The sequence below is a fragment of the Flavobacterium sp. KH_035 genome, assembly GCF_057839565.1.
Genome location: NZ_CM174492.1, coordinates 1,325,236 through 1,382,906 on the forward strand (window position 1 = coordinate 1,325,236; position 57,671 = coordinate 1,382,906).

At 34.8% G+C, this 57,671-nt stretch carries 45 protein-coding genes (1 of these 45 running past the window's edge); 17 read left to right on the forward strand and 28 right to left on the reverse strand.

The genetic code is table 11. The features are described 5' to 3' along the window. From AC3IS6_RS05855 to hflX, 7 genes are all read left to right on the forward strand, one after another. Nucleotides 1-411, forward strand: the 3' end of a protein-coding gene (locus tag AC3IS6_RS05855; protein ID WP_489164071.1) for an NADH:flavin oxidoreductase/NADH oxidase. It extends 660 nt beyond the left edge of the window; 411 of the gene's 1,071 nt are visible here — the last part of the coding sequence; the start codon falls outside the window, past its left edge; its stop codon occupies nt 409-411. Nucleotides 412-489: 78 nt separating this feature from the next. Next, nucleotides 490-1,530, forward strand: a complete 1,041-nt coding sequence (locus tag AC3IS6_RS05860) for a Gfo/Idh/MocA family oxidoreductase (RefSeq protein ID WP_489164072.1) — start codon at nt 490-492, stop codon at nt 1,528-1,530. Between the two features lie 272 nt (nt 1,531-1,802). Continuing rightward, nucleotides 1,803-3,020, forward strand: coding sequence for an MFS transporter (locus AC3IS6_RS05865; RefSeq protein WP_489164073.1), 1,218 nt, complete (start codon nt 1,803-1,805; stop codon nt 3,018-3,020). A 257-nt stretch (nt 3,021-3,277) separates the two neighbouring features. After that, nucleotides 3,278-6,115 carry a carboxypeptidase-like regulatory domain-containing protein gene (locus tag AC3IS6_RS05870; RefSeq protein WP_489164074.1) on the forward strand — a complete coding sequence of 946 codons (2,838 nt, stop codon included), beginning with the start codon at nt 3,278-3,280 and terminating at the stop codon, nt 6,113-6,115. 21 nt (nt 6,116-6,136) lie between these two features. Then, the gene (locus AC3IS6_RS05875; protein WP_489164075.1) at nt 6,137-7,486 is read left to right on the forward strand and encodes a DUF5689 domain-containing protein; all 1,350 of its coding nucleotides are present in this window, start codon (nt 6,137-6,139) and stop codon (nt 7,484-7,486) included. A 138-nt stretch (nt 7,487-7,624) separates the two neighbouring features. Continuing rightward, nucleotides 7,625-8,494, forward strand: coding sequence for a hypothetical protein (locus AC3IS6_RS05880; RefSeq protein ID WP_489164076.1), 870 nt, complete (start codon nt 7,625-7,627; stop codon nt 8,492-8,494). A gap of 167 nt (nt 8,495-8,661) precedes the next feature. Further along, nucleotides 8,662-9,891, forward strand: a complete 1,230-nt coding sequence (hflX, locus tag AC3IS6_RS05885) for a GTPase HflX (protein ID WP_489164077.1) — start codon at nt 8,662-8,664, stop codon at nt 9,889-9,891. A gap of 41 nt (nt 9,892-9,932) precedes the next feature. Here hflX and AC3IS6_RS05890 read toward each other — a convergent pair whose 3' ends face one another. From AC3IS6_RS05890 to AC3IS6_RS05920, 7 genes are all read right to left on the reverse strand, one after another. Further along, entirely contained in the window at nt 9,933-10,883 is a 951-nt protein-coding gene (locus AC3IS6_RS05890) for a DUF3078 domain-containing protein (protein WP_173965386.1), read from the reverse strand. 80 nt (nt 10,884-10,963) lie between these two features. Continuing rightward, nucleotides 10,964-11,473, reverse strand: a complete 510-nt coding sequence (locus AC3IS6_RS05895) for a DUF2480 family protein (RefSeq protein ID WP_489164078.1) — start codon at nt 11,471-11,473, stop codon at nt 10,964-10,966. Nucleotides 11,474-11,538: 65 nt separating this feature from the next. Next, the gene (locus AC3IS6_RS05900; protein ID WP_489164079.1) at nt 11,539-11,862 is read right to left on the reverse strand and encodes an SUF system Fe-S cluster assembly protein; all 324 of its coding nucleotides are present in this window, start codon (nt 11,860-11,862) and stop codon (nt 11,539-11,541) included. Between the two features lie 119 nt (nt 11,863-11,981). Beyond that, nucleotides 11,982-12,389, reverse strand: coding sequence for a GxxExxY protein (locus AC3IS6_RS05905; RefSeq protein ID WP_489164080.1), 408 nt, complete (start codon nt 12,387-12,389; stop codon nt 11,982-11,984). A 184-nt stretch (nt 12,390-12,573) separates the two neighbouring features. Beyond that, nucleotides 12,574-12,999 (reverse strand): SufE family protein, encoded by a 426-nt coding sequence (locus AC3IS6_RS05910; RefSeq protein ID WP_489164081.1) that lies wholly within the window; start codon nt 12,997-12,999, stop codon nt 12,574-12,576. A gap of 2 nt (nt 13,000-13,001) precedes the next feature. After that, nucleotides 13,002-13,355, reverse strand: a complete 354-nt coding sequence (locus tag AC3IS6_RS05915) for a hypothetical protein (protein WP_489164082.1) — start codon at nt 13,353-13,355, stop codon at nt 13,002-13,004. 79 nt (nt 13,356-13,434) lie between these two features. Further along, on the reverse strand, nt 13,435-14,649 hold the full coding sequence (locus AC3IS6_RS05920) for an aminotransferase class V-fold PLP-dependent enzyme (protein WP_489164083.1): 1,215 nt from the start codon (nt 14,647-14,649) through the stop codon (nt 13,435-13,437). A 212-nt stretch (nt 14,650-14,861) separates the two neighbouring features. Between AC3IS6_RS05920 and AC3IS6_RS05925 the strand changes: the two genes are divergently transcribed. Then, nucleotides 14,862-16,211: a serine hydrolase domain-containing protein gene (locus AC3IS6_RS05925; RefSeq protein WP_489164084.1), complete on the forward strand. Its 1,350-nt coding sequence runs from the start codon at nt 14,862-14,864 to the stop codon at nt 16,209-16,211. 105 nt (nt 16,212-16,316) lie between these two features. On the opposite strand, the gene sufD is transcribed toward AC3IS6_RS05925, so the two are convergent. The 6 genes from sufD to AC3IS6_RS05955 form a co-directional block, all read right to left on the reverse strand. Next, nucleotides 16,317-17,633, reverse strand: a complete 1,317-nt coding sequence (gene sufD, locus AC3IS6_RS05930) for a Fe-S cluster assembly protein SufD (RefSeq protein WP_489164085.1) — start codon at nt 17,631-17,633, stop codon at nt 16,317-16,319. A gap of 117 nt (nt 17,634-17,750) precedes the next feature. Continuing rightward, nucleotides 17,751-18,119, reverse strand: a complete 369-nt coding sequence (locus tag AC3IS6_RS05935; RefSeq protein WP_489164086.1) for a four helix bundle protein — start codon at nt 18,117-18,119, stop codon at nt 17,751-17,753. A gap of 47 nt (nt 18,120-18,166) precedes the next feature. Further along, nucleotides 18,167-18,913 carry a Fe-S cluster assembly ATPase SufC gene (sufC, locus tag AC3IS6_RS05940; protein WP_017494567.1) on the reverse strand — a complete coding sequence of 249 codons (747 nt, stop codon included), beginning with the start codon at nt 18,911-18,913 and terminating at the stop codon, nt 18,167-18,169. 12 nt (nt 18,914-18,925) lie between these two features. Continuing rightward, nucleotides 18,926-19,414: a flavodoxin family protein gene (locus tag AC3IS6_RS05945; RefSeq protein ID WP_173965379.1), complete on the reverse strand. Its 489-nt coding sequence runs from the start codon at nt 19,412-19,414 to the stop codon at nt 18,926-18,928. A 7-nt stretch (nt 19,415-19,421) separates the two neighbouring features. Continuing rightward, nucleotides 19,422-20,870 (reverse strand): Fe-S cluster assembly protein SufB, encoded by a 1,449-nt coding sequence (sufB, locus tag AC3IS6_RS05950; protein ID WP_374174582.1) that lies wholly within the window; start codon nt 20,868-20,870, stop codon nt 19,422-19,424. A 76-nt stretch (nt 20,871-20,946) separates the two neighbouring features. Beyond that, the gene (locus AC3IS6_RS05955; protein WP_055097560.1) at nt 20,947-21,276 is read right to left on the reverse strand and encodes a HesB/IscA family protein; all 330 of its coding nucleotides are present in this window, start codon (nt 21,274-21,276) and stop codon (nt 20,947-20,949) included. A gap of 339 nt (nt 21,277-21,615) precedes the next feature. Here AC3IS6_RS05955 and AC3IS6_RS05960 point away from each other — a divergent pair, with 339 nt between their 5' ends. Then, a complete protein-coding gene (locus AC3IS6_RS05960; RefSeq protein WP_489164087.1) occupies nt 21,616-22,473 on the forward strand; it encodes an MBL fold metallo-hydrolase in 858 nt (285 codons plus the stop codon). Nucleotides 22,474-22,558: 85 nt separating this feature from the next. Here the strand turns inward: AC3IS6_RS05960 and AC3IS6_RS05965 are convergent, their stop codons facing one another. Together AC3IS6_RS05965 and AC3IS6_RS05970 are read right to left on the reverse strand one after the other, a co-directional pair. After that, nucleotides 22,559-23,251: a glycoside hydrolase family 78 protein gene (locus tag AC3IS6_RS05965; protein ID WP_489164088.1), complete on the reverse strand. Its 693-nt coding sequence runs from the start codon at nt 23,249-23,251 to the stop codon at nt 22,559-22,561. A gap of 2 nt (nt 23,252-23,253) precedes the next feature. Then, nucleotides 23,254-29,559 (reverse strand): T9SS type A sorting domain-containing protein, encoded by a 6,306-nt coding sequence (locus tag AC3IS6_RS05970; RefSeq protein ID WP_489164089.1) that lies wholly within the window; start codon nt 29,557-29,559, stop codon nt 23,254-23,256. 289 nt (nt 29,560-29,848) lie between these two features. Between AC3IS6_RS05970 and AC3IS6_RS05975 the strand changes: the two genes are divergently transcribed. Together AC3IS6_RS05975 and AC3IS6_RS05980 are read left to right on the forward strand one after the other, a co-directional pair. After that, the gene (locus AC3IS6_RS05975) at nt 29,849-31,483 is read left to right on the forward strand and encodes a S8 family peptidase (protein ID WP_489164090.1); all 1,635 of its coding nucleotides are present in this window, start codon (nt 29,849-29,851) and stop codon (nt 31,481-31,483) included. 60 nt (nt 31,484-31,543) lie between these two features. Continuing rightward, on the forward strand, nt 31,544-33,424 hold the full coding sequence (locus AC3IS6_RS05980) for a M1 family metallopeptidase (RefSeq protein ID WP_489164091.1): 1,881 nt from the start codon (nt 31,544-31,546) through the stop codon (nt 33,422-33,424). A 187-nt stretch (nt 33,425-33,611) separates the two neighbouring features. On the opposite strand, the gene AC3IS6_RS05985 is transcribed toward AC3IS6_RS05980, so the two are convergent. Further along, nucleotides 33,612-34,550 carry an L-threonine 3-dehydrogenase gene (locus tag AC3IS6_RS05985; RefSeq protein ID WP_489164092.1) on the reverse strand — a complete coding sequence of 313 codons (939 nt, stop codon included), beginning with the start codon at nt 34,548-34,550 and terminating at the stop codon, nt 33,612-33,614. A 310-nt stretch (nt 34,551-34,860) separates the two neighbouring features. Here AC3IS6_RS05985 and AC3IS6_RS05990 point away from each other — a divergent pair, with 310 nt between their 5' ends. The 3 genes from AC3IS6_RS05990 (at nt 34,861) to AC3IS6_RS06000 (ending at nt 39,591) form a co-directional block, all read left to right on the forward strand. After that, nucleotides 34,861-35,487, forward strand: a complete 627-nt coding sequence (locus AC3IS6_RS05990; protein ID WP_489164093.1) for a hypothetical protein — start codon at nt 34,861-34,863, stop codon at nt 35,485-35,487. Then, on the forward strand, nt 35,480-38,845 hold the full coding sequence (gene mfd, locus AC3IS6_RS05995) for a transcription-repair coupling factor (RefSeq protein ID WP_489164094.1): 3,366 nt from the start codon (nt 35,480-35,482) through the stop codon (nt 38,843-38,845). The genes AC3IS6_RS05990 and mfd overlap by 8 nt, the downstream gene beginning before the upstream one ends. 161 nt (nt 38,846-39,006) lie before the next feature. Next, nucleotides 39,007-39,591 (forward strand): DUF5683 domain-containing protein, encoded by a 585-nt coding sequence (locus AC3IS6_RS06000; protein ID WP_489164095.1) that lies wholly within the window; start codon nt 39,007-39,009, stop codon nt 39,589-39,591. A 136-nt stretch (nt 39,592-39,727) separates the two neighbouring features. Here the strand turns inward: AC3IS6_RS06000 and AC3IS6_RS06005 are convergent, their stop codons facing one another. The 3 genes from AC3IS6_RS06005 to AC3IS6_RS06015 all read right to left on the reverse strand — a co-directional run bounded on the left by AC3IS6_RS06005 (nt 39,728) and on the right by AC3IS6_RS06015 (nt 41,933). Continuing rightward, entirely contained in the window at nt 39,728-40,384 is a 657-nt protein-coding gene (locus AC3IS6_RS06005; RefSeq protein WP_008466087.1) for a hypothetical protein, read from the reverse strand. A gap of 119 nt (nt 40,385-40,503) precedes the next feature. Continuing rightward, a complete protein-coding gene (locus AC3IS6_RS06010) occupies nt 40,504-40,863 on the reverse strand; it encodes a YraN family protein (RefSeq protein ID WP_489164096.1) in 360 nt (119 codons plus the stop codon). Nucleotides 40,864-41,033: 170 nt separating this feature from the next. Then, entirely contained in the window at nt 41,034-41,933 is a 900-nt protein-coding gene (locus tag AC3IS6_RS06015) for a S66 peptidase family protein (protein ID WP_489164097.1), read from the reverse strand. A gap of 229 nt (nt 41,934-42,162) precedes the next feature. On the opposite strand from AC3IS6_RS06015, the gene AC3IS6_RS06020 reads away from it, so the two are divergent. Continuing rightward, entirely contained in the window at nt 42,163-43,260 is a 1,098-nt protein-coding gene (locus AC3IS6_RS06020) for an endonuclease/exonuclease/phosphatase family protein (protein WP_489164098.1), read from the forward strand. 138 nt (nt 43,261-43,398) lie between these two features. Further along, complete coding sequence (locus AC3IS6_RS06025) at nt 43,399-43,938, forward strand: 3-hydroxyanthranilate 3,4-dioxygenase (RefSeq protein WP_489164099.1); 540 nt, start codon at nt 43,399-43,401, stop codon at nt 43,936-43,938. A 192-nt stretch (nt 43,939-44,130) separates the two neighbouring features. Here AC3IS6_RS06025 and AC3IS6_RS06030 read toward each other — a convergent pair whose 3' ends face one another. Then, nucleotides 44,131-45,090, reverse strand: a complete 960-nt coding sequence (locus AC3IS6_RS06030; RefSeq protein WP_489164100.1) for an MBL fold metallo-hydrolase — start codon at nt 45,088-45,090, stop codon at nt 44,131-44,133. A 181-nt stretch (nt 45,091-45,271) separates the two neighbouring features. Here AC3IS6_RS06030 and amaB point away from each other — a divergent pair, with 181 nt between their 5' ends. Then, nucleotides 45,272-46,825 (forward strand): L-piperidine-6-carboxylate dehydrogenase, encoded by a 1,554-nt coding sequence (gene amaB / locus AC3IS6_RS06035; protein WP_489164101.1) that lies wholly within the window; start codon nt 45,272-45,274, stop codon nt 46,823-46,825. Between the two features lie 78 nt (nt 46,826-46,903). Here amaB and AC3IS6_RS06040 read toward each other — a convergent pair whose 3' ends face one another. From AC3IS6_RS06040 to AC3IS6_RS06075, 8 genes are all read right to left on the reverse strand, one after another. Beyond that, nucleotides 46,904-49,750 carry a pectate lyase family protein gene (locus AC3IS6_RS06040; RefSeq protein ID WP_489164102.1) on the reverse strand — a complete coding sequence of 949 codons (2,847 nt, stop codon included), beginning with the start codon at nt 49,748-49,750 and terminating at the stop codon, nt 46,904-46,906. 595 nt (nt 49,751-50,345) lie between these two features. Further along, on the reverse strand, nt 50,346-51,119 hold the full coding sequence (locus AC3IS6_RS06045) for a Bax inhibitor-1/YccA family protein (RefSeq protein WP_489164103.1): 774 nt from the start codon (nt 51,117-51,119) through the stop codon (nt 50,346-50,348). A 166-nt stretch (nt 51,120-51,285) separates the two neighbouring features. Beyond that, a complete protein-coding gene (locus AC3IS6_RS06050; RefSeq protein WP_489164104.1) occupies nt 51,286-52,677 on the reverse strand; it encodes an NADH-quinone oxidoreductase subunit N in 1,392 nt (463 codons plus the stop codon). Between the two features lie 130 nt (nt 52,678-52,807). Beyond that, on the reverse strand, nt 52,808-54,247 hold the full coding sequence (locus tag AC3IS6_RS06055; RefSeq protein ID WP_489164105.1) for a complex I subunit 4 family protein: 1,440 nt from the start codon (nt 54,245-54,247) through the stop codon (nt 52,808-52,810). A gap of 10 nt (nt 54,248-54,257) precedes the next feature. Further along, nucleotides 54,258-56,141, reverse strand: coding sequence for an NADH-quinone oxidoreductase subunit L (gene nuoL, locus AC3IS6_RS06060; RefSeq protein ID WP_489164106.1), 1,884 nt, complete (start codon nt 56,139-56,141; stop codon nt 54,258-54,260). 6 nt (nt 56,142-56,147) lie between these two features. Continuing rightward, nucleotides 56,148-56,468, reverse strand: coding sequence for an NADH-quinone oxidoreductase subunit NuoK (gene nuoK, locus AC3IS6_RS06065; RefSeq protein WP_017494599.1), 321 nt, complete (start codon nt 56,466-56,468; stop codon nt 56,148-56,150). Next, entirely contained in the window at nt 56,468-57,007 is a 540-nt protein-coding gene (locus tag AC3IS6_RS06070) for an NADH-quinone oxidoreductase subunit J family protein (protein WP_489164107.1), read from the reverse strand. Before AC3IS6_RS06070 ends, nuoK begins: the two co-directional genes overlap by 1 nt. Next, the gene (locus tag AC3IS6_RS06075; protein WP_173965357.1) at nt 57,008-57,553 is read right to left on the reverse strand and encodes a NuoI/complex I 23 kDa subunit family protein; all 546 of its coding nucleotides are present in this window, start codon (nt 57,551-57,553) and stop codon (nt 57,008-57,010) included. Nucleotides 57,554-57,671: the final 118 nt, after the last annotated feature.

Sequence of the window (57,671 nt, forward strand, 5' to 3'; positions counted from 1 at the left end):
GAATGGCCGTCCGATTTACCATTATTGGTTCGGATTTCTGCCACCGATTGGGCTGAAGGAGGATGGAATCCGGAAGAATCAGTGAAACTTTCAATAATTTTAAAAGAAAAAGGAGTTGATTTAATCGATACTTCGTCAGGTGGATTAGTTTCGCACCAACAAATTCCTTTAAAGCCAAACTATCAGGTTCCCTTTGCAGCGAAGATCAAAAAAGAAGCTTCTATTTTGACAGGTGCTGTTGGTTTAATAACAGAAGCGAGACAAGCCGAAGAAATTTTAAGTAGTGGTCAGGCCGACGTAATTTTGTTTGCGAGAGAATCACTTAGAAATCCGAATTTGCCTTTGGATTTTGCCAAAGAATTAAACGAAGAAATTCAATGGCCCAAACAATACGAAAGAGCTAAACTTTAATATTTTTATTCGCCGCAAATTCACAAATTTAATTTCTTCTAATTGGTGATTCGTGGTAAACAAATTAAAACAAACCCAATGCAAAAAATTAGAACAGCATTACTATCATACGGAATGTCGGGGAAGGTATTTCACGCTCCATTTTTAAATATACATGAAGGATTTGAATTATTAGGTTCCTGGGAAAGAAGTAAAAAACTCATTCAGGAAGATTATCCGGCTGTAAAAAGTTATTCATCAATTGAAGATTTGTTGGCAGATGATGTCGATTTGGTCATTGTAAACACACCGGTTGGAACGCATTATGAGTATGCCAAAAAAGTACTTTTGAGTGGAAAACATGCAGTAGTCGAAAAAGCTTTTACCACGACAGTAGCTGAAGCTCAGGAATTAGCTACGATTGCAAAGGAAAAAGGATTGAAATTAGCCGTTTTTCAAAACAGAAGGTGGGATAGTGATTTCAAAACCGTCCAAAAAGTAATTAGCGATGGTGTTTTAGGAGATTTGGTTGAAGCCGAATTTCATTTTGACAGATACAATCCGCTATTAAGCCCTAAAGCACATAAAGAAACGATAAATGACGGGGCTGGAATTTTGAAAGATCTGGGGCCACATTTAATTGATCAGGCAGTTTGTTTGTTTGGTTCTCCAAAATCGGTTTTCGGAGACATTCGTTTTACCAGAGCGAATACGTTGGTTGACGATTGGATTGATTTATTGCTGATTTATGAAAATTTCAGAGTTCGTTTAAAAGCCAGTTTCTTTGTGAGAGAAGCCAATCCTGCTTATGTGCTTCAGGGCAAAAAAGGATCTTTTTTAAAGCCTCGTGGTGATGTTCAGGAAGATGATTTAAAATTAGGTAAAAAACCTAATCTTGAATCCTGGGGAACAGAATCAGAAATATTACAAGGGCTTTTGCACACCGAAATTGATGGAAAACAAATTAGGGAAAAAATTCCAACGCTTCAGGGGAACTACTTCTCCTTTTTTGATGGTGTTTATGATGCTATCGTAAAGGATAAAAAAGAACCAGTTACTGCGGAGGACGGAGTAAAAGTAATGCAGATTATCGAAGCGGCAATCGCAAGTCATACACAGCAAAAAGTAATTAATTTGTAGAAAATTTGTCTACAGCTTTAAGGATTAAAAGGATTGCAAGATTTTTTTAATCCTTAAAGTCTATGGCAAAAAAACAGCATAATTTCTTATAGCTGTATTAAGTATTGCAGTGTGCCCTACAGAAAATCTTTATTTCTCTGTCACTTTGAACCTTTGCTCCTAGAAAAAAAATTATAAACATACAACGTTGTAAATTGAGGAACTGGTAGGTTTTATAGGCTACAAAGTAGCTTTTTAGTACTTTTATAGTGTTAAATCCTAAACGCATCATTTTGATCAATTTCAATCCACTAGCACTATTCCAAACCAAAGGAAAAATTAAGAAAGTTTACAGAGAAGCTAAAATCTCTTATTTAAACCGAATTCGTTTTGCTGTTGGGATGTTTTATTTCGGAATGGGTTTGAGTTTTGCAACTTGGGCAAGCAGGATTCCGGATATCAAAACGGCATTACATTTAACCGAAGGAGATCTGGGATCTATTCTTTTTGCTTTGCCGATGGGGCAATTGCTTATTATGCCATTTTCGGGTAAGATGGTTACAAAATTAGGGAGCCATCGAATTTTAATCTTTTCTTTAATTATGTATGTTTTATGCCTGGCCAATTTAGGTCTGGCTACAACAGTCCTACAATTGTCATTAGGGTTATTCCTTTTTGGATTGTTTGGAAATCTTGCCAATATTGCTGTTAATACGCAAGGAGTTTATACTGAGGTACTTTTTAGAAAAACAATAATGTCCTCTTTTCACGGAATGTGGAGCTTTGCCGGATTTACCGGAGCTTTAGTAGGCTTAGGAATGCTGGCTTTAAAATTGAGCCCTCTTCATCACTTTATGATAGTGGCAGGAATTGTATTATTGATGATCGCTTTTAACTTTAAATTTTTAATCAAGGCCAAAGAGAAGATCAAAGTTAAAGACGAGAAGAAAAAACTGTTTGTAAAACCGGACAGTGCTTTAATCTGGCTTGGTGTGATTGGATTTTGCAGTATGGCAAGCGAAGGCGTTATGTTTGACTGGAGCGGAGTATATTTTAAAGATGTTGTAAAAGCACCGGGTCCACTAGTAATTTTAGGATACACTTCTTTCATGATCATGATGGCAAGCGGACGATTTTTAGGAGATGGACTGATTAATAAATTCGGACGTGAGCGTGTGATGCAAATTAGCGGAGTCATGATTTCAGCCGGACTTTTTACAGCCGTTTTTCTTCCTTATCTTATACCTTGTACTATTGCTTTTATGGCTGTTGGTTTAGGAGTTGCGACCATAGTTCCTACAGTTTACAGTATGGCAGGAAAAAATCCGACAGTTCCACCCGGAGAAGCTTTAACCATTGTTTCGAGTGTAAGTTTTCTGGGTTTCCTAATGGGACCACCGGTTATCGGACATATTGCGGAAACTTTTGGACTTCAGTTTTCGTTTGCTTTTATTGGAATTTTCGGAGTTTTAATAGCCTTTATGGTTTCTAAAATCAGAGTAACTACCTAGTTTAAACAAACACAAAATTTTTAAGAGTAAAAATAATTACTGTGGGTATCGCATTTTTAAATATTTTTTTAACAAGAAAATATTTTCATATTGTTTTTTGTTTATATTTGAATCCTGAACTTAAATAGTAAGTTTTAACTTATTATTTTATTTCCTTCCAAGAACCAATTTTATCTTTTGATGTAAGAGATTGAATGTTTTGTAATCAAAACCAATTCAATCTTAAAACTAAATTATAAAAGTAAATTGGGGTTTTCATGACAAAAAAATGTGTCTTATTATTTGTTTTATGGCCTATTGGTCTTCTATTTGCACAAGAACAGACTACTTTTTTAGGTACTGTGGTCGATGCAAAGACTCAAAATCTTCTGGTGAATGTCGTAGTAAACATACAGAATTCTTCGGTAACACAATTAACCAATGCAAAGGGAAAATTTGAGTTGCATGCTGTTATAAAGGGGGAACAATTATTATGGATACACAGTCAGGGTTATAAAGATCTTCTTTTAAAGATACAATCTAATTCAGGTCAAAAGGTAGATTTGGGCATGATACCGTTAGAAGATAATTTTTCAGATGAGACACCAGCAGCGTTAATCACGCTATTAGACAGCGATCTTTCGGAGGATAATAGTTCATCTGAAATGACTTCAGGTCTTTTACAATCTTCAAAAGATGTCTTTATGCAGGCTTCCGCGTTCAATTGGGGACAGGCCCGATTTAGGATTCGGGGTTTAGACAGTGAAAACGGAACAATGATGCTTAATGGCATGGTCATGAATAAAATTTATGATGGAAGGCCACAATGGAGTAATTGGGGAGGCCTGAACAATGTATTACGAAATCAGGAGTTTTCGATTGGCGCAGCCGCTTCAAACTATACTTTCGGAGGGATTTTAGGGACACAACAAATAACTACACGTGCTTCAACCTACAGGAAAAGCAGTCAGCTTTCCATCTCAGGGAGCAACACAACCTACAACTGGCGGACCATCGCAACTTATGCTTCAGGAATGAATGCTTCTGGTTGGGCTTATGTTCTTTCGGCAGGGAAGCGTTGGTCAAATGAGGGTTATTTTGAAGGAACAAATTTTGCAGCGGAGTCTTTTTTTGTGAGTGTTGAAAAAAAACTGAACGGCAAACAGTCGTTGAATTTTACCGGATTTTATACACCAAATTCGAGAGGGAAAAATTCAGCAAATACAGCTGAGGTTACTCAACTAACGAATGAAAAATACAATTCTTATTGGGGATTTCAAAGTGGAGAAAAACGAAACGCGAGGGTAAAAAGAGTCGAAGAACCTTTATTGATGCTAAATCATTATTACAAAATAAACGAAAAAACAAATCTGAATTCGAGTGTAATGTATCAATTTGGTCAAGTAGGAAACAGTACAATCGATTATCAAAATACAGCCAGTCCGGACCCTGTATATTATCAGAAGCTACCGAGTTATTACACCTCGATCTATGGAAAAGACAATGGGGAGTTTTCAGGAGATTTTACCCCCGATTATATAAATGCCGAACGAGCAAAAACAAAGTTTCTTGAAAACAGTCAGATCGATTGGAATCAGCTGTATCGTGCGAACCAGAAACCAATATTGAATTCGGATGGAATAATTAATGGATATGAGTTTGCTCAAAGTCATTATGTTTTATATGAAGACCGAACAGACGATAAAACCTTTGCCGTAAACTCAAATTTAAACATACAAATAACAGAGAACAGTGCTTTTGATGGAGGAATTACTTTTAGGAGTTTAAAATCACATCAGTTTCAGTATCTTTTAGACTTGCTGGGAGGACAATATTTTGAAGATATTGATGCATTTTATAAAGGAAACCAAGCACAGTCAGATTTGCAAAACCCCAATCGTCAGGTAAAAGAAGGAGATACTTATGGTTACAATTACAATTTTTTAGCAACAACAATTGATGCTTTCACTCAGTTTAAATTCAATTACAAAAAGACAGATTTTTATTTAGCTCAGTCTTATTCCGTTTCCAATTACCAGAGAGAAGGATTGTATCAAAATGGAATTTATCCAGCCTCTTCTCTTGGAAAAAGTAAAGATGTGAAGTTTGAAAATTTTGGTTTTAAAGGTGGTTTAACATATAAAATTTCAGGAAAACAATGGTTGTTTTTCAACGGAATGTATCTTACCAGAGCGCCATCTCTAAGAAATACGTTTTCAAATTCCCGATTGAATAACTCAGTTGTCGACGGAATCGAAAATGAAAACATCAGCAGTGTCGAAGGAAACCATGTTTTTCGTTCCCCGAACTTTAAGATTCGCTCAACAGTTTATTACACACTGATCAAAAACACAACCCGAACTTCTTTTTTCTATGCCGAAGGAATTTTCGATAAAGGTGCAAGTTATAACAATACCGATGCTTTTGTAAGTCAGACTTTAACACACTTGGATAAGAAAAATATCGGACTGGAATTTAGTATGGAATATCAAATTTCATCAACATTAAAAACTGTTTTAGCTACAGCATATGGAAACTATATTTATAGCAGTAATCCCAATGTAACAATAACGAATGATGCTAATGTAGGGAAAGACAACACTCCATCTGCTTTTGATTTTGGAGAATCGTACCTTAAAAACTACAAACAACCCGGTATGCCACAACAAGCTTTTTCGGTTGGATTAGAATACAGAGATCCTAAATATTGGTGGTTGGGAGCAAATATTAATTATTTGTCTGAGAGTTACATCGATGTTTCGCCAATCGCAAGAACAAATCGGTTTTATAAAAATTCGGTAAATGGTCTTGCATTTCCGGAAGCAACTGAAGAACGGACGGCAGCTTTACTGAAACAGGAAAAATTCGATCCAATTTCATTATTAAACATTACAGGTGGAAAATCCTGGCGCATATCCCATAGATATATTGGGCTTTTTTGGAGTATCAATAATGTTCTGGATGTTAGCTACAAAACGGGTGGTTTTGAACAGGCTCGGAATGCTAATTTTAGGGCTCTTAATCAGGATGTATCCAGTGGAACACCATCATTTGGTTCTAAATATTATTATGGATATGGAAGAACTTATTTCGTAAACCTTACAATGAGTTTGTAAAAATTTTAAAATTAATTTGAAATGAAAGATAGATTTTTAATTTTCGGTTATGCCTTATTATTACTCCTTATTTATAGTTGTAATAATGAAATCGAAATTCCAAAGTTGGAATGTACACAGCCCAATTTAGTAGTAAATCAGAAGGTTCAAAGGGTTAAGGATGTTTCGGGGCTTGTTCCGAAACAATATGGGTATGACGATGTCATTGAGGCCTATGTAATATCGAGTGATGAAGGAGGAAATTTTTTCAAGACCCTTTTTTTGCAAACTATACCAACAGAAAAAATACCGGCAATAGGATTTAATGTTCCGGTCGATGTTTCTAATATTTACATTGATTTTCGTGTGGGAGCCAAAGTGAATATTAAATTGAAGAATCAGTTTACAGATTTGTACTTCGGTGGTTTGCGTATTGGAAGTTTATATGTGAGCAATTCGGGAGATCCAACAATTGGCAGAGTCTCGCAAACTGATTATAAAAGTGTTCTCAATGCTTCATGTACCGTAATTGATGAAAGTCGATTGGTAAAAGTAATTTCAGTTGAAGAGGCGTTAAGCGATGAGAGACTCAATACCCTGATTGAGCTAAAAGAAGTTCAGTTTACCGAGGAAGCGATTGGGCGTCGTTATTTTGAAGAATCGAACAATATAGGTGGTTCGACAAATTGGAACCTTCGAGATAAAAGCGGTAATCAGATTATTTTCAGAACAAGTAGTTACGCTGGTTTTGCCGCTAATTTTGTACCGGAAGGGAGTGGTAAAGTGAGGGGGATTTTGACAAAATTTGGATCAGATTATCAACTAATGGTCCGATCAGAAAAAGATCTGGAGATGAAAGGGAAAAGAAATGTTCCGTTTTTTGCAGAAGATTTTCAATCGGTAAAAAACAATGTAAATTTTACTCTGCCAGGTTGGAGCAATATTGTAGAAAAAGCTTCAAAATTATGGAAAAGCATGTTGTATGCCGGAAATGGTTATGCAGAATTTAATACTACAAGCACAACAGCTGCTGTTAACATCGCCTGGTTGGTCACTCCAAAAATCAATTTGAGTGGGTATAAAAATTCAACTCTATCATTTAGAAGTGCACAGCATGATTTAAAGATTGATTCACCATCAAATATATTGGAAGTCTATGTTTCAACTAATTTTGACGGCTCGAATGTAACCAAAGCGAAGTGGACAAAATTAACAGCAAAATTTCCTTCTTTGTCAACACCTGCAAGAACGTTTATAAGTTCCGGAGCAGTTGATTTATCTGCATATTCAGGAAACATTCATATTGCATTTAAATATACGGGTTCCGGTAAGGATAAAACATTAAATGGAGCTTTTATGGTTGACGACGTCAGGATTTTCGCCGAAAAGTAAATGGCTTTTGTTCATTGATGTAGTTAAGAGGTTGATTTTTAGCGGATAATTTAATAGTGCAGTGTTTTTCAGATTTAAACTGTTAAAATTTAGTAGAATTTTGTATTTTGGTCACCCCAAATCAATACAAATACCACTATGAAAACCTACTTTATTGCCATCATAATGATGGTTTTTCCATGCTTAGTGCACAGTCAGAATCAGGATACTGCACCTGTCAGACTGAAACAAATCAATATTGTAAAAACAAATTACCAAAACTCTAAAGATGGTGAAATTGTAAACAAAACAATTGTTTTTAAAGACGGAAAAATACAAACCATTACTACTTCAGATGTTATTCAGCATTTCTTTTACAACACCAAAGGATTATTGGATATGACAGTAAAGGATAAGGTTGGAAGCGATTGGAAAGAAGTTGTGAATTATACTTATGATGCAGATAATAACATTACAAAGTTTGTAAAAAAATACCAGGAAGGGAATGATTACATTACCAAAGTCGTAACTTTTGGCTACGAAGGAGCGAGAGTAAAAGTAACTACCAAAAAGAGCACCAATCACCAGAATTTAGTGGATGATATCGAATATATTGTTGAAAACGGGATCATTGTGAGACGTACTTCACGTGACAGAAATAAAGCAATTATTGGGAAAATTGAATATGTTTATTTCAATGATAATGTCATAAAACATAAAGGTTTGGTAGGAGATAAAATTTCGAAAAGTTTTACGTTTGATGATAAAAATTCGGTTGATCTTCTGATTGTTAAAAAATTGTTTGGAGACAATTATAAAGTAATTGTACCGATGATCTCCTATCATGAAGAAGAATTTAGTTTTGAATCAATCTCTCCTAATAATGAAATTGTTTTTAGCCCTTCTTCTACTGTTTTGGTTGGAGTGAGCAGAAAATACAAATACAATAAACTGAATTTCCCGATTTCTTGCTCTCAGGTGGAGGAAAACGGAATTGTAAAAACAGAGAAGACTTTTATTTACGAGTAACGTAAATTTTAAAACTGAAATTCCAAATCCCAAATTCCAATTGTTTATTGAAGTTTGGGATTTGGAGTTTTTTAAAGATAGGGTATTTTCCCAAATAGAACTTAAAAAAGAAATTCTATAAGCGTTAGTACCTTACAAATCATTAAATTTGCACCTTATTCAAAGCTATGTTAGAAAAAGAAGTTATAAATTTTGAGAGAACCGCCATTGTAGGTATTATAACTCAAAATCAGAGTGAAGAAAAACTTAACGAATATCTGGACGAATTAGAGTTTTTGACTTTTACAGCAGGAGGTGAAGTGATTAAGCGCTTTTCGCAAAAAGTGGAACGTCCAAATCCTAAAACTTTTGTAGGGACAGGAAAAATAGATGAAATCAATCTTTTTGTAAAAGAAAACGACATATCGACTTTAATTTTTGATGATGAATTATCACCATCACAACAAAAGAATATTTCCAGAATTATAGATTGTAAAATCTTAGATCGTACGAATTTAATTCTTGATATTTTTGCCCAAAGAGCTGAGACCTCTTATGCAAGGACGCAAGTTGAATTGGCGCAATGTCAATATTTATTACCAAGACTTTCGGGGTTGTGGACACACCTTGAGCGTCAGAAAGGTGGTATTGGTATGCGTGGTCCGGGAGAAACCGAGATCGAAACTGACAGGCGTATTGTACGTGACCGAATTTCGTTGTTAAAAGACAAAATCAAAACAATCGATAAACAAATGAGTATCCAGCGCAGTAATCGCGGTGCGATGGTGCGTGTGGCACTGGTAGGATATACCAATGTTGGAAAATCGACGCTCATGAATGCAATTGGTAAAAGTGATGTTTTTGTTGAAAATAAATTATTCGCAACTTTAGATACTACCGTTCGAAAAGTAGTTATTAAAAATCTACCATTCTTATTGTCGGATACGGTAGGTTTTATTAGAAAATTACCAACACAATTGGTTGACTCTTTTAAAAGTACTTTGGATGAGGTTCGTGAAGCCGATTTATTATTACATGTTGTAGATATTTCACATCCTGATTTTGAGGATCATATCGAATCGGTAAATCAGACTTTGCTAGAGATCAAGAGTAATGATAAACCAACGATCATGGTTTTTAATAAAATTGATGCCTACAAACATTTAACGATCGATGAAGATGATTTGATTACCGAAAGAACCAGAAGACATTACACACTTGAAGAATGGAAGCAAACCTGGATGGGTAATGTTGGAGAAAATAATGCCTTGTTTATCTCGGCAACACAAAAAGAGAATTTTGAGGAATTCAGAGAAATAGTTTACGAAGCAGTTCGTCAGATTCATATCACGAGATTCCCATATAATAAGTTTTTGTATCCGGATTATAAAGATGCAATCGAAAAAGAAGAAGAATAACAAAAACGGCTTTTGAATTACTCAAAAGCCGTTTTTGTTTATTAGAAACCGAAATTAACTCCTAAGCCGAAAACTTCTCTGGTTTGAAAACCTTTAAAAGCATTGTCGTCATAAATGGCCTGAAAGGATAAATTGGCAGATAAAAATTTGTTTACTTTCATGATGATGTTCAAGGAGTAATTGATGTCTACATTTTGAGGATCTTCTAAATAATTAGAGTACAGGTTCAAAGTGTTTTCTGCAGTTACATTAGTCATGATGGCCAATTTATAATAAACTGAAGCATAGAAACCTAATTCGTAACGCATACTTTTATTCGCATCTACACCAAAATAGGCGCCATCGACATAGGGTAAACCGGTTGTCTGATCAATTCCTGAAGTGTAAGCGTTGTCTACAAAAGTGAATTTTGAAGTTAAAGGGGCAAAGTTTACTTTAAGATTTTCATCTTTTGACCAATAAATACCAGGACCGGTAGTCAGATAACCAGGAGACATGAATTTGGTGTTTTCGGTTCTAATTTCCTTTCCGTTTGCATCTTTCCCATAAACGTAACCAGTAGTAAACTGGGTTCTAAAATTCAGGAAATAAGAATAATACCATTCTCCAAAAGCTCTTTTACCTACAATTGAATTGAATTCAAGACGGTCATCTGTCTTTTTTCCAAAATCTGTATTCTTAGTTTGTAAAATACCGTAAGAAGCCAGGATTTTATTGTCCCAGGTAAGATCTTCTTTTTTGTAATTGAAATCATAGTTGATACCTAATGTTCCGGAAAAGCTGTCTTCGCCTCCTGCAATCCAATTGTTAAAGCTTGATTGATTTAGTAAAAGAGAGACAGTTCCTTTAGCTTTCCATCCTTCATCTTCTATTGTATCATTTATTTTTTTTACCGCTTTTTCAGTATTTTGAATAAGTTCTTTTTCAGAATTTTGGGCTTGAACAAAAGTTAAGTTCGCTAAAATAAGGAGTAATAACGCTAGCTTTTTCATGATATCTGGTTTAAATGTGTAAGAACAAATATACTAAATAATCGTTAAAAAAGACTTATGGGATGTAGCGGTAAGGAATGTTATTTCTTTGATTCTTTGTATAATGGCACCGCCGAACAAGCCTCGCCATACATAATACTTCTTGCAAAAGGCTGTAAATAAGTTGCAGCCAAAATGTAAGCACGGGTTGGAACAGGTTTTCGGGAACATCCTTTTACAATGACAGGTTTGTTTTTGTAAGCAGAGTAGTCAAGCTTGCTCAGTATCTCTTCGTATAAACTCGCTTCCAAATCCTCTATAGTTCCATTGACCACTTTTTTGGCATAAGGAGCCAATTGTATAGCAACAAGAATAGAAGACCATGCCGGAACAATAGCATCTGTGCTACAGTTTATAGCCACATATTGATCCTGGTATTGCGACCAATCGTGATTTTTTAAATGCTCTCTAAAGTCTTTTTCTTTTAATAAAAAACCTTCTAAAAGCCATTGTGATATATCGATTTGAACACGCGCTCCTTTTGGGTAATAATCTTCAAGATCAAATACCTCCAAAGCACTATTGGTAACTTTATTGATGATTTCTTCCATATGAAAAGTTAGTTTCAGGTTTCAAGTTTCAGGTGGTGTGAACTTGAAACCTAAAACAAATTTTATTAAAGCATTCCTAATTCTAATTTTGCTTCTTCGCTCATTAGATCTTTACTCCACGGCGGATCGAAAGTAATTTCAACATCAACATCTTTTATGTTTTCAATTGTTTTTACTTTTTCTTCTACTTCTCTCGGTAAGCTTTCTGCAACAGGGCAGTTTGGAGAGGTTAAAGTCATTAAGATTTTTACTTCGTAATCAGTATTGACCATTACATCGTAAATTAATCCTAGCTCATATATGTCTACAGGAATTTCCGGATCATAAATGCCTTTTAAAACTTTTACGATTGATTCTCCTAATTCGTTTGTGTCTATTTCTCGTTCCATTGTTTTTTGTTTTCCACCATAATAAGTGATATAAGTTCATTTAAAAATTATTCTCAAACTTTTGCTAATTAAAAAATGAGCATATAATTTCTTATATGGTTTAATTTTTATTTAATTCTTTAATCTTCTAGCCAACGATATAATTCGTTGACATATGTTTTTTGACCTTCGTGATAAATATTTGTTACATTAAAATTTATCATTAATCCAATCGGTGAGTTTAAAAGCTTCATATAAGACATTAGCTTGGCAATGTGAATTGGTACGATTTTATCAACGGCTTTTAATTCCAGAACCAAACAGTTTTCAATAAATAAATCACATTTTAAATCAGATTCAAGTTCTAAACCTTTATATTCAACAGGAATTACCAATTCAGATTGAAAATTGATTCCTCTTAGTGATAATTCTCTAATCATACACTGATGATAAATATTTTCTAAAAGTCCCGCTCCAATATTTTTATGAACTTCAATTGCCGCACCATTTACCTTATAAATTAAATCAGTCAGATATTTCTTTGTCATTACACTTTTTTCAGCAATAATAACAAATAAAAAAGAAAGATAAAGCTTACTTTTTTATATTTAAACCATATAAGTTCATTAAAGCATTGTGCTTATGTTTTCTTAATCCAATATGATTTTATTCTAGTTTAATTTTAACCAACCAGCTTATAATTTCTTATATAACTTATATGGTTTAAAAACCTTAATTTTTATTTTTTGCGTCAAAAGCCAATGCATACATTTTGATGTTTTTAATCATCGAGACTAAACCATTTGCACGTGTTGCTGATAAATGTTCTTTTAAGCCAATTTCGTCAATAAAATCAACATCTGCATTCAAAATATCTGATGCTTTTTGATTCGAGAATGTACGAATTAAAATGGCGATAATTCCTTTGGTTAGAATAGCATCACTATCGGCAGTAAATACGATTTTATCCTCTTTTTCTTCACCTTGTAACCAAACTTTCGATTGGCATCCTTTGATCAGATTCTCGTCGGTTTTATATTCTTCTTTGATTAACGGAAGAGTTTTTCCTAATTCGATGATATATTCGTAACGTTGCATCCAGTCATCAAACATCGAAAATTCGTCTATTATTTCGTTTTGTATTTCTTTTATTGTCATAATTATTCTTTCGTAAAATCCAGCAGCAAATTTACCAATTTTTCTATCTCTTTTGGTGGATATCCATTGTCGAAACCCAGAGTTTCGTATGTTTTCTTATCCTGAGTGATTTTTAAATTTCCTAGCGCAGCACCATCGTGAAAACGTTTTTCTGTTGGTCCTTTTAGATTTGGAATGTTTTTGATATTGATTTTTGAAAACTCAGCTACAATCTGCTTCCATTTTAAATCATCTATTTTGCTTTCAACGGGCTGAACATTGCGACCATTGGTAACCGAAACCATTTTATTCTGTACCACGATCACTTTGTAAATGCCTCGGGAAACGGCAGAATATTCAATTTCAGTAGCTTTCATATCAGCTTTTTTTTGGCTGGAACAGCTTGTTCCTATAAAAAACGTTAAGAGCAACAAAGATAATATTCTCATAATTTTTTTAGCTTAACATCGTTTTTGCCTTTTTAATGGCCTCAACCATTATGTCAATTTCTTCTTTGGTGTTGTAAAAAGAAAAAGAGGCACGAATAGTTCCCGGAATGCAGAAAAAGTTCATAATTGGCTGTGCACAATGGTGTCCGGTTCTAACGGCAATTCCCAGTTTATCGATAATTGAACCAATATCGTATGGATGGATTCCATCAATATTAAACGAAATTACAGAGGCTTTATTTTTTCCGGTTCCGTAAATTTTCAGACCTTCAATTTCTAATAAACGTTTTGTTGCGTGCTCTAATAAATGTGTTTCGTGCTGATGAATGTTGTGGAAACCAATATGGTTTAAATAATCAACGGCAGTTCCTAAAACAATTCCGCCAGCGATATTTGGAGTTCCTGCTTCAAATTTATGAGGTAAATCAGCATAAGTCGTTTTCTCGAAAGTAACTTCTTTGATCATTTCACCACCACCCTGATAAGGAGGTAATTTGTTTAACCATTCTTCTTTTCCATAAAGAATTCCGGTTCCGGTTGGTCCGCACATCTTATGTCCCGAAAAAGCATAAAAATCACAATCTAAATCCTGAACGTCAGGTTTTAAATGCGGAACAGCCTGCGCACCATCGATCAAAACAGCCGCACCAACAGCATGAGCTTTTTCGATCATATATTTGATCGGATTAATAATTCCTAATGCGTTCGAAATGTGATTCACCGTTACCACTTTAGTCTTTTCAGACAATAAGGCATCGTAGGCTTCCATTATAAGCTCTCCCTCCTCATTCATCGGAATAACTTTAAGGGTTGCTCCCGTTTTCTCACATAACATTTGCCAGGGCACGATGTTACTGTGATGTTCTAATGAAGAAACAATTATTTCGTCTCCTGGTTTTAAAATTGAAGCAAAACCGTTGGTTACTAAGTTGATTCCGTGAGTAGTTCCTGAAGTAAAAAGTACTTCGTGCGAAAACTTCGCATTGATATGATGTTGGATTTTGACTCTTGAAATTTCGTAAGCATCAGTTGCCAATTGACTCAAAGTATGAACACCACGATGAATGTTGGCGTTGATCTCCTGATAATACTTTGCGATCGCATCAATCACAATTTGTGGTTTTTGTGAGGTTGCGCCGTTGTCGAAATATACTAAAGGTTTTCCGTTTACTTTTTCTGAAAGTATCGGAAAATCAGCTCTTATTTTTTGGATGTCTAACATGTCTTATTTAGAAAAATTCTACCTACAAAAGTACTAAAACAAAATTGGTTTATCCATTAAAACTATAATTTCCTTTTATAGTACCATCAATTGAGGGTTTATATATTGATTCTTTAAAATTTGTTCGGTTTTTTTTTAATTTTATTTCTAGAATAAGTTGTACAATCTTGATTGTAAAATATTTATATTGCATTAAAATTATCTTTAGCTATATGAAAAAATTTCTAAAATTACTTGTCTTTGTTTTAGTTCTTGCATTTTTGTATTTTGGGTTTACTACTTATCCCAAACTTGATTTGATTTCAGCCTTTTCGGCCAAAAGTGTAGCATCAGGTCATTTTATTGATCATCGTTCGAAGGAATTAATCGAAAAAACCGATAATGATATCAACATGATTACTTTAGCTACCAACACTATTAATGATGCAGAAAAATTTGCTACTTCTACGGTTTATGGTCTAAAAGAAAGAAAGGCGATTTACAGAGAGGGACTGGGAGCGATCTTGATAAATGATGATTTTGATGCTTCGAAACCTTATCTGCTTCCAAAGAGAACTAAATTAGTCAATAATCTTCCTTTTCCTTATGGGAATAACGAACCAAAAGATTCCGCTTTTTCGAATGTTAATTATTCAAAATTGAAAAAAGCCATTGATGATTCTTTCGATAAAAATGGTGGAAAAGCGAAACGTACACGAGCAGTTGTAGTTTTATATAAAGACAAATTGATTGGCGAAAAATATGATACAGGTTTTAGCAAAGACAGTAAAATTCTGGGTTGGTCGATGACTAAAAGTATTACAAGTTCGGCTTTTGGAGTTTTGGCCAAACAGCGAAAAATGGATATCTATAAACCTGCTCCAATTGCAGAATGGCAAAATGACGAGCGTAAAATTATTACTACTAATGATTTGCTTCATATGAATTCAGGTCTGGAATGGGAGGAGGATTACACTAAAATTTGTGATGCAACTGAAATGCTTTTTCAGGCTGAGGATATGGGGAAGGTACAAATGGATAAAGCGGCTAAGTATAAACCTAATACGCATTGGTATTACTCTTCCGGAACTACTAATTTATTATCGCGAATTTTAAGAAGTCAGTTTAAAACACAGCAGGAATATCTTGATTTTTGGTATAGTGCCGTAATCGATAAAATCGGAATGAACTCGATGATTGTGGAACAGGATATGTCGGGAATTTTTGTGGGATCTTCTTACGCCTGGGCAACAGCGAGAGACTGGTCAAAATTCGGACTACTGTATTTACATAAGGGAAATTGGAATGGAGAGCAGGTCTTAGAGGAGAGCTGGGTAAAGTATACCGCAACTCCAACGAATGCTTCAAATGGAGGTTATGGAGCTCAGTTTTGGTTAAATGCAGGAGGGAAGTTTCCCGATGCGCCTCGTGATATGTTTTATTGTAATGGTTATCAGGGACAAATGGTAGCGATTATTCCGTCTCTGGATATGGTAATTGTTAGGATGGGAGTGAATGAAGGAGGTCATTATTTTGATTTTAATGAATTTCTGAAGGAGGTTATTTCTTCAGTAAAAAAATAAATTTAACCGCAAAGACGCCAAGTAAAAAGAGCAAAGTTCGCAAAGTTTAAAATTAAACCCTGCGAACTTTGTGTAACTCTTTGCGAACCTTGCGGTCAAATCATTTTACAAATCAAATCCTAAATTCACACCTAATTTTGTAGCGATGATTTTAGTGATTCGTTGTTTTAATTCTGGTATTTTAATGCTTTCGATTACCGCATTTGAAAATGCGTACATCAACAAAGCTTTAGCTTCTTTTTTCGGGATTCCACGAGACTGCATGTAGAACATTGCTGTTTCGTCTAATTGTCCAACGGTACAGCCGTGAGAACATTTTACGTCGTCAGCAAAAATCTCTAATTGAGGTTTGGCATTGATGGTCGCTTTGTCACTCAATAAAATGTTGTTGCTTTTTTGGAAAGCATTTGTTTTTTGAGCTTCTTTTTCTACCAATACTTTTCCGTTGAAGACTCCAGTTGAGCGATCAGAGAAAATTCCTTTATAGTCCTGAAAACTTTCGCAGTTTGGTGTTGCGTGATTTACTAAAGTATAATGATCGACGTGTTGCTTTTCACCAATAATCGTGATTCCGTTTAACGTACTGGTTAACCTTTCACCAAAATGATAAAAGTTTAGGTTGTTACGTGTCAAATTTCCTCCAAACGAAAAAGTATGTACATAAACATGACTTTCTTGTTGCTGCGAAACATACGTATTGTCAATTAAATTGGCTTCGTTATTGTCGTTTTGAATTTTGTAATGATCAACAATTGCACGTTTTTGAGCAAAAATCTCGGTAACAGAATTTGTTAAAACCGGATTTTCGTTCAGGCTTTGGTGACGTTCGATGATTTGTACATGTGAATTTTCGCCTACAATAATCAAATTTCTAGGCTGAACCATTAATACAGCTTCATTACCTGTAGAGAAATACATGATTTCGATAGGTTTGTCGGCTACTTTCTTTTGTGGAATATTGATAAAGGCTCCTTCGCTTGCAAAAGCAGTATTCAACGAAGTTAAACTTTCATCTTTACTTGCAATCTGATTGAAGTAGGTATCAATAATCATTTTATATTTAGGTTTGGTCAATGCCGAAGACATTAAACAAACATCAATTCCATCATGTGTGGTAGAAGATAAATGCGAACTAAAAACACCATCAATAAACACCAATTTATAGGTGTCAATTTCGTGTAAAAAGTATTTTTTTACCTGATTAAATTCAATTGCATTTTCCTGCTTTGGAAAAACCGTAAAGTCATTTTTTAAGATGGCGTTTAACGATGTGTATTTCCAAGCTTCTTCTTTTTTGGTTGGGAAACCTTTATTTTCAAAGTTTTTTAGTGCTTTGGTGCGAATATCATGCAAATCTGAATGTACATCGACACGCTCTTCAAAAGCCATAAAAGACGATACTAATTTTTCTTTTAAATCCATTTTTTTTGTTAGTCTTAAAGTCGAAAGTCGAAAGTCGAAAGACTTGAGATTGTCGACTGTTTTGCCAAAAGGTTAAAAATTTAAAGCATAAAGTTTGATACTTTATGACTTTCGACTTTATGACTTTGGGCTCAAATATTTAATGAAACCGCTTAATAATTTCGATATTTCTGTTACCGATTCTAAAAGCATTTCAAATTCTTCTTTTATAATATATTCTAAATCAAAAGCTAAATATAATTGAGATCTAACTTCTCCTGCGGATGCTTTGGCTACATATAAAAAGTAGACAAACTCTTTATCAGTATTTCTCTCAAAACCTTCTGCTATATTTGATGATATAGAAAGTGAGGCACGTCTTATTTGTCTAACAAAATCAAAGTCTTTTTTGAAATTAGAATTTTCAGTAATCAAATATATTTTCTTATTGAAGATTCTGGATTTCTGCCATGAATTTATTTCTTCAAAAGATTCAAACTTACTCATGTTTTTTTTCGACTTTATGACTTTTGACTTTCGACTTTATGACTTTCTTAATTCTCTGCCTTAATCCAGTCGTATCCTTTTTCTTCCAGTTCGTAGGCTAGTTCTTTTCCTCCTGATTTTACGATTCTTCCATTGTAAAGAACGTGAACGAAATCCGGAACGATATAATCTAACAAACGTTGGTAGTGTGTGATTACGATAATGGCATTTTTTTCGCTTTTCAATTTGTTAACTCCATTAGCCACAATTCTTAGCGCGTCGATATCAAGACCGGAATCAGTTTCGTCAAGGATCGCTAGTTTAGGTTCTAACATTGCCATTTGAAAAATCTCATTTCTTTTTTTCTCTCCTCCTGAAAAACCTTCGTTTAGGGAACGAGATAAAAATTTACGGTCGATTTCTAATAACTCAGATTTCTCACGAATTACTTTTAGCATTTCATTAGCAGGCATTTCTTCCTGACCGTTTGCTTTACGAGTTTCGTTGATTGCAGTTTTCATGAAGTTGGTTACACTAACTCCTGGAATTTCTACAGGGTATTGAAAAGAAAGGAAAACTCCTTTGTGTGCTCTTTCTTCAGGAGCAAGATCAGCAAGATCTTCTCCGTCAAGGAAAACTTCTCCGTCAGTAACTTCGTAGTTTTCGTTTCCGGCAATTACAGCCGAAAGTGTACTTTTTCCAGAACCGTTTGGTCCCATGATAGCGTGTACTTCGCCAGCTTTAACTTCTATATTAATTCCTTTAAGGATTTCTTTATCACCAATTGAGGCGTGAAGGTTTTTTATTGATAACATTGTTTTTTTATTTTATATAAATGTCAATTCTATTTTTGTTGTTTGGTTTAAGATGTTGGCATTAAAATGCGCATGTCCTAAATATTCCATGCCTAGATAATCGGCTGATTTTTTGAACGGAATGTAAAAACTATCTTCAATTTCATTGTCGTGTGAATTTGAAATCACACCAATTTTCTTTCCTCTGAGTTTTCTTCCGGTTTCTTTTTCAATTCGGATTAAATCCGAAAAGCGATCAAAGAATACCTTCATGATTCCACTCATATTATACCAATATATGGGCGTTGCAAAAATTAAAGTGTCGTACTTTTCGATGATACCTTTAATTAAAGGAAAAAAATCATCTTCTCTGTTCTTACTTTCGTAATCATAATAGGAAATATTATAATCACTCAGATCAATTACCTCTATTCCGGTTTCTTTAGAAATTTCATCCGCAATTCGGGTTGTATTTCCGTTTTTTCTGGATGAACCTAAAATGATTACTTTCTTACCTTCCATTTCGTGATTAACCTACAGATCCTTCTAGAGAAATTTCTAATAATTTTTGAGCTTCAACAGCAAATTCCATTGGTAACTTGTTCAAAACATCTTTACTGAAACCGTTTACAATTAGGGCAATCGCTTTTTCAGTTGGGATACCTCTTTGGTTACAATAAAAAACCTGATCTTCTCCAATTTTACTTGTAGTTGCTTCGTGCTCTATTTTGGCCGATGGATTTTTACTTTCGATATAAGGGAAAGTATGCGCCCCGCAATTGTTTCCCATTAAAAGAGAATCACATTGCGAAAAGTTACGTGCATTTTCCGCTCTTGGACTAATCTGAACTAATCCACGGTAACTGTTTTGTGATTTACCAGCTGAAATACCTTTGGAAATAATAGTCGATTTAGTGTTTTTTCCTAAATGGATCATTTTAGTCCCTGTATCGGCTTGTTGGTAATTATTGGTAACGGCAATAGAGTAAAATTCTCCAACTGAGTTGTCTCCTTTTAATACACAAGAAGGATATTTCCAAGTCACAGCAGAACCTGTTTCCACCTGTGTCCATGAAATTTTAGCGTTTGTTTCGCACAAACCTCTTTTGGTAACGAAGTTGTAAACCCCACCTTTTCCTTCTTTGTTTCCAGGGAACCAGTTCTGAACGGTAGAATATTTAATTTCAGCGTCATCCAAAGCGATTAATTCAACCACCGCAGCGTGCAATTGGTTTTCGTCACGACTTGGAGCAGTGCAGCCTTCCAGGTAAGAAACGTAGCTTCCTTCGTCAGCAATAACCAAAGTTCTCTCGAACTGACCTGTTCCTGCCTGATTGATTCTGAAATAAGTTGAAAGTTCCATTGGGCAACGTACGCCTTTTGGAATATAACAGAAACTTCCGTCAGAGAAAACTGCTGAGTTTAATGCTGCGTAGAAGTTATCTTTTTGAGGTACAACGGTTCCTAAGTATTTTTTAACTAATTCTGGATGTTCTTTTATGGCTTCTGAAATTGGGCAAAAAATGATTCCTTTTTCAGCAAGAGTCTTTTTGAAGGTCGTAGCTACAGAAACAGAATCGACTACAATATCCATAGCAACATTGTTCATCATTTTTTGTTCATCGACAGAGATACCTAACTTTTTGTACATTTCTAAAAGTTCAGGATCTACATCATCCAAAGTTTTGTTTGGATCTACTTGTTTTGGAGCAGAATAGTAAGAGATTGCTTGAAAATCTGGTTTTGCATAATGAACATTTGCCCATTCTGGTTCAATCATTTCTTTCCAAGCGCGAAAAGCTTCAATGCGCCAATCGGTCATCCACTGAGGTTCTTCTTTTTTAAGGGAAATAGCTCTTACGATGTCTTCATTTAAGCCAATAGGAAATGTCTCCGATTCAATATCAGTATAAAATCCGTATTCGTATTCTTTAGTTTCGAGTTCGATTTTTAAATCGTCTTCAGTGTATTTTGACATTTTTTAGTTTTTTAAAACGCTTAAAAAGTGATTTTCTTAAGCGTTTAAATTTTTGCTTTTGTTAGATTCTTTTAATTTATAGCGAAAAAGATTCTCCGCATCCACAAGTTCTGCTTGCATTTGGATTATTGAATACAAATCCTTTTCCGTTCAATCCTCCTGAAAATTCAAGTATTGTTCCGGCTAAATACAGGAATGATTTTTTTTCAACTGCGATTGTTATGTCGTTGTCTACAAATATTTTATCGTCGTCGCCTTTCGTTTTATCAAATTTTAAATCATATGACAAACCAGAGCATCCACCACTTTTTACGCCTACTCTTACGTAGTCGCTGGCGGCATCAAAACCATCATCTTTCATCAAGTCGATGATTTTCTTTTTTGCTGTATCAGAAACTTTTATCATTGTTTATGGTATTTGTTTTTGCTTTCATTTCAATTTGCTTTCAAAACAGTAATCCAATTATTACATTTTAAAGTGCTGTCTTTCAATGTTGAAATGAAATTATCTGCAAAGATACGACTTAAAAACCTTTTTCCATAACGGTTCACATTATTATAACAAATGTTAAAATAGATATTAGTTATATTATGGAAGGGAGGTATTATTTATGATAGAAAAAAAGGAATAAGAAGTGTTCAGTTTTTTTTTTAAACAATGAAGTTTTGATTTTTTTAAACAGAAAATTTTAGCATAAGGTGATTGTATTTCCTAGCTTTGTTTTCCTATTAGAAATATATTCACATGAAACTTTACCCTATAGAATCCGGAAATTTTAAATTAGATGGAGGCGCCATGTTTGGCGTAGTTCCTAAAACCATCTGGAACAAAACCAACCCGGCCGATGCGAATAATTTAATTGATATTGCGGCACGTTGTCTGCTTATTGAAGATAGAAACCGCCTGATTTTGATTGATACCGGAATGGGAGATAAGCAATCGGAGAAATTTTTCGGCTATTATTCACTTTGGGGATCGCATTCGATAGATAAATCTTTGGCGAAATATGGTTTTCATAGGGATGATATTACTGACGTTTTTATGACGCATTTGCATTTTGACCATTGTGGAGGGAGTGTGCAATGGAATTCAGACAGAACTTTTTACGAGCCTGCTTTTAAAAATGCAAAGTTTTGGACGAATGAAAATCATTGGGAATGGGCAACAAAACCCAATGCACGCGAAAAGGCTTCTTTTCTTTCAGAGAATATTCTGCCTATGCAGGAAAGTGGACAGCTGAATTTTATAAAGCGTCCCGAAAGTGATTTTGGTTTCTCTGAGGAAATGAATTTTGGAATTTATTATGTGGATGGCCATACCGAAAAACAAATGATTCCGCATATTCAATATCAGGATAAAACGATTGTTTTTTGTGCCGATTTGTTAGCTACAGCAGGGCATATCCCATTGCCTTATGTAATGGGTTATGATACACGACCTTTGTTAACAATGCCTGAAAAATCAAAATTTTTAAATGCTGCTGCAGACAACAATCATTATTTGTTTCTAGAACATGATGCTCACAATCAAATTATAACGGTGGAACATACCGAAAAAGGAGTTCGATTGAAGGAGGTTTTTAATTGCGAAGAAATTCTTTAGAAGAAACTTAAAATATAAAAAATCCTGTTTTCAGTATGTCGAAAACAGGATTTTTTGGTTTAACTAATTGTAATTATTAAGATTTTTAATTGGTTTTGAATTTCCAAATCTGACCAATGGTTTCCCCTCCTTTATTGTCTTTTACGACAATTTTCCAGAAGTATTGGGTTGTTGGTTCTAATGTGACATCAAGTGAAGTTGCGCTTGTGTTCTCACTTATTTTTACTGTAGGCGGATTGGTTTTTCCAAAATAAACATCGTAGGTAAGAACATCATTGCTATCAACATCTGCGGCTTTCCATTTTAAAGAAGCGGTTGTTGTATTCAAAAGAGAGTTTACAGCTGGCTGTATTAATTCTGGAGAAAAAGGCAAATGATTTACAACTGCATCACCACTGGTGTAAAGTTTATATGTAGAAGAATAGCTACTTGCCAGTCCTTTACTGTCGGTCGCTTTTACTCTCCAATAATAGGCAGTGTTTTTCTCTAGTGCGATTGAAGTATCATTAGTAGTCACTTCTGAAGATTTTACAATTTGTGCAAACGTATTTTCTTTTGCTACCTGAATCTGATAGGTTATAGCGTCTTTATTTGAATCTGTAGAAAGATCCCATTGAAAAGAAACGGTATTGTCTACACATAATTTGTTATCAATGGGAGCTTTTAACGCAGGTACACTTGGCGCCTCATTGACCGCTTCCGGAGATCCTGAATCATCACCGCCGCCGCAAGCTGCGAATAAAAGACCAATGATTGTAAGGGATATAAAATTCTTCATCTTTATTTTTTTATAATTTTAATGTATTCCGGAGTCTCTAAATAGATTTTGGCAGCATAAATTCCTGAAGGGTGATTTTCAAGATTTAATAGTGCTTTTCCGTTTTCGATAGTGTACGTTTTAGTCGAAACTAATTGACCGGAAAAGCTATATAATTCTATTTTAACTTCCTTTTTAGTACCTGGAATCTCTATTTCAAAACTTCCTGAAGTAGGGTTTGGATAAGCCGATAAAATTTGTGATTCGAAATCTGAAACCGATACTTTTTTAGAAAAAATACCTTCACAAGCTTTTGCGGTCGCTACTTCTACTAAGGCGTTTTTAGTGACATCTACAGTAAAAGTGGCATCATTGGTTTGAAATTGCTCTGTTCCGTTAACAAACACGGTAAATGGAGCCGTTCCTTCAGTAATTTCAACATCAACTGTTTTAGACGTTACGCTGGATTTTCCTGTAACAGTAGCACCTTTTGCTATGGTAACCGCAAAGTTTTGCTCGAAAATCACATCCGGAATAGTAATCTTGATTTTGTAGTTTCCTGGAGCCAGAGCGTTAACTTTTAAACTATTGGCGGTAAAAGTATAAGGCTTGTCGTTTATAGTCGCAGTATAAGCATATGTTGCCTTACCAAGAATGCTTATTTCTCCATTATTCTCACCAAGACAAGATTCACTCTTCGTTTCAATGGTGAAATTGTAGGCAGACAAATTCAATTCTCCGGTACATTCTGTATTGTAAGTTGCAGAAGCATCTTTTTTGTACGGCCAATTGGTGTTGGCATAGGTTACGTCATCAACCAAAATACAAGATAGTTTTGGATTTGATGAAAAAGAGACATAATTGTTGTTTAGTAATGTGTTTTTACCATTTTTAAGATTTAAACTCGTTAATTGGTTAAAGTTGACTATTAAACTGGTTAATAGAGGGTTTTTTGAAACATCGATTGTTCCAATTTTATTCTCGTTAACTTCAAGACCATTTAGTAAAATATTATTTGAAACATCAATAGCTGTTAATTGACATTTTTTAGCATTTAAATAAGTTAGAGCTTTATTTTGAGAAACATCTAAAGTTGTTAATTCGTTTGAAAAAACACTTAAACTAGTTAAAGCTGCATTTTTAGAAGTATTTAAAGCTGTTATTTTGTTTCCGTAAACACTTAGTCCTTTTAAGGCTGAATTGGCAGTTACATCAATATTTGTAATTTGATTTGAACCAACCTCTAATCGAGTTAATGCTGTATTTTTAGATACATTAACCTCTGTTAGTTTGTTATTATCCGCAACTAAAGTTTGTAAAGCTAAGTTGTTTGAAACATTTAATTCCGTCAATTTATTAGCACCACAATTTAGAGATTCTAAAGCAGTATTTTTAGAAAGCTCTAATGTTGTAAGCTGATTATCTGCTATGTCTAAAATTTTTAATTTTAGGTTTTTAGACAGGTCTATTTTAGTAATTGCTCCATGATAGCAATAAAGACTTTCTAATGATTTAAAATCTTCAATTCCTGTTAAGTCTGTTACTCTATTTCCTAAGTCAATCGCAGATATCGACGTAACATTTTCAATTTTTGAAGTCAAAACTTTTCCGTCAATTTCACCAGAATCATAACCTTGAGAAATTAATATTTTCTCAAATCTTGGGTCGGGAATTAAAGTGTATTGAAAGTTTGGCGGACATGGTGTAGCCGAATAGCTTGCAGTTGCGTCTTTAGCAATCCATTTTTCTGTAGAAAAAGCAGCATCGTCAACCTGAATACAACGTAAGTTTGGATTTTCAGTAAAGTTTCCAAAAATCATATTTTGCATATTAGCATTATTGCCGTTCTTTAGATTCAGGGTATATAAATTGTTACCAGCACAATCAAATTCCCTTAACTTTATATTTTTAGAAACATCTAAATCTCTCAACTTATTAAAACTAAGGCTTAAAGCAGTAAGGTTAGTAAAGTAAGATAAGTCAAGATTTGTGAACTCATTATTGCTGATGTTTAGATTAGTTAATGAAGTACTAGCTCTAAAAGACGAAGAGCTTAGTTTGTTTTTACTTATATTTAAACTTGTCAGTGATTTGTATTTTAGGGCATCAAAAACTGTCAATTGATTGTTGCTGCAGTTTAAAGATGTTAATGAAGAAAAATCTTGTAATCCTGTTAAATCAGTAATCTCACTATTTGAGATGTTTAAACTAGTTAAAAATACAATATTCATTGTAGCAACTTTTCCATTTTTCCCATCCTTGTCGATACCAAGACTTATAAGTTTCGCTTCAAATTTTGGATCTGGAATTAATGTATAAGGTACTGTAACTGGGCAAACGTCTGTTGAAAAAGCAGCAGTTTGATCTTTTTTGGTTTTCCAATTTTCATTAGAATATGCAGCATTATCAACTTGAATGCAAGTTAAATCAGGATTAGCTGTAAAGTCTAAATTAGTTAATAATGTATTTGCCCCATTTTTGATGTTAAGGTTTGCTAATTTATTTCCAGAAAGAATAATTACAGTTAGTTTTGAGTTTTTCGATAAATCTAATACTCTCAGTTGGTTTTCAAAGGCATTAAATTCAATCAGTTCCGTGTTTTTTGACAGATCTAAAGAAATTAATTCTCCACGATATACGCCCAGGCGAGTTAGTTTAGTATTTTGACTTAAGTCTAACGTTTTAAGTTTGTTGCCTGTGATACTCAAAGAAGTTAAATTAACATTTTTTGAAAGATTTAAAGTAGTGAGCTGCGATGAGCTTAAACTCAAAGAAGTTAAATTAACATTTTTTGAAAGATTGATATCCTGAATAGAATTTGAATCGGCTGTCAAATAAGTTAAAGCTTGATTTTTAGAAACATCTAAGGTCGTTAAAGGATTATTAGAAACATCTAACTGAATTAAAGATGTAAAACCTTCAATACCTGTTAAGTCTTTAATATTTCGGTTTCTTAACTCATTCATGTATTTAACTTGTGAGATATTTTCCGTTTTTACTTTTCCGTTTTTACCATCCCTGTCGATTTTTTGAGCAATAAGAAAATCTTCGAAATTTGAATCGGGGATAAGAGTATAAACTTCACAATCTAAGCTAAAACTAGCAGAAGGGTCTTTAGTGACACTCCAATTTTCTGTAGCTGAAATATTAGCAACCATAATACAAGTTAAAGTGCTGTTACTAGCTGAGTTTAAATTTTTTAATGCGCTATTTTTAGACAAATCAACTTTTGTAATTAAATTGTTAGAGATATTTAAAGTTTGCAAAGCCGTAAAGCCTTGAAGACCTGTTAAATTTTTAATAGAGCTGTTAGATACATCTAATGAAGTAACATTGTTGATACTAGAGTTTAAAACGGCACCATTTCTACCATCAGTATCGATTCCAAGACTGATTAATCTGTCTTCGAATGCTAAATCAGCAATTGTGGTTGCAAGACCGCAATTCAATGCATTATAGTTTACTTCTGGATCTTTTATTTCGGACCAGTTAGTATTAGAATACTCAATATTATCAACCTGAATACAGCTTAAGTTTGCGTTTCCTTTAAAATCAGGGTAATAGGTTGACCCAGATCTTCCTTCTATATTTGTAAAATAAATCCCTATATTTTTTACGAAGTTTGAATTGTTTCCATTCTGTAAATTCAGGCTTGTCAAATTGTTATTTCCGCAGTTTAGAAAAGTCAAAGCAGTATTCTTGCTTAAATCCAATGAAGGTATTTGATTTGTCGAACAGCTTAAAGTTTTTAATAGTTTATTATTACTGACATCAAGGGCTGTTAATTTATTACCGCCAATTAGTGCTACTTCTAATGCTGTGTTTTTCGACAAGTCTAAAGAGCTTATGTTGCTGCTTTGAAATTTCAGCATTTTTAATGCAGTATTTTGGCTTAAATTCAGTTCTTCAATTTGAACTTGCCAAACGTCTAATTCTAAAAGTTTAGTGTTTTTTGTAAGATCTAAAGTTTTTAAAACACGAGCACTTCCGTTAGCACCGGCAACTAAATACTCAAGTGCAGTATTTGAAGAGGTGTCAAACGTCGTTAGATTATTGCTTGTACAATCTAAAAATGTCAATTTAGTATTAGCTTTTAAGTTTAAATTGGTAAGCGAATTGTAGCCTACATTTAACTTCTCTAAAGCTAAATTGTTACTTAGATCTAAGGTAGTCAATCCATTACTGCTGCAACTTAAAGTTGTTAAAGATGTGTTTTGAGTTACATCTAAGTTTTTAAGTGGATTTGAATTTATTTTTAATGATTCTAAAGCAGTGTTTTTGGTAAAACTTATAGCTTTAAGTTGGTTGCTGGAAGCGTCTAACGATTTTAAGTTTAAATTGTTTGAAACGTCTAATGTTGTTAATTTGTTTCTATCAACTTGCAAAGTAGTAAGAGATTTATTTGCAGAGACTTCTAAAGCTGTCAAGTTGTTATTAAAGGCTAAAACTTGTGTCAATTTAGTGTTTTTTGATATATTCAGTACGCTCAATTTGTTTCCGTAAACCGATAATTCATTTAACTCTGTATTTTTTGAAAGATCTAAATTTTCAATCTCATTAAAATAGCATTTTAAGTTGGTTAAAGCTGTAAAGCCTTCAATACCGGATAAATTTTTAATATTTGCACTTGAAACATCTAAAATTGTAACTCCTTCAATGCTTTCGGTATTTACTTTTCCATTTTTACCATCTTTATCAATACGCAGCGCAATAAGCTTATCTTCAAAGTTTGAATCTGGAATTAAAGTAAAAGTGTCACAATTTAAATTAAAACTTACTGCTTCATCTTTAGTCGTTGCCCATTTTAAAGCTGCGTCAACATCTGTAACTTGTATGCATTTTAAAGAAGAATTATTAGAGCAATTTAAAGTATTCAAAAATTTATTTTGAGAAACATTTAATCGTTTTAATGAATTACCAGAACAATTTAATGTTGTTAAAGAAGTAAAGCCTTCAATTCCGGTAAGTTTTGTCAGTGAGCTATTAGAAACATCTAAAGTAGTTATTGCAGCAATGCTAGAGTTTAAAACAGCCCCATTTTTGCCATCTGTGTCAATTTTTAAAGCGATCAGCTTATCTTCAAAAGCAGTATCTAAGACTGTCATTGAACCACATTCAAAAGGGTAAAAATTTGAGTCTGTATCTTTATATATCCACGTAGTTTTTGCATATTCTACATTATCTACAGCAATGCAATTAAGTTTTGGATTATCTCGAATATAAATACTATTTGTTTTTAGAAGGGAATTATTGCCGTTTTTCAAATTTAACGTTGAAAGTTGGTTTGATTCGCAGGTTAAATAATTTAAAGCAATGTTTTTACTTAAATCAAGACTGGTTAATTTGTTGTTACGTATAAACAATTTGGATAATTTCGTATTGCTGGAAAGATCAAGTGAAGCTAACTGATTGTCAAAGCAATAAATCGTCTGTAAATTTATATTTTCTTTTAAGTTAAGAGATGTTAATTTATTGCCTTCAACTGATAATGAGCTTAAAGCTTTATTGTTAGATAAGTCTAAACTGGTAAGTTGATTGTTTTCGCAGCCTAAAGTTATTAATTGTAAGTTCTTGCTAAGATTAAGACTCTTCAGTTTTCCATTGCCACCAGTTTGAGAGGAATATGTTGAGCCTTTGCAAAACAAACTTTGTAATGCTGTAAAGTCTTGTATTCCTGTTAGGTCAGAAACAAGAGCTCCATCTACGGCAATCGTTTTTACGGTGTTAACATTCGAAGTCAAAACTTTGCCATCGACAGTTCCAGAATCAATTCCTGAAGAAATAAGAGCTTTTTCAAACTCGATATCAGGAATAAGAGTATATTGTTCAGTTCCCGCGACATAAACTTTAACATCATCAATTAGAACATCAAACGCTTCGCCGTCAAAACTAAAAGTTGAAATAGATAAATCATAAGAAAGGTTAGCATCTGGTGTAAAACTAGATTCTCTCTCAGTCCATAAATTATTCGTAGCAAAAGTACTTCTAGATAATGTAGTAGCACTTCCGGTCTTGGAGATATTCAATGAAATAGGATGACTTCCGTTATAATTATTAGTGAGATATTTATACCTAAATCTTACAGTATAAGTAACTCCTGCTTTTAATGGAACTTGATTGGTAATTTTAGGAGATAGTGTTATATACTTTAAATTGATACTGTTGTCTCCCTGAATAGCTTCAAAGCTGCGGGAGAAAGAATTTTCATTTGACCAAGAGGTTGGAAAATTAGATTGCCAGCTTTCGAATCCGCCATTCGGAACTAAGTTGGTTTGTGCATAAATAGAAAAATTTGCCAATAACAGCAATAAGAGTAGTTTTGTTTTCATAGATTCGGATTAGAATTCAGTCGCGCAAGTGTACAAATTTCAATTGGCATTTCCTTACGGGAACACGTAAAGATCAATTTCTTTTAAAGGTTTAAAAAACGTATACCTAATGAGCTTTTTTTTGAGAGAATAAATAGTGTAAGATTTTTGATTCAGATGAGGTTTACAAGACTCTTAAGGTTTCTTAAATGTTAAGGCAAAATTCATAAGGCGGTGTTAATCGTTAGTTTTATGTAACAAAAAATCATAATTTAGGCCCATATTTAACTTTAAAATATTTATTAGATACATGAGTCATATAAAACATTTCAAACTATCTGCTTTTACATTAATCGTTTTAGCAGGTTGCAGTACCACTTTGCAAGCGCAAAAATCGGCTACACAAGAATTTATTAAAGCTCCTTTAACCGTTGTTAAAAAAGCTCCTGTTAGCGAAAACGAATTAAAAAGATGGAGTCATCTTGATCTAATCAAAGATTCAATTCCGGGAATGAGTGTCGATAGGGTTTATGCTGAATTATTACAAGGTAAAACAGGAAAAAAAGTGATCGTTGGAATTGTAGATTCTGGTGTCGATATCGAACATGAAGATCTAAAAGGGATGATCTGGACGAATCCTAAAGAAATTCCGGGTAACGGAATCGACGATGATAAAAACGGGTTTGTGGATGATATTCACGGGTGGAATTTCTTAGGAAATGCTGTTCATGAAAATCTTGAAATGACGCGTGCGATTAAAAAAGGAGATGATGGTTCTGCTGAATATAAAAATGCTTTAGTACAATATGAAGAAAAATATAAAAAAGTTATAGAAGAGAAACAACAAGTAGATTTTTTAATTGATGTTCATAATACTATAAAAAAGGAGCTAAATAAAGCAACTTATAAATTAGAAGATTTAAACAAGATTACTTCAACTGATTCAAAATTAGTCGATAGCAAAATGATTATGACTCAGATTTTTACTAGCGCTGGACCAACTTTTGACCCTGAAGCAGAATTTGAAGATTATAGAGAATCAGTCTACGATCAATTAAATTACAACTTAAACAAAGAGTACGACGGTAGAAAAATTGTAGGTGATAATCCGGAGGACATTAAAAATACAAATTATGGAAATAATATTGTTTTTGGACCTGATAAAGAGAAAGCACTTCACGGAACGCACGTAGCAGGAATCATTGCACAAATTCGAGGGAATAACTTAGGAGGAGACGGAGTTAGTAATAATGTAGAAATCCTGACTGTAAGAGCCGTTCCTGACGGTGATGAGTATGACAAAGATATTGCCTTAGCTATTCGTTATGCAGTAGACAATGGAGCAAAAATAATCAACGGAAGTTTTGGAAAGAGCTTTTCTCCTCATAAAAAATGGGTTTATGATGCGATAAAATATGCGGCAAAAAAAGATGTTTTAATCGTGCACGCAGCTGGAAACGATGGTTATAACATAGACGATATAAGAAACATCAATTATCCAAACGATTCAGAAGATAACGTCAAAGAATTTGCAGACAATGTGATTACAATTGGTGCTATAAATAAACAATATGGTGAAAATGTTGTGTCTTCATTTTCTAACTTTGGAAAAATTAATGTCGATGTTTTTGCTCCTGGAGAAGAAATTTATGCAACGATTCCGAATAGTAAATATAAATATTCCCAAGGAACTTCAATGGCTTCTCCAAATGCCGCGGGAGTTGCAGCATTGATTCGTTCTTACTATCCAAAATTAAAAGCAGCACAAGTAAAACAAATTTTAATGGATTCAGGGATTGCACTCCCATCAATGGTAGTCTTAGGTACAAATCCAAATCCTGATGCAAAACCTGTAGCGGTTTCATCTGCAGAATCTTCAAGAACAGCTAAAATGGTCAACGCTTACAACGCTTTATTGATGGCCGAAAAAATGTCAAAAAAATAACTAAAACCAAATATTAATTAATGGAAGAGTGTGAGCTCTTCCATTTTGATTGAAATAACGATGCGAAAAATTATACTATTATCTTTTTTGAGTTTGGGTTTAAATTCAGCATTTGCGCAAAGTGCACCTTACTGGCAACAGCATGTTGACTACAAAATGGAAGTATCCATGGATGTGAAAAATTATCAATACAAAGGGAAACAAGAGTTGATATATACCAATAATTCTCCTGATACGTTAAGAAAAGTTTTTTATCATTTGTTTTTAAATGCGTTTCAGCCGGGAAGTGAAATGGATGCACGTTTGCATACCATAAAAGATCCCGATGGAAGAATGGTGTCTAAGGTTAAAGGTGCGGATGGAAAAGAAACCAAACAAAGCCGAATAGAAACTTTAAAACCAAACGAAATAGGATACTTAAAAATTTCAGATTTTAAACAAGACGGAGTTTCAGCACAAACAAGAGTTTCTGGAACTATTTTAGAAGTTACTTTGGCGAAACCAATTTTACCAAATTCTAAAACGACATTTACTTTAGATTTTGATGGACAAGTTCCTGTTCAAGTTCGTCGTACAGGACGTAACAATTCAGAAGGAGTAGAATTGTCAATGTCGCAATGGTACCCAAAATTAGCCGAATTTGATTTCGAAGGCTGGCATGCAGATCCTTACATCGCGAGAGAATTTCATGGAGTTTGGGGTAATTTTGATGTGAAAATTACAATCGACAAAGACTATACAATTGGTGGTTCAGGATATTTACAAGACAAAAATCAAATTGGCCATGGTTATGAAGATGCAGGTATAACCGTTACTTATCCAAAGAAAACAAAAACATTGACATGGCATTTTATTGCGCCAAATGTTCATGATTTTACTTGGGCAGCTGATAAAGAATACACACACGATATTGTAAAAGGACCTAATGATGTTGATTTACATTTCTTCTACAAAAACAATCCGAAAACTACAGCAAACTGGAAACAATTAGAGCCTTTGATGGTTAAAGTAATGGATTATTACAACCACAGAGTTGGAGCATATCCGTACAAACAATACTCTTTTATTCAAGGAGGAGACGGTGGAATGGAGTACGCAATGTGCACTTTGATGCTTGGAAACGGAACTCTTGAAGGAATTTTAGGAACAGCAACTCATGAACTTGGACATTCATGGTTTCAGCATATTTTAGCTTCAAACGAATCAAAGCACCCTTGGATGGATGAAGGTTTTACAACTTACATCGAAGACAGCGCTTTGAATGAATTAAAAGGCGATAAAAAAGAAGTTAATCCATTTGAAGGAAATTACAAGGCTTATTACAGTTTGGTAAATTCTGGTAAAGAACAGCCTCAGACGACTCATGGAGACCGTTATGACGAAAACCGTCCGTATAGCATTTCATCTTATGTAAAAGGAAGTCTTTTTCTTTCTCAGTTAGAATATGTAATTGGAAAAGATAATGTTGACGCTACTTTAAAAAGATATTTTAACGATTTTAAATTCAAACATCCAACTCCAAACGACATCAAAAGATCTGCAGAGAGAGTTTCAGGAGCAGAATTAGATTGGTATTTAATTGATTGGACAGGAACGACCAATACAATTGATTATGGTATTAAAGATGTAGCTGATAATGCAGGAAAAACCAATATCACTTTAGAAAGAATTGGAAGAATGCCAATGCCAATTGATTTGAAAGTAGAATATACTGACGGAACTTCTGAGAATTTCTACATTCCGTTAAGAATGATGAACTTCATTAAACCGAATCCGAATCCAAATGAAAAAAGAACTGCTTTACAAGATTGGGCCTGGGCACAATCGAACTATAGTTTTACAATAGACAAAAACAAAACAGCAATCAAAAAAATCACGATTGATCCGAGTGGATTAATGGCGGATGTAAAAGCTGCAAATAATGTATATGAGGTAAAATAATCTTCGTTTTAGAATATAAAAAAGTCTCGTTTAATTTTAGAAATAAATTTTAAACGAGATTTTTCATTTAATAGAATTTTTGCTAAAAATAAGAGTGAGATTAAAAAGAACTGAAAAATCCAGAGGCAAGTTATAAGCATAAAAAAAACGCACAATTTGTGCGTTTTTATATTTTGAAAGTAGATTGTTATCCTAAATGCTCTAACATATCTTTTGTCATCGATTCAAGATCAAAAGTGTGTTTCCAGTCCCAGTCTTCTCTTGCCTCAGTATCGTCAATACTTGCCGGCCAGCTGTCTGCAATTTTTTGACGGAAATCAGGATTGTATGTTATTTCAAAATCAGGAATATGTTTTTTAATTTCAGCAGCAATTTCAGTAGGGGTGAAACTCATTGCGGCTAAATTGTATGACGAATGTATCTTGATTTTCTCTTCTGGTACTTTCATAATATTAATGGTAGCATCAATTGCATCATCCATATACATCATTGGCATTTTTGTTTCAGAGGATAAAAAGCACTCGTATTTTTTATCGGCGATAGCCTTGTAAAAAATATCAACAGCATAATCTGTAGTTCCGCCACCAGGAGGCGTTGACCAGCTAATTAAACCAGGATAACGGATGCTTCGTACATCAACACCATAAATATTGTGGTAGTATTCGCACCATCTTTCTCCGGCTTGTTTACTAATTCCGTAAACAGTAGAAGGTTCCATTACAGTATATTGAGGCGTGTTTTCTTTAGGTGTAGTAGGTCCAAAAACGGCAATACTGGAAGGCCAGAAAATCTTTTTTACCTTTTTGGCTTTTGCTAAATTTAAAACGTGAAATAATGAATTCATATTCAGATCCCAGGCAAATGCAGGGTTTTTCTCGGCTGTAGCCGACAAAAGTGCCGCCATCAAATAAATATCAGTAATTTGATGTACTTCAACAAGATGCTCGATTTGGTTAAAATCTAAGGCATTGACCACTTCAAACGGACCAGAATTAACAACGTCTGTATTTAATTTTCTAATATCAGACGCAATAACATTGTTTGTTCCGTATAGTTTGCGCAGTTTTTGAGTCAGTTCTGTCCCAATCTGACCGCAGGCACCAATGATTAATATTTTTGGATTCATTTTTTGAATGGTTTTTTTAGAGAGACAAATATAACGTTTCCTCAATTATTTTTACTTTTCAGAAGAACAAATTATAAATTTAACAACGATAAAGATTCTTTTTTGGATTATTCGTTGTTGAATAAGGAATGTAAATTAAAATTTATAAGTATTTTCAACCAGGAATTTGCGGTTTTTTGATAAGTCTTACAAACAGGAATCCACGAATTCAGAATCCTCTACTGGTTGATGAATAAAGTAATTTGTATCAAAAATCAGAATTCGTAATTGTAAAATTACTTTGTAACTTTGTAGCTTAATGTTTTACCAAATGAAATATAAGATATCTCTTTTTCTACTTTTTGTTTTTGTGTTGAATTCATGTCAGAACGAAGATGAAAAACGCCGTGCTGAAAACGAAAAAGAAGCCAAAAAAAAAGAAGTCATTTTTAATAAGATCAATAAAGGCTGGGATTTTATCGATGAACCTATCAACGAAATTTCAGAGCAAAAAGTGAATTCGTGGAATGAATGGCGTGACTTTTTAAAAGAACTCGGGGATAAGCCAAGAAAGACAATTGGGGCCTTTCAAAAGAAGTCAACAGCGATTTCCAAAAAAGTAATGGCATTGAACAATAATATTCCTGCAGAATTTAATATTCCACAGATCAGAAGCCGGATTTCTATTCTAATTACAAAAGTCAGAATGATGGATTTGTTTATTCATTTGAATCAGATTCCGTCAGAGAAAGTAACGTTTTTAATTGGTGAGATTAACAAAGAACTGGTTTCATTAGAAAGACAGATGGATCTTATTATGGTAAAAAGTAAAATTCCGAAAGAGGAAGGGGAGGAAGAGTTCTTAAAAATGTTAGATACAACACGTGCAATTCCAAATGCAAGCACAGTTCCCATTCCTGTAAAAAATATAGATCCAAACACATCAAAAGTTGAGTAAAAACGCCTTATATACCCTGTATGATAATCTGCCAAAGAATCAGCAGATTGCCACGCAATTATTGGAGCAGAAGCAAATAAAAATGCATCTTAACGGATTGTTAGGGTCAGCGGTTTCATTTGTTATACGTGCCGTTTTCAAAAAATCGGAATTGCCTTTCTTGGTTATTTTAGACAATAAAGAAGAGGCTGCTTATTACCTGAACGATCTCGAACAAATGATTGGAGAACAGGATGTATTGTTTTATCCCGCGTCGTTTCGTCGTCCATATCAAATTGAAGAAACAGATAATGCGAATGTTTTGCTTCGTGCTGAGGTTTTGAACCGAATTAATTCCCGTAAAAAACCCGCTATAATTGTTACCTATCCGGAAGCGCTTTTTGAAAAAGTTGTAACCAGAAGAGAACTCGATAAAAATACACTGAAAGTCGCTTTGAACGATAAAATTTCGATCGATTTTATCAACGAGGTTTTGTTTGAATATGAATTTAAAAGAGTCGATTTTATTACCGAACCGGGAGAGTTTTCTGTTCGTGGAGGAATTGTTGATGTATTCTCATTCTCAAACGATCATCCCTATCGAATAGAGTTTTTTGGTAATGAAGTAGACAGTATCAGAAGTTTTGATGTCGAAACACAGTTATCGGTAGAAACACATAAAAAAATCACAATAATTCCAAACGTAGAGAACAAGCTTTTTCAGGAGAACAGAGAGAGTTTCCTGGATTATATTGCAGAGCGAACGGTACTGTTTGTTCAAAATACAGACGGGCTTTTAACTCAGTTGGACAAACAATTCGCCAGAGCCGAAGAGGCTTTTGAGAAACTTTCAAAGGAAATAAAACGCGCTGAACCGGAAAAATTATTCTTAAATCAAAGCTCATTTATCAAGCGGGCGTTAGATTTTTCGATAGTAGAATTGGCTTCGAAACCTGTTTTTAAAACCACAAAAACATTCGATTTTCACATTCACCCACAGCCATCATTCAATAAACAATTTGATTTGTTGCTGAATAATCTGAGTGATAATCATTTTAACGGATATAAAAATTATTTGTTCTGTTCGAATGAAACTCAAGCCAAACGTTTTCATGATATTTTTGAAACGTTAGACGAAGCCAATTCAGAGAACATTAGAAAACAATATCATACCGTTGTATTGCCTTTATATCAGGGATTCATTGATGAAGAAAGTCAGATTACAGCCTATACCGATCATCAGATTTTTGAGCGATATCATAAATTTAATATCAAAAACGGTTATTCGAAGAAGCAGAACATTACACTTAAGGAATTAACTGCGCTTTCGGTTGGTGATTATGTAACGCATATCGATCACGGAATTGGAAAATTTGGCGGCTTGCAGAAAATTCAGGTCGAAGGTAAAACGCAGGAAGCCATAAAATTGGTTTATGCGGATAACGATATTGTGTACGTTAGTATCCATTCGCTTCATAAAATTTCAAAATACAACGGAAAGGATGGAACTCCTCCGAAAATCTATAAATTAGGATCTAACGCCTGGAAAGTTTTAAAACAAAAAACTAAAGCGCGTGTCAAACATATTGCTTTCAATTTGATTCAATTGTACGCGAAACGACGTTTGGAAAAAGGTTTTCAGTTTGCACCGGACAGTTATCTACAAAACGAATTAGAAAGTTCGTTTATATACGAAGATACGCCGGACCAAACCAAATCGACACAAGAGGTTAAAACCGATATGGAAAGCGATCGTCCAATGGATCGTTTGGTCTGCGGTGATGTAGGTTTTGGAAAGACCGAGGTAGCGATTCGTGCGGCATTTAAAGCGGTAGACAATAGTAAACAGGTAGCTGTTTTGGTCCCTACTACTATTTTGGCTTACCAGCATTACCGTACCTTTTCGGAACGATTAAAAGATATGCCGGTTACTATTGGTTACATGAACCGATTTAGAACGGCCAAGCAGAAAGCACAAACGCTAAAAGATTTAGCAGAAGGGAAACTTGACATTGTTATTGGAACACATCAGTTAGTCAACAAAAATGTAGTTTTTAAAGACCTTGGTTTATTGATTGTCGACGAGGAACAAAAGTTTGGAGTGAACGTAAAAGACAAACTTAAAACGATTGCCGCCAATGTCGATACCTTAACTTTAACGGCAACGCCAATCCCGAGAACACTTCAGTTTTCATTGATGGCAGCCAGGGATTTATCGGTTATTACAACACCTCCGCCTAACCGATATCCTATTGAAACAAATGTGGTTGGGTTTAATGAAGAAATAATCCGTGATGCGATTTCGTATGAAATTCAGCGAAACGGACAGGTTTTCTTTATCAATAACCGAATCGAAAATATAAAAGAAGTAGCCGGAATGATTCAGCGTCTGGTACCAAATGCCAGAGTAGGAATCGGTCACGGACAAATGGAGGGTGCGAAACTCGAAGAATTGATGCTGGGTTTCATGAACGGCGATTTCGATGTTCTGGTAGCCACAACAATTATCGAAAGTGGTTTGGATGTGCCCAATGCCAACACGATTTTCATTAACAATGCCAATAATTTTGGATTGTCTGATTTGCATCAAATGCGCGGTAGGGTAGGTCGAAGCAATAAAAAAGCATTTTGTTATTTTATCTGTCCACCTTATTCATCTATGACCGAAGATGCCAGAAAACGTATTCAGGCTTTGGAGCAATTTAGCGAACTCGGAAGTGGTTTTAACATTGCAATGAAAGATCTTGAAATTCGTGGCGCAGGAGATTTATTAGGTGGAGAACAAAGCGGTTTCATTAATGAGATTGGATTTGATACCTACCAAAAGATCATGAATGAGGCGATCGAAGAATTGAAAGAAAATGAATTCAAGGATTTATACCCGGAAGAGAATGATATTGAAACGAAAGAATATGTAAAAGATTTACAAATCGATACTGATTTTGAGTTGTTGTTTTCTGATGAATACATCAATAATGTTACCGAACGTTTGAGTTTATATAACGAGTTGGGTGGTGTGAAAAACGAGCAGGAGCTTGTAGTGTTTCAAAATAAATTAATTGACCGTTTTGGTCCGATGCCACCGCGTGCCAATGCGTTGATGAATAGTATTCGCATCAAATGGATTGCGACGAGTGTGGGTATTGAGAAACTGGTGATGAAAAAAGGTAAAATGATTGGTTATTTCGTTTCAGACCAGCAATCAGATTATTACCAGTCCAAGCGTTTTCATAAAGTGATAAAATTTGTACAAACTCATAGTAATCTTTGTCAAATGAAAGAAAAACAAACGCCTAACGGTTTACGCCTTTTATTGACTTTTGACAATGTAAAATCGACCAAACGAGCGTTAGAATTGATGGAGTTACTCGGAGAATAAAAAAGCAGCCACAGATTAAAAAGATTTTCACGGATTGTAAAATTATTTTTAATTCCCTAATATGTGGTGAAAAATGAAAATTAAAGGGGTACTTGAAGCTTTAAAGATTAAGTTTTATTTGTCTTTTGTTTAAGAAAATTCTTAGAACTAAAAGGTTTACTTTGAATCAAAATTTCAAAGTAAACCTCAATATGCAATATCAAATTATTCTTCTGTTTTTATTTTTTGAATTAACCTCTTTATCGGCTCAGCAAACAAAGAAAATTGTTTTAAATGAGTCGCTAAAATCAGAAACGATTGATCCACTTCGTCCTGCACAAGCAGCATTTTATTCGGCTATATTTCCTGGTTTAGGACAGATTTATAATAAGAAATATTGGAAACTTCCATTGGTTTACGCAGCAATTGGCACAAGTGCTTATTTTTTTATCGATAGTCAAGAAAACTACAATACTTATAGAAACGAATATAAAAATAGACTTACGGGAAACACAGGTAGTTCCGAATATTTAGCGAATTTAAGCACTAGTCAATTAAGTTCTGCTCAAAAACAATTTCAACAAAACAGAGATTTGTCAGCCTTATGTATGGTGGGTTTTTATGTTTTAAATATTATCGATGCTAATATTGATGCTGCTTTATCTCAATTTAATGTAAGCGAAAAATTAGTCTTCAAACCACTAATGAATTTAAATAACATAAATTCTGAAAATGATTTTGGTTTTGCTTGCATTTATTCATTCTGAGTGAAAAATGAGAGTTCTTAGTTGTTTTGCTTAAAATTCTTATAGATGATAAAAATCCTTTTATCTTTTATAGAAAAAGACAAAAGGATTATAAGGAAAGAAGCTTCACAGCTTCTTTTGAAGTTAATTCTTAGAGTTAGTTTTTCAGATCCTTAATTACTTTAAAAGCAACATCAACCTGATCTTCGCCAACTAAAATGGTGAATTCATTTGAAGTCGAAATTACCTCATTGATGATAATTCCTTCCCATGCCAAACGCTGGAAAATGAAGTAATAAATTCCTGGAACTACGATGTTTTCTTTTGGTAATTTTACAGTAATAGAGGCTAAATTATCTAATTTCTGAATTAGTTTTTCGCGCATAAAGTGCTTTTCAACCAAATGATTTACACTGCTGCTTACCACAATATTGGTTTCATTTACCCCACGTGATGAGGTGTAAAAGATATCAGATAAAGCATTGATATCAGAAATTAAATCAGCCTGTTTGTTCAAAACAGTCTCTGAAGCAGCAAAAGTATAATCGGTCAGTTCAGATCGAACCGTGATTTCGCCAATATTCTTGATTACTTTATTGATTTTATGATTCAATTTAAAATCCAGTTCTTCTGTGAGTCGTTTCAATGACATTACAACAGCGCCTTGTTTTACTTCCTTACCAAATTCACTTTCCAATTCGGTCATAATGTTCCGCGAAAGAGAAGTAAGGTTGATGATTCCAAGGGATAACGCATTTAATAAAAAGGGTTTTGTTTTGATGTAATTTTCGACGATTGAAGAAACGGTTTTCATAGTTTTTTTCTTTTTTTTTGTAACTTAATTGGGTTGGTGTAGTTAATTGTAGTGTTATAAAACTTTGCGAATATAAATAAAAGAACAATTTGTTACAAATATAACATTGTAAAATTATGTTAAAAATGGTAAAAAGCGTCTGTAATGTGTTCAATTGCAAATGTTTCCTTGTTTTTGTGTATGGCAATGATGTCAAATCGTATAGTAAAATCCATTTCCCTATCGTTTATGTAGGCATTTACAGCTTTTACCAGTAGCTGAATTTTTTTTGGTTTCACAAAATCCTGTGGTAAACCAAAATCCAGACTTGATCTTGTCTTCACTTCAATGACTGCTAAAATGGATTCTTTTTCAGCAATAATATCAATTTCGGCTTTTTGAAAAGTCCAGTTTCTATCGAGAATTTTGTATCCGTTTTGCTCTAGATATTCAACAGCACGGTCTTCTCCTTCTTTTCCAAGTTCATTATGTTCAGCCATTTTTTATTTTGAAATTATGAGTTATGATATTTTTATGCTGTAAAGGGTAATCTGCAAGAAAAGACGCGAAATAGCAAAGAATTGAGTAAAACTTTGCTATTTCGCGTCTTTGCGAGAATATGATATGTGGTATTTAAAAATCTTTAGGGAAAAGAAATTCTCAGGTTCTATTATTTTTGAAAAGTAACAGTACTTCCTGATGTATTTACGTCAATAGTAACAGTGTTTCCCATGATTAAAGCCCTATTGTCCTGAATGTGCCCGGCTGGAAAATTAAAAATCACCGGGATATTGTATTTTTTGGTAACATCATCTACAATTTCTACCGCATTTTTCCCCCATGGAACTTCGTTATCCTTCATTTTGGTCATGCCTCCAACAACAATTCCTTTGAGGTTTTCGATACACCCGTTGCGTCTTAAATTCATCATCATACGATCGATATGATATAGGTATTCATCTAAATCTTCGATGAATAAAATTTTATCCTTACAGTCGATTGCCGAGGGAGAACCCAATAAGCTGTATAAAATAGATAAATTTCCGCCTACTAATTCACCGGTTGCAGTTCCAAATCGGTTCATCTTATCCGGACCAATCGCATAAGAAATCTGTTCACCAAATAAAGCAGATTTCATTGAACTAACCGCTGCGGGAGTAGCACGTGGTACCGTTACGGGCATTATACCGTGAATGGACTTATAGCCCATAGTATTCAAATGATTGTGTAAAACCGTAACATCGCTAAAACCAACAATCCACTTTGGATGCTGTTTGAATTTTGTAAAATCGAGTAAGTCGATCATTCTTACAGTTCCATAACCTCCACGAACGCACCAGATTGCTTTAATGTTTGGATTGTCTAACTGCTTTTGAAAATCGGCAGCACGTTGTTCGTCCGTACCCGCGAGTTGGTTAAAATCCAAACCAATTGTACTTCCAACAACAGCTTCAAGTCCCCAGCTGTGCAATAAATCTATAGTAGGTTTTAAGTTATCATCTATATTTTTTCTGGCTGTTGCTAAAATGGCTACAGTATCTCCTTTTTGTAAATAAGGTGGTGTTATCATGTTTTGTTGTGATTGACAGTTGAAGGATTGTAAAGCAAAAATAAGAAATACGAATTTATAAAAAGGAAAGTAGTTTCTGAAGTATTGATAAGGGCTCGCTTTCATGTTTTTTCTGCTGTTTCATTCGTAAAGATAAAACAAATATAAAGATTTTAGAGAATAAAATAGTTAGAAAATTCTTACAATTAGTTTTAATTGTTTAAATTGAGCCGTTTAAAGAGCTAAGTTTATGAGGGTAATTTCTTTTCAGTTCTGTTGTATTACTTTTCTGTCTCTTGCAATCTTGCAGGCACAGCCCAAAAAGTATTGTATCCATACCGTTGCCTTTTACAACTTCGAAAATCTTTTTGATACTACTGATGATGTTAATACCAATGATGACGAATGGACGCCTAATGGAGCACAGCATTGGACAGTAGAGAAATACGAACAGAAATTAAAAAACCTCTCCAGGGTTTTGTCTGAAATTGGAAAGCCTGATAACTCCAATGCTCCGGTATTGATTGGAGGTGCTGAAATTGAAAACCGTGCCGTTCTGGAAGATTTGATTAAACAGCCTAAACTGCTCCCTTTTGATTATGGAATAATTCATTTTGATTCACCGGACAAACGAGGGATTGATGTGGCATTGTTGTATCAAAGGAAATATTTTAAACCTACCGCGTACTCTAACATTCCATTGCATATCTACCAAAATAAAGTCTCGCTTAAAGAAGAGGAGATACAGCAGGAAGATGATATTGAAATCAAAACTGCTGACAAAAATCGGATTTTTACCAGAGATCAGCTTTTAATTTCGGGATTTCTGGAGGGAGAGGAACTTCATATTATTGTCAATCACTGGCCGTCCAGATCAGGAGGCGAGAAGGTAAGCAGTGTTTTTCGGGAAGCAGCAGGAAATTTAAACAGAAGAATCATAGATTCGCTGCAACGAATAAACCCCATTGCTAAAGTGATCACGATGGGTGATCTGAATGATAGCCCATCGAATAAAAGTGTGAAAATAGCTCTTGGGGCTAAAGCAAAGAAATCAGAAGTAGAAGAGTTTGGTGTTTTTAATCCGTTTGCAGCAATGACGAATAAAGGTTTGGGAACGATTGCATTTCGGGATTCCTGGGATATCTTTGATCAAATTATCATAACAAAGTCGCTTATAGAATCTGATTTTTCAACCTTTAATTTTTGGAAGGCTGGGATTTTCAATAAGCCTTTTCTGGTTCAGAGTTCAGGACAGTATAAAGGTTATCCGTTACGTCATAGTTTAACCGAAGTTGGATTTAGTGATCATTTTCCGGTTTATATCTATTTGATTAAAGAGGTGAAGTAAGTCTCCGTTTTCAGTTTTCAGTCACAGTTTTCAGTCTCAGTTGATCACTGTAAACTGTAAACTGAGACTGCGACTGAGAACTGTGACTAAAAACTTTTCCTTAACTTAGCTACTTAGAAACTTACTACCTTTAAAAAAATGGCAATAGCAAAACCTTTCAATCTTACGAAGTGGATCGATGAGAACCGTCATTTACTAAAACCGCCTGTTGGAAATAAAAACCTCTACATTGATTCTGGTGATTATATAGTGATGATAGTTGCGGGTCCAAATGCCCGAAAAGATTACCATTACAACGAAACCGAAGAACTTTTTTATCAGCTTGAGGGAAGCATAAAAGTGATCATTCAGGAAGAAGGAGAACGAAAGGAGATGGAATTACATGCAGGTGATATGTATCTTCATCCGGCTAAAATTCCCCATTCGCCTGTTCGTTCGGAAGGTTCAATTGGATTGGTTATCGAACGCAAACGTGCAGGGTTAGGTTATACTGATGGATTGCTTTGGTACTGTGATAATTGCAATCATAAACTCTATGAAGTGTTTTTTGAATTGCATAATATAGAAAAAGATTTTCTGCCGCATTTCGAGCATTTTTACAATTCTTTAGCACTAAGAACCTGCGATAATTGTGGAACCGTAATGGAATCTGATCCCAGATTTGTTGCGAAGAAATAAGGTATAATCAGTAAACCCGACAGGTTTCAAATCTAAATCTTATACCAGTTGGCGTAATTAACAAAAAGTAAACATAAAGACACAGAAGATATGTGTATTTAAATGAAGTGAAACGCCTCTTTTATGGACGCAGAACCTATGTTTCTATGTGTTAAAACCATTTCAAAAACCTGTCGAGTTTAAATTTAAATGTTACAGTTCAAAACCTTTCCCTTGTTCAGGATAAATAAGTTTTAGTCCCAGATCATTTTGTTTTTGCAGCTGTTTTTTCAGTTTTACAATATTTTTAGTGGGCGGTTTCAGATGTGTAACAATAATACTGAAACCTTTCAAAGTCTCTTTTCCCGACAAATCTGCTAAGGTGTGAAGTTCTTTCATCAGATAGTTTGGTGTCAGATGTCCGAATAAAAACTGGTCCGGTTGTTCATTTGGGAACGAAACCTCAATAAAAATACCTTTCAGTTGTTTGCTTTTAACCAAAGGTGCAACTGCGGTCCAGAGTGACTTTAACTTGTCGCTTTTCTCTACAGCATCAGGGCCGGTATCCCCCAGGTAAAGTACATACGATTCGCCACTTTTGATCAGGAAAGCAGTGCTCTCAAACGGATTCACATGACTTAACGGAAATGCTTTTACCGTCATCGTGGTATTGGTAATCGGAATTTCTTCTCCGATATTTAAAGTCTGAAAATGATATTTTTTTAACGGAGTTCCGGGACCTTTATCTCCAAAATTGGCCCAGGTTTGATCGTTGAAATAATGGTTTTCCATCATTTTCATACATTTTTCAGTGGCATAAACTGTCTTCGAAGAATCTGCCGGAGAGTTTATGATTAAACCGGAAACATGATCTAAATGCGCATGCGATATAAAATAACCTTTAATGTATTTTCGTAAAACTTCGCTGGTCGAAACGTTAAAAACTTTTTTTTCAATTGCTTTTTCAATTCCGGCGTTTACCGTTCCGGCATCTAAACAGATAAAATCATGCGTATGTATAGGTGCAACTAAATAGGCTGAAAGATTCTTCTCGTCTATTCCTCCTTTTATCCCTAAAGGAACGACCTGAAAGGATTTTTTTTGCTCTTTTTGAGAAAAAGCGTGAATTGAAATTAGGACGAAACAAACTAAAAATCGACTGAAAATGGACATATTTGAGTACTTTTATTACCGCAAATTTCATCAATTAAGACGAATAAATCACGCTATCGCGCTGTAATTCATTTTAATTAAACCTAAATTTACCTGATTTTAACAACTCAGTTCGATTAAATTTCGGCTTGAAATAATATCTTTACATAAAAATATAACAATTTTAACTAAAAAAGTTACAATGACAACAATAGCATCACAGTTTGGAATGAATGAGGCTCTGGAAAAATTGGGCATCAAAGCGATCAACGAAGGGACATCGACAGGTTTACAAAACTTTTCTTCCGGAGAAGTCTTAGATAGCTTTTCGCCGGTTGATGGAAAACTAATAGGATCGGTAAAAATGTCAACTCCTCAGGATTATGAAAAAGTAATGCAGGCGGCGACAGAAGCTTTTAAAACTTTTCGTTTAATTCCGGCACCGCAACGTGGAGAAATTGTACGTCAGTTTGGACAAAAGCTACGTGAAAATAAAGAGGCACTTGGTAAATTGGTTTCTTACGAAATGGGGAAATCATTACAGGAAGGTTATGGAGAAGTACAGGAAATGATAGACATCTGTGATTTTGCTGTTGGTTTATCGCGTCAGCTTCACGGTTTGACAATGCATTCTGAAAGACCAGGACACCGTATGTACGAGCAATACCATTCGTTAGGAGTAGTTGGGATTATCTCGGCATTTAATTTCCCTGTAGCGGTTTGGTCATGGAATACCGCTTTGGCATGGATTTCAGGAGATGTTTGTGTGTGGAAGCCTTCTGAAAAAACACCTCTTTGTGGAATTGCTTGTCAGAATATTATTGCTCAGGTGATCAAAGAAAATAATTTACAGGAAGGGATCTCTTGTTTGATCAATGGTGATTATAAAATAGGGGAATTAATGACAGCGGATACCAGAATCCCGTTAGTTTCGGCTACAGGTTCAACCCGAATGGGGAAAATTGTAGCACAGGCGGTTGCTGGACGTTTAGGGAAATCATTGTTAGAATTAGGAGGAAACAATGCTATTATTGTGACTCCGGATGCCGATATTAAAATGACCGTTATTGGAGCTGTTTTTGGAGCTGTTGGTACAGCAGGACAACGTTGTACTTCAACACGCCGACTAATCATTCACGAAAGTATTTATGATAAAGTAAAAGACGCTTTGGTAGCGGCTTACAAACAATTAAGAATTGGGAACCCATTGGATGAAAACAATCATGTGGGGCCGCTTATTGATACGCACGCGGTGGAGCAGTACGCTAAAGCTTTAAATAGAGTAGTTGCCGAAGGAGGGAAAATTTTGGTTGAAGGCGGAGTGCTTTCAGGTGAAGGTTATGAAAGCGGTTGTTATGTAAAACCTGCAATTGCAGAAGCACAAAATTCGTTTGAAATTGTACAGCACGAAACATTTGCTCCAGTGTTGTATCTGATTAAATATTCAGGAGAAGTGGATAACGCTATTGACTTTCAAAATGGAGTTGCACAAGGATTATCATCTGCTATTATGACCAATAATCTTCGTGAAGCCGAAAGATTTTTATCTGTAGTGGGTTCTGATTGCGGAATCGCGAATGTAAACATTGGAACTTCAGGTGCTGAAATTGGAGGTGCTTTTGGTGGAGAAAAAGAAACCGGTGGTGGTCGCGAATCAGGATCTGATGCCTGGAAAATTTACATGCGCCGTCAGACCAATACAATCAATTATACGACAAGTTTGCCATTGGCACAGGGAATTAAATTTGATTTGTAATAGTTGTTTCCTGTAAAATGATAAAATGTAAAAGGCTTCCAATTGGGAAGCCTTTTGTTTTTAGGATGGTTTTTTGAGCTATTTTTTAAGAACAGTTTGCGTAAAGGAACCGTCTGAGGTAACGACTTTTAGCAGGTAAGTTCCAGGGATCAGAGTACTTAGATCCATACTTTTAGTCTCTTTTTCGGAGGTTTTTACCAGATTGCCCGCGATGTTATAAAGGAACACTTTCTCTACAGTCTGATTGGATTCTGAGAAATACAAAACATCAGCAACCGGATTTGGGTATAAAATTACCTTTGAAGCTTTTGGTTCAGCGATCACGTCAGCCCCTTGTGCCATTCGTAATGTAGGTCCGTTGTTGTTTTCTGTACTGATGTAAAACAGATTGGCAACAGACCCTTTTGTAATCGTATTTGAACCCGCAGGGATGGATGCGGTTACAATTCCGGCCGATGCGGTGTAGGAAACATTATTTACTTTAACGGTTCCTGTAAAGTTAGCATCAAAAACCAAGGTTAAAGTAGAAGGGCTTGTGGTGGTATAAGTAATTGTAGTGCTGGATTCCATTTTTAAACGTGCCGTGAGCGTGAGTCCGGCATAAGTTACAGCCCCGTTAGTTGAATTCATATTTCCTGTAATGGTGTAAAATGAACTTGTTTTTCCCGATGCTGTAAAGTTGTGAATCTCATCGCCGGCTGGCGTTCCGGTAGTTACCGTAAGCGTTCCTGAACCTGTTGCCGGTGTTCCGGTTCCGGTTGTAGCAACCGAATAAGAAACAGTAGCGGTTGGAGTTCCTGAAATAGTGATGGTTTTGGCAGTAGTATTTTTTACAAAACTAATTCCCGAAGCTGGCAGTCCTGTAACCGTTGCGTCAGTAGCATTTCCTCCCCAAGTGAAAACAATTGCATTAATGGCTTTTCCGCTGGCAACAGTTTGGTTGTTGTTGCTTGTTGAAGTTAAGGTTTGTGTTCCTGCTGCTGAAAGGGTAATAGTTCCTGAGCCTGTAGCGGGAGTTCCGGTTCCGCTTGTGGCAATCGAATAAGAAACGGTAGCGGTTGGAGTTCCGGTAATAGTGATGGTTTTGGCTGTAGTATTTTTTACAAAATTGATTCCTGAAGCCGGTAGTCCTGTAACCGTCGCGTCGGTTGCATTTCCTCCCCAGGTAAATACAATAGAGGCAATAGCAGTACCGCTGCTTACCGTTTGATTGTTATTGGCGGTTGAGGTTAGTGTCTCAGCACTTGCTGGCGGGTTGCCCTCTCCCTGAATCGCGACCAAAGTTCCCGTATAATTGGTTAGTGCCGACTTCAATGCTGTGATTACAAGAGAAGAGGTATCGTCTATGCTGTTGTCGAAAGTCCATTTTAAATCACCTCCCGAAACACGTCCTGCGTATTGGGTGACCTTTGTTTTGGCTGTTGCCGGCTGTTCTATGGTTAGATTTTTGACATATAATGCAGCATCTGTATCAAAGTTGTTGTAGGTATTGGCTCCCGATTTGGATTTAACCGAACTGCCTACCGTTTCGCCTCTTGTAGCTGCAACATAAGCATCAAAATCTGTTGTTGAGCTAATTTTTCCGGCAATATTGTACAACGGATTAGGGTCGTTGTAAGCTACAAAACGCATATTATTAGTTCCGTTTGAAGCGTCAAAAGTATTGTTGAAGGCTTTTATAGACCCTCCGGCTTCCGCGGAGAAAGTTCCCATAGTTCCGGCATTGTTTACCTGATTGGCTTCGTCCCAGATATCAGTCCCCTGTAAAGAAGTCAGCATGGGATGTTTACTATTGCGGAAGTAATTTCCTTCCACAAATAAGGAAGAGCCTAAGGTAGACCCCGAACCGTATTTGGCTACACCATCAAAATAGTTGTTGTAGATGTGTGCCGAATAATAACGAACGCGAGGATGACGTGAATCAGAGTGATCAAACCAGTTGTGGTGATAAGTGATATACAGGCCGCTGGTAGTACCCTCGCTTAAACCTAAAAGACTTGCTTTTCCGTTGTCCCAAAAATGGTTGTAGGATAAGGTGATGTAGGTAGAAGTTTTATTGTCGAGTGCTCCGTCTCCTTTTATTTGATCGGCATCGCTTCCTGCATTTCCGTAGAACAAATCACAGTTGTGTACCCAAACGTGATCATTGTCTTGCTGCATGCCAACATTGTCACCCGCGGTACTGTTACAGTTCATAAAACCCAGATTGCTTACCTCTATGTTGGATGCAGATTTTAGACGTACCCCCCAGCCATTGGCAACAGCATCATTTCCTATTCCTTCAATCGTTACATAACTTGCGGCATTGTTGGCATTTTCGATTACAACATCTCCGCCTTCCATCACAGACATGTCGGTAATATTTCCAATTAAACGAATGATAAACGGACGTGTGTCTTTTCCTTTTTTGATGGCATACAGTATGTTTTGCAGACCAACACAAGGATTTGCACTGGCACCCGTGATGTTCATCGAAATGGTGTTTTTTGTGTTTTGTGTGATGTAAAGAATAACGGCATTGTCTTTTGGAGTTCCGTCTGCTTTGTAACCTCCGGGAACACGCCCGCCTTCAAAAGCAAATCCATTACGATCGTGAGCGGAAACGGTTAAAGTACTAGTTGTTGATCCTGTTCCCTCTGCACCTGAAATAACCGGTTTTACTTTAAGGGTATACGATCCGGCTTTAAGTCCGGGTAGATCTGCGCGAAAATAACTTCCATAACTTCTGATCAGTTGGTCGTCGATTTTTTGATCAGTGATGCCGTTACCGGAGTAGTAAACATTGTAGGTTTGTGCATTGCTTACAGGTTGCCATTTAACAAATGCCGACTCGAGCCAGCCTGAAGATTCTGTAATCTGAACTTGTTGTGCCCATAGTGGAACGATGAGCAGTAAAAGCATCAGAATAAGTAGGTTTCTTTTCATAATTATGGTTTTTCGGTTAATAAAGTTTTTTGTGTTATTGAATCAATAAGTTTATTGTAATCGATTACACAAAAATATGTTTATTTTTTGATATGTGTAAAATATTTGCTATAAAATAATATAAGTGCTAAAAATTTATACTTTTTAATATTAATTATGTAATAAATTGCATTTTATGTAATTTATTACATAATTCAGAAAAGCCTCGCCGATGTTCATTTTTAATGTAATTTGAGGTACTGTTTGGAAAAGTAAATCAATGCAAAAAAGAGAAAAGGTGATTTTTTCGACGATTTTAGCAACAGTGCTTTATAGTAAGAAAAAAGCGATATTTTAAAGCTAAAAATGATCCCTTTTATACTCTAATTGTATTTTTTAGATTAAAAAACGAATCGTTTTTGAGCAAAAAAAAAGAAGTAAAGACTTCCGCAGCGGCAGACATTTTAACTTTGGGTGCAGAAAAATAATTAACAATTGGGATGAAAAGTAAGGGGAGTGGTTTGGGTATTTCTGAATTAAAGAATGTTTGGCAGGAGGGTATAAAAAAAACCTTTTGAACATTCAAAAGGCTTTGATTTATGGAAAAGGAAAGAAATTAATCTTTGCTTGATAATTTTGATAATAAACGTAAGAATTCGATGTACAACCAAACCAATGTGATGATTAATCCCATTGCACCATACCATTCCATGAATTTTGGCATTCTTTGTTGAACTCCTTTTTCGATCTGATCAAAATCTAAGAATAAGTTTAACGCAGCAATAATAATAACAAAAACACTAATTCCAATACTCATCATTGAGTTTCCGTAATGAACCGGAGTCCAGCTTGTGAATAAAGAAACCAGCCATGAAATTAAATAATAAGTAGCAATTGCTAATGTTGCCGCAACAACTACTGACTTAAATTGCTCCGTAACTTTTACAATTCTAAATTTATATAATCCAAGGCATACCAAAAAAGTAACCAAAGTTGCTCCAACGGCATTAATTACAATTCCGGGATATTTGGCTTCAAAAATGGCTGAAATTCCTCCTATAAATAATCCTTCAAATAAAGCATAACCAGGAGCTAAATAAGGAGAAGCTTGTGGTTTAAAGGCTGAAATTACAACTAAAATTAGACCAATGATTGCACCTCCGATAGCAGGAAGCATCACATTCATTCCATTAAATGCCATCCACCAGGTTACCATAGCCGATCCGCATAAAATTAAAAACAAGATAGCTGTTTTGTTAATCGTACCGGACAAAGTCATTTCCTGATTGTAATCAATAATTTGTGTCTGGTGTACTTCTTCAGCTTTTGAAACAGCATTAGAGGAGAAACGCTTGTTGCTTAAAAATGGATTTTTTGAATTAAAGTTCATAATATAATTGGTTTTAAAAACTCTTCAAATATAATCGATATTTTTTGATACGCCTTTAATACTATGGAATTTTTAACAGTTCGGGGAGATTGTTTTGAAGCTTTATTCCTGTAAATAAAAAAGCCGTCAATGAGTATTGACGGCTCGTATATCTATTTTTAAATTCTTAATTTAAAAGATCTAAAACCAAAGAAGGGAATAAACCTAAAGCAATATTTAAAGCAATTGAAATTATAGCAACCGCATAAATAAGGAAAGGTTTTCCTGTACGCTCCTGATTAGGCTCTTTAGAGTACATTGCTAAGATTAGTTTGAAATAATATCCAACACTAATAATTGAATTGATAACCGCCACAATTACTAAAGCAATGTATCCTGCCTGAATAGTTTGGTTGAATAAGAATAACTTAGCAAAGAAACCAGAGAAAATAGGAATACCTGCCATAGACAACAAGGATCCTGTAAGGATTGCTGCCAATAAAGGATTTGTTTTTCCTAAACCATGAAAGTTCGTGATATCTTCATTATCCTGATTTTTACATACGTATAAAACAACACTGAATGCTGCGATTCCAGCCAATGCATAAGCAGCAGTATAGTACAATAAAACACCTGCTGATGTTGCAACCGTTAGCAAAGTCATTAACATAAAACCGGCATGCGAAATTCCTGAGAATGCCAACATACGTTTTACGTTTACCTGACGTAATGCCATTATATTTCCAACAGTCATAGAAGCAATAGAAATGATCACTACTATGGTTTCAAAAGTTCCTAAAAGATCCTGATTGTCTAAAGATGGAACTAAATTTAAAGCATAAACTAATTTGTAAAGAGTCGCAATGGCTACAACTTTTGCCAAAGTACTCATCAAAGCAGTTGTTAATGCCGGAGAACCTTCGTAAACATCCGGAGCCCAGAAATGAAATGGAACTGCTGCTACTTTAAATAACATACCAATGATCATCAAAATCATTCCGATTGGAAACCAGATTGGCAATTCGGCAGATAAAGAGACTTCATGAATTTCAGCTACGTCAAAAGTACCCATTGCTCCGTAGATCAAACAAATTCCAAACAAAATGATTCCTGATGCGAAAGATCCCATTAAGAAGTATTTCATACCCGCCTCATTACTTTTTAGATTCAAACGATCGCTCGCAGCCAAAACATAAAGGGCAATTGACAGGATTTCAATTCCTAAGAAAAACATAGCTAAGTTTCCAAAAGAAACCATGGCCACTCCACCGGCTAATAAAAATACTTTGATCGCCACAAAATCGGAGATTTTGGTTGGATGATTTTCGTAAAAATTATGACTTAATGCTACCAGAAAAATAGTCAGTACAATAAACAACGATGAAAATGTAACAGAGAATTTACTCACTGTAATCATGTTGTTATAGTAACTTGCTGTTGATCCGAATTCGTAAAAGTTAAGCGCCAAAACACCTAGTAAACCAACGATGGTAATAGGAACAATGGCCTTTCTTAAATTAAGAATTTCAAACAATAGGCAGAAAATACCCAATCCTGTTATAGCTATTAATGTATTCATTTTTGTTTTTTTGATTTAGGAAATCTAAAACGCCCTAATTTATTTTATTTAAAATATTTGTTTAGCTTTTTAACCTTTTTAGTTTCGGATCAATCTGAAATTAAAATTCGTTAATCGGCATTCTAAAATCTTAGTTTTTATTGATAAGGTTTAGAATAGTTTCTAAACTTGGTGTAATCAAATCTGTAATTGGTTTTGGATAGAATCCGAAGAAAATTAAAACAGCAATAATTACTACTAATGAAATTCCTTCATTAACAGAAACATCTGCAAAAGTTTTAGAATTGGTTTCTCCCAACATTACATTTTGAAACATTTTAAGCATATAATAAGCTCCTAAAATAATAGTTGTCCCGCCTAAAACAGCAAACCAGATATTAATTTGAGAAAGACTATACAAAACAGTAAACTCCCCAACAAAGTTAAAAGTACTTGGTAAAGCAACAGAAGCTAATACCAAAATTAAAAACATAGAGGTGAATTTTGGAGATTGTGTACGGATACCTCCTAATTGCGCAATTTCTCTGGTTTCATATCTTCTGAAGATAATTTCGGCAGCATAAAATAAACCTACTACCACAAAACCGTGAGCAATCATTTGCAATACAGCCCCGCGTAAACCATCAATAGTTAGTGTGTAAGTTCCTGCAGCAATTAAACCAACGTGCGCCAAAGACGAGTAAGCCAATAATTTCTTTAAGTCTTTTTGTCTTAAAGCTACAATTGATCCGTAAATCACACCAGCAATTCCAAGAGCGATGAAGATGTCCATGTATTCTTTTGCAGCCAATGGTGCAATTGGTAGTTGCCAACGAATAACACTGTACAATCCCATTTTTAGCATGATACCGGATAAAAGCATCGTTCCGACAGTTGGTGCTTTTTGGTATACATTTGCCTGCCAGGTATGGAAAGGGATGATTGGAATTTTAATAGCATAAGCAAGGAAGAAAGCTAAGAATATCCAAAGCTGCTCTGTAGCCGATAAATTTAATTTGTATAAATCTTCGATTAAGAAACTACCTGCTTTTTGATACAAATAGATGAAAGCTACTAACATGAACAAAGAACCTGCCAGTGTGTAGATAAAGAATTTAACTACTGCTTTTCTGCGCTCTTCGGCATCACCATTACCCCAGATTAGGGCAATGAAGTAAATTGGAATAAGGGCTAACTCCCAGAAAATATAGTATAAAAGACCGTCTGCTGCCAGGAAAGTTCCTGTCATAGCAAATGCCATAAATAAAATTAACGCGTAAAATGCTTTTGAATTTTTGTATTCATTTCCAAAAGAAGAGAATATGATGATTGGTGTTAGCGCTACAGTCAATAAAAGCATGGCCATACCCAAACCATCTGCATTAAGGGCAAATGAAATTTTAGGCTGCGTAATCCACGTATTGATCAGGCTGATATTTTCGCCGGCACTAAAATGATTTAATAAAACAATTGAACAACCTAAAGCCGCCAAACTAAAGAACAAAGCTACTTTTGATGCTAGTTTGTCACCAACAAAATAAGTGGCAAATGCACCAATTAGAAGAATAATTAATATAAGAGAAACGTTCATAGTTGTAAAATTATTTAGCTAAAAATATATAGGAAACAATGGCACAAAGCCCTAAAACAAATGCAAAAAGATATAATCCGATACTTCCGTTTTGTAATTTTTTACCTTGAAAAGCCAGTTCATTGGCTACTTTTCCTAACCCAAAAACCAGAGCAGACAAACCTGTTTCGATATAGTCTCTGAAAAATCTTGATAATCCGTTGATAGAGCGAACAAAAATAGCATCGTAAGCTTCATCTACATAATATTTATTGTATAACACTTTGGTCAGACCGGTAATGTTTTCATCCGCTTCCGGAACATTATCTTGTTTGAAGTATTTTACGTAAGCAATTAAAATACCCAGTAATCCACCCAAAACAGCAACCCCCATTAAAGTATATTCTGTTGTGCCTAAATGGTGCTCTTCGCCTGCTACTTTAGTGAAAAGAGGGGCTAAATAACCATTTAACCAGCTGTTTCCAGGTAAACTGATAAGTCCGCCAAAAGTAGCCAGAATTGCTAGAATTACTAAAGGGAAAGTAATTAATCCGTCACTTTCGTGTAAGTGGTGTTTTTGCTCTTCGGTTCCTCTGAAATCTTTAAAGAAAGTAAGGAACATCAATCTGAACATATAAAATGCCGTCATAATCGATGCAATAGAGCCTACAACATAAAGTGGAATATTGTGATGGAATGCCGTTAATAAGATTTCGTCTTTAGAGAAGAAACCAGAGAAAAACGGAACACCTGAAATGGCTAATGATGAAATTAACATCGTCCAAAAAGTGATTGGCATCGCTTTACGCAAACCACCCATTTTACGCATATCCTGCTCTCCGTGTAAACCGTGAATTACAGAACCTGAACCTAAGAACAGACAAGCTTTAAAGAAAGCATGTGTTATTACATGAAAAACAGCTACTTCATAAGCTCCAAAACCTAATGCTAAAAACATTAAGCCCAATTGTGAAACAGTAGAGTAGGCCAAGACTTTTTTAATATCAGTCTGAACCAGACCAATTGTTGCAGCAACTAACGAAGTGATAGCACCAATAACCGCAATAACAGACTGAACATCCGGAGCTAAATCAAATACAAAATTCAAACGGGTAATCATAAAGATACCGGCTGTAACCATTGTTGCAGCGTGAATTAATGCCGAAACCGGAGTTGGTCCTGCCATCGCATCAGGCAACCAGGTGTATAATGGAATTTGTGCTGATTTACCACAAGCTCCGATAAACAAACATAAAGCGGCTAGTGAAAGCAACGGGATGTTTAAGTTTGCTGCTCCCGCGATTGCTGTTTTTAAAGTAGCATAGTCTAAAGTAGAGAACATTGAACCTAGTATGAACATTCCGATTAATAAACCTAAATCTCCAATTCTGTTCATGATGAAAGCTTTTTTCGCAGCATCATTGTATTCCTGGTTTTTGTGCCAGAATCCAATTAATAAGTACGAACAAAGTCCAACACCTTCCCAACCGATAAATAAAACTAACAAGTTACTTCCAATTACAAGGGTAATCATGAAGAATACGAACAGATTCAAATAAGCAAAAAACTTGTGCATATTCTCATCGTCGTGCATGTAGCTGATAGAGTATAAGTGAATCAATGATCCGATACCGGTTACAAAAAGCAACCATAATAAAGATAATTGATCTAATAAAAATCCAAGATTGATCTTTAAATTACTAATTTGAATCCAGTCAAATAAAGTAACCTGAAGGGCTTGTTTGGTTTGGCTAATTTGATTGAAAAAGAAAAGTGTAACAGCAAAAGAAACTACTACAGCGGCAGTTCCGATGATTCCTGAAACCGTTTTCCCTAGGCTCTTGCCAAAGAAAACATTGATTAAAAATCCTAAAAAAGGAGATAAAACTAAAAGTAAAGCTAAATTGGTATCCATTTTTATTTATCCTTTTAAATTTTTTAAATTATCGATACTAATCGAACCTAAATTTCTAAAGATCGAAACTAAAATAGCCAATCCAACTGCAACTTCGGCTGCAGCAACTGCCATCGAAAAGAATACAAAGACTTGTCCCTGTGCATCTTGATGGTAAGTTGAAAAAGCAACAAATAAAAGGTTAACAGCATTCAACATGATTTCGATAGACATGAAAACGATAATAGCATTTCGTCTGTACAATACACCAAAAATACCAATACAGAAAAGTACAACACTCAAAAAGATGTAGTTTTCAATACCTATTTGATTTAATATATTACCCATTATTTATTTAATTTTTCTTTTTTAGACAATAATACAGTTCCAATCATGGCTACTAAAAGCAAGATCGAAGCAAATTCAAACGGAACCATATATTCGTTCAGTAATATTTTACCCAATACTTTAATCGATTGGAAATCTTCACCCGTTGAATCGTATTCACCAACAATTGGTTTAGAGTTGATGAAAATTGCAAGTAATACAATACAAATCAAACAGAAAGAAACAATTGCACCCAAACGTGTAATTCTAGGCCTGTGTACTTCACGTTGTTCGTTCAGATTCATTAACATGATCGTGAACAGGAATAAAATCATAATCGCTCCCGAGTAGACTATTATGTGTACGATAGCCAGGAATTGAGAGTTTAATAGTAAATAATGACCGGCAATAGAGAAAAAACAAATCACTAAATAAATAGCACTGTGAATAGGGTTTCTGCTAAAAATGGTTAAAAAAGCGGTAATCACCGTAATAAACGCTAAGAAACAAAATATAATTTGTACAGTTGTTGCGTGTGCAAAATCGGGAATATGTATCATTTAATTAGCATTATTAAGTTGAGCATTTTTGATGGCCACATCAAGAGGCATCACTAATCTGTCTTTTCCAAAAATGAAATCTTCTCTTTCATAGCTTGAAGGAACCAAAACTTTTGAAGTCGTCAGGTAAATTGCATCTTTCGGACAGGCTTCTTCACATAAACCACAGAAAATGCAACGTAACATATTGATTTCATAGATCGAAGCATACTTTTCTTCTCTGTACAAATGTTTTTCATCTGCTTTACGCTCAGCAGCTTTCATTGTGATCGCTTCTGCAGGACAGGATAAAGCACATAATCCACAAGCTGTACAGTTCTCACGACCTTGCTCATCACGTTTCAATTGATGTTGACCACGGTAAACCGGACTCATTTCACGCACTTGTTCAGGATAGTGAATCGTCACTTTTTTTCTGAATAAGTGTTTAAGGGTGATAAACAATCCTTTTACAATCGCCACAAGATACAATCGTTCCCAAAAAGTCATCTCTTTGTGAGAGACCATCTTTTTTCTACCCGATAATGATATAGTTTCTATTGACATTTTTTAATGTATGATTTACGATTCACAATTTGTATTAAACAAATCAAATCTGTTTTATTTTTATTTTGAAGCTAATCCTGCTATCCGCTTTATCTTTTGTGGTGAACCCCACCACAAA

Coding starts and splice junctions, on each gene's coding strand:
- sufD (WP_489164085.1), bottom strand. CDS start 17,633: ATGGATTTAAAAGAAAAATTAGTATCGTCTTTTATGGCTTTTGAAGAG.
- AC3IS6_RS06020 (WP_489164098.1), top strand. CDS start 42,163: ATGAGGGTAATTTCTTTTCAGTTCTGTTGTATTACTTTTCTGTCTCTT.
- AC3IS6_RS05900 (WP_489164079.1), bottom strand. CDS start 11,862: ATGGAACGAGAAATAGACACAAACGAATTAGGAGAATCAATCGTAAAA.
- nuoL (WP_489164106.1), bottom strand. CDS start 56,141: ATGGATACCAATTTAGCTTTACTTTTAGTTTTATCTCCTTTTTTAGGA.
- AC3IS6_RS06015 (WP_489164097.1), bottom strand. CDS start 41,933: ATGATAACACCACCTTATTTACAAAAAGGAGATACTGTAGCCATTTTA.
- AC3IS6_RS05990 (WP_489164093.1), top strand. CDS start 34,861: ATGAAATATAAGATATCTCTTTTTCTACTTTTTGTTTTTGTGTTGAAT.
- AC3IS6_RS06040 (WP_489164102.1), bottom strand. CDS start 49,750: ATGAAAAGAAACCTACTTATTCTGATGCTTTTACTGCTCATCGTTCCA.
- AC3IS6_RS05925 (WP_489164084.1), top strand. CDS start 14,862: ATGAAAAAATTTCTAAAATTACTTGTCTTTGTTTTAGTTCTTGCATTT.
- AC3IS6_RS05985 (WP_489164092.1), bottom strand. CDS start 34,550: ATGAATCCAAAAATATTAATCATTGGTGCCTGCGGTCAGATTGGGACA.
- nuoK (WP_017494599.1), bottom strand. CDS start 56,468: ATGGGTAATATATTAAATCAAATAGGTATTGAAAACTACATCTTTTTG.
- AC3IS6_RS05960 (WP_489164087.1), top strand. CDS start 21,616: ATGAAACTTTACCCTATAGAATCCGGAAATTTTAAATTAGATGGAGGC.
- AC3IS6_RS06010 (WP_489164096.1), bottom strand. CDS start 40,863: ATGGCTGAACATAATGAACTTGGAAAAGAAGGAGAAGACCGTGCTGTT.
- AC3IS6_RS06055 (WP_489164105.1), bottom strand. CDS start 54,247: ATGAACGTTTCTCTTATATTAATTATTCTTCTAATTGGTGCATTTGCC.
- amaB (WP_489164101.1), top strand. CDS start 45,272: ATGACAACAATAGCATCACAGTTTGGAATGAATGAGGCTCTGGAAAAA.
- AC3IS6_RS05875 (WP_489164075.1), top strand. CDS start 6,137: ATGAAAGATAGATTTTTAATTTTCGGTTATGCCTTATTATTACTCCTT.
- AC3IS6_RS05890 (WP_173965386.1), bottom strand. CDS start 10,883: ATGAAAAAGCTAGCGTTATTACTCCTTATTTTAGCGAACTTAACTTTT.
- AC3IS6_RS05915 (WP_489164082.1), bottom strand. CDS start 13,355: ATGAAAGCTACTGAAATTGAATATTCTGCCGTTTCCCGAGGCATTTAC.
- AC3IS6_RS06005 (WP_008466087.1), bottom strand. CDS start 40,384: ATGAAAACCGTTTCTTCAATCGTCGAAAATTACATCAAAACAAAACCC.
- AC3IS6_RS05965 (WP_489164088.1), bottom strand. CDS start 23,251: ATGAAGAATTTTATATCCCTTACAATCATTGGTCTTTTATTCGCAGCT.
- AC3IS6_RS05975 (WP_489164090.1), top strand. CDS start 29,849: ATGAGTCATATAAAACATTTCAAACTATCTGCTTTTACATTAATCGTT.
- AC3IS6_RS06045 (WP_489164103.1), bottom strand. CDS start 51,119: ATGAACTTTAATTCAAAAAATCCATTTTTAAGCAACAAGCGTTTCTCC.
- AC3IS6_RS06070 (WP_489164107.1), bottom strand. CDS start 57,007: ATGATACATATTCCCGATTTTGCACACGCAACAACTGTACAAATTATA.
- AC3IS6_RS05860 (WP_489164072.1), top strand. CDS start 490: ATGCAAAAAATTAGAACAGCATTACTATCATACGGAATGTCGGGGAAG.
- AC3IS6_RS05880 (WP_489164076.1), top strand. CDS start 7,625: ATGAAAACCTACTTTATTGCCATCATAATGATGGTTTTTCCATGCTTA.
- AC3IS6_RS06025 (WP_489164099.1), top strand. CDS start 43,399: ATGGCAATAGCAAAACCTTTCAATCTTACGAAGTGGATCGATGAGAAC.
- AC3IS6_RS05870 (WP_489164074.1), top strand. CDS start 3,278: ATGACAAAAAAATGTGTCTTATTATTTGTTTTATGGCCTATTGGTCTT.
- sufB (WP_374174582.1), bottom strand. CDS start 20,870: ATGTCAAAATACACTGAAGACGATTTAAAAATCGAACTCGAAACTAAA.
- AC3IS6_RS06050 (WP_489164104.1), bottom strand. CDS start 52,677: ATGAATACATTAATAGCTATAACAGGATTGGGTATTTTCTGCCTATTG.
- AC3IS6_RS05970 (WP_489164089.1), bottom strand. CDS start 29,559: ATGAAAACAAAACTACTCTTATTGCTGTTATTGGCAAATTTTTCTATT.
- hflX (WP_489164077.1), top strand. CDS start 8,662: ATGTTAGAAAAAGAAGTTATAAATTTTGAGAGAACCGCCATTGTAGGT.
- AC3IS6_RS05935 (WP_489164086.1), bottom strand. CDS start 18,119: ATGAGTAAGTTTGAATCTTTTGAAGAAATAAATTCATGGCAGAAATCC.
- AC3IS6_RS05955 (WP_055097560.1), bottom strand. CDS start 21,276: ATGATAAAAGTTTCTGATACAGCAAAAAAGAAAATCATCGACTTGATG.
- AC3IS6_RS05920 (WP_489164083.1), bottom strand. CDS start 14,649: ATGTTAGACATCCAAAAAATAAGAGCTGATTTTCCGATACTTTCAGAA.
- sufC (WP_017494567.1), bottom strand. CDS start 18,913: ATGTTATCAATAAAAAACCTTCACGCCTCAATTGGTGATAAAGAAATC.
- AC3IS6_RS05945 (WP_173965379.1), bottom strand. CDS start 19,414: ATGGAAGGTAAGAAAGTAATCATTTTAGGTTCATCCAGAAAAAACGGA.
- AC3IS6_RS06030 (WP_489164100.1), bottom strand. CDS start 45,090: ATGTCCATTTTCAGTCGATTTTTAGTTTGTTTCGTCCTAATTTCAATT.
- AC3IS6_RS05905 (WP_489164080.1), bottom strand. CDS start 12,389: ATGACAAAGAAATATCTGACTGATTTAATTTATAAGGTAAATGGTGCG.
- AC3IS6_RS05910 (WP_489164081.1), bottom strand. CDS start 12,999: ATGACAATAAAAGAAATACAAAACGAAATAATAGACGAATTTTCGATG.
- AC3IS6_RS05980 (WP_489164091.1), top strand. CDS start 31,544: ATGCGAAAAATTATACTATTATCTTTTTTGAGTTTGGGTTTAAATTCA.
- AC3IS6_RS06075 (WP_173965357.1), bottom strand. CDS start 57,553: ATGTCAATAGAAACTATATCATTATCGGGTAGAAAAAAGATGGTCTCT.
- AC3IS6_RS05895 (WP_489164078.1), bottom strand. CDS start 11,473: ATGGAAGAAATCATCAATAAAGTTACCAATAGTGCTTTGGAGGTATTT.